The following is a 57,671-nucleotide window of genomic DNA, read 5'->3' as shown; positions in this document are numbered from 1 at the left end:
ATAATAAAGGAATCAGAAGTGTATAGGCAAGATGATCTAGAATATAAATATGTAGATTATATTAGAGTTAGGTAAGGGTTCCCCTATGACTATTTAGTTATAGGGGAATTAACTTTAGAAATGAAAATATTGTAATAATAGAGGATTTATTTTTATATAAATATATAGTAGTCAAGGAATAAATTAACTTTAGGGGGATTATATGGGGGGACTCTTAACTTTATCATTGTTTATTATAGGCTTAATAATGATAGTAAAAGGTGGAGATTGGTTTCTAGACGCTACAATTTGGATTGCAGAAAAGACAGGAATCTCTTTTGGAATAATAGGTGCTACTGTAGTCAGTGTAGCTACTACTTTACCAGAGCTTTTTGTTTCTACATTATCAAGTAAAGAAGGTTTTACCGATATGGCAGTAGGTAATGCATTAGGTTCTTATATATGTAATATTGCTTTTATAATAGGAATTTGCTCTTTAATAAAGCCAATAAAGGTTAAAGAGTATTTTTTTGGCATTAAAGGAGCTATGATGTTTGGATATCTAAGTATTTTCTATTATTTTGCGTCAGATGGTATGATTAGTCACAATGAAGGTAGAATTCTATTATTTTTAATTATATTATTTATTTTTATCAATATATTTGATCATAAGAATGAAAACGGAAAAAGAAAGAAAGTACATAAAAAGTCTATTAAAAAAGAAGAAGTATTTATAAATAGTGGTAAATTTGCGTTAGGAGCAATTTTAATTATATACGGTGCACATATACTAGTAGATACTGGAGTAGAAATAGCGAATTTCCTAAGAATTCCTAAGCAGGTAGTGAGTTTAACTTTACTTGCAGTTGGAACATCATTGCCAGAGTTAGTTACAGCTTTGGCAGCTACTATAAAGGGAAAACAAAATATATCTGTAGGCAATATAGTAGGAGCTAATATATTTAATATGACTGTAGTTATGGGAATATCTACTTTAGCTAGTTCTGAAGGGTTAATAATATCAAGGCAAACACTGACCCTAGATGTTCCTATGGCTACAATCGTGGCGTTGATATTTATATTGTCAGGAATAGTTTTCGAAAAGATAGGAAGACCTACAGGAATATTATTATTAGCTTTATATGGAGGCTATCTATGTATTTTATTTTAGCATAATAAAACATAATGAATTAGAGCTACTAGTTATTAGTAGCTTTCTAAAATCAAACTAATTTTTTCAATTATATATAATTTTAAAATAATTATTTACAGAAAATTATGATATAATTGCTTGTAAGAAGTATTGAGAGTAAAATTCTAAAAGGTTAGTAGGGGGAGATCGGCTTGAAAGTATTGATTGAAAAGGATTATAAAACTATTAGTGAAGTAGCTGCAAAGATGATAAAGGATGAAATAGAAAGAAAACCTAATTTGACATTGGGACTAGCTACAGGAAGTACTCCTATGGGAACTTATCAAGAATTAATAAGGTTATACAAGGAGGAGGGATTAGATTTTTCTAAAGTAACTACATTTAATTTAGATGAATATGTAGGTTTAGATAGAGATGATCCTAATAGCTATAGTTATCATATGAGGGATGTATTATTTAACCATATCAATATTAAATTGGAGAATACATTTATACCAAATGGGAAATCAGAAAACCTAGAAGATGCTTGTGCATCCTATGATAAAATAATTAGAGACAAGGGTGGAATAGATTTACAGATATTAGGGATTGGAGAGAATGGGCATATTGCATTTAATGAACCATCAGATAAATTAAATATATATACTAGCATCGTAAAGTTAGATGATACAACTATCAATGCAAACTCCAGATTTTTTAATTCAATTGAAGAAGTACCTAAAACTGCTATAACTATGGGAATGAGTAGTATAATGGGGGCGAGAAAGATAATTTTAATGGCCCATGGAAAGAAAAAGGCTCCTATTGTAAAAAAATTACTTGAAGCTAAACATATTTCTACTTATATACCTGCAACCCTTCTTTTATTGCATCCGAATGTTACATTTATTTTAACTGAAGAAGCTTATGAAGCTTAAAGATAAAAAAGGTGATAATATGAGAACTCTAATAAGGAATATAAATTTAATTAATCCCTATGAAATATTTTTTGGTTACGGTGTAGTTGTAGAACAAGATAAAATTGTTGAGATAAATATAGAAGATAATATAAAAATAGAAAATATAGATTTAGTTATTGATGGAAAAGGAAATTTCCTAGCACCTGGTTTTGTTGATATCCACAATCATGGAAACATGGGATTTGATATTATGGATAGTACTGAGAATGCCATAGATAATATTGGCAGATTTCATTTGAAAAATGGTGTTACATCTTATTTAGGAACGGTAATAACATCTTCCTATGAAAATATGTCTAATGCAATAAGAAATCTGGCAAACTATAAAAATAAAAAGGAATTGTCTCAACTAATAGGAGTACATCTAGAAGGACCATTTTTCTCCTTAGATAAAAAAGGAGCACAGCCAGGTAAGTATATTAAGAATCCCAATAAGGAAGAGATAAGGGAAATTTTCAATATATCTAATGGTCGTCTAAAAATGGTTTCTATAGCTCCTGAAACTTCTGGAGCATTAGATATTATATCTTATTTAAAGTCTAAGGATATTATAGTGGCATTAGCCCATAGCAATGCAAGCTTTGAAGAAACACAAATAGGAATAAACTATGGTGCTACTGTAGCTACACATTTATACAATGGGATGAGAGAATTTAATCATAGAGAGCCAGGGATAATAGGAGCAGCATTGTTAGACGAAAGAGTATACTGCGAAATTATATACGATAGAATTCATTTACATGATGCTGCAGTAAAAATTGCTGTCAGAATGAAGGGGGTAGATAAGATAGTACTTGTATCAGATTCTATGATGGCAGCAGGACTTTCAGATGGTGATTATGAGCTGGGAGGACAAAAGGTAATAGTCAAAAACAGTACAGCTAGATTAGAAACTGGAAGTTTAGCAGGATCTACTCTGAATCTAAGAGATGCGGTATATAATATGATATATTATTTAGATATTCCTATAAATGATGCAATAAGAATGGCAAGTTTGTCTCCTGCCAAGGCTATAGGAATCAATGGGCATAAAGGAAGTATTGAGATAGGTAAAGATGCAGATATGATATTAATAGATAAAGATATAAATGTACTCGGTACTATGGTCATGGGAGAATGGAAATTCTGTAGTAACTAATAAGATTAAGTTTAAAGGGGGGATAGATTGAAGGTTATTGATAAGGTATATAATACTCTTTTAGATTTAGAGCTAAAAAAGAAAACAGGTGTATCTGCTACGGATATATCAAAGAAGTTAAACTTAGATAGGTCTACGATTAGTAGATATCTCAATGCTTTATATAATGATAAAAGGATAGAGAAAATAGATGGAAGGCCTGTTCTATTCCAATCAATATCAAATAATACTCTTACCTCCTCTGATAACAAATTTAGTGATGAATTAAATAGTTTAGATAAACTAGCTGGAGCTAAGCAGGGTTTAAGTGTTCCTATAGAAAAAGCTAAAGCCGCTATTATATACCCACCAAAAGGTCTTCATACTTTGTTGTTAGGGGAAACTGGAGTTGGAAAATCTTTATTTGCTGAGCAGATGTATGAATATGCTAAAGAAGTCGATATACTAGACAAGGATGCACCCTTTATAAGATTCAATTGTGCAGATTATGCCAGCAATCCTAATCTTTTAACAGCACATATCTTTGGAGTAAAAAGAGGTGCATTTACGGGAGCTGAAACTGATAGAGATGGACTTTTAAAAAAAGCTGATAAAGGAGTACTTTTTTTAGATGAAATACATAGATTAACTCCAGAAGGGCAAGAGATGTTATTTACATATATAGATAAAGGTTTTTTTAGGCCTCTTGGGGAGAGCGAAAAGTCGATATATGTAAATGTTAGGATAATAGCTGCTACTACAGAGGAACCAGAATCATATTTGCTGCAAACCTTTTCTAGAAGGATACCTATGGTAATAAGATTACCAAATTTACATGAGAGGTCTTTAGCAGAAAGATATTCTTTGATAGAATCCTTTATTAGAGAAGAATCACGTAGACTTGGAGAAAGTATTTATATCAATAAAAACTCAATTATTTCTTATTTATTATATGATTGTCCAAATAATATTGGCCAATTAAAGAGTGATATACAACTTTCTTGTGCCAAAGCCTTCTTAAATTATAAAGCAAATTTAAATGGTTTTCTTACGATTAATCAAGGGGATTTACCAAATCATGTAAGAAAGGGTTTACTTTATTTGAATGAATATAGGAAGGAAGTAAATGAATTACTAGGTGGAACTAATGATATATTGAAGTATAGTGAAATCGAGGAACCACCTTTAAAACTTATCCATGAAGAAGAAAATATAGGTGAAGATTTTTATAACATAATTGAAGAAAAAATTGATACCTTCAAGATGTCAGGAATGGACGAATCAGATATAAATGAGATTCTAAGCATAGACATAGAATCTCATTTTCAAAAATATATTGGAGAAATAAGTAGACGCTATAGGAAAAACGAAATCCATAGTATAATTAACAAAGAAATAGCAGGAGTAGTTGAGGAGATTTTATTATTAGCTAAGGAAGGTTTAAATAGGGAATATGATGAGAGGATATATTTTGGATTATCTTTCCATCTTGAAAGAAGCGTCGAAAGAATTAGAAATGGAGAAAAGATATATAATCCTAAATTAAACTTTATTCGAATAAATTATGAAGATGAATTTATATTTGCTATGAAGATAGCAAAATTAATAGATAATAAGTTTAATATTGAAATACCAGTAGATGAGATAGGATATTTGGCTATGTTTTTTGCATCTGATTATTTCAAAGATAAAAAGGAAATAGAATCAAATGTGAAAATTATTGTTGTAATGCATGGTCGAAGTACCGCAAGTTCAATGGTAGAGGTAGTAAATAGTTTAATAGGTTCTGATTTTGTTGTAGGCCTTGATATGCCATTATCTATGAAGCCCCAGAAAATGTATGAGATAACGAAAGATAAGGTCTTAGAAATTCATAGGGATAAAGGTGTTATTTTAATGGTGGACATGGGTTCCCTAACCAATTTTGGCCATATGATTACTGAAGAAACTGGTGTTGAAGTTAGAACAATTGATATGGTTAGTACTCTAATAGTTTTAGATATTGCAAGAAAAGCAATAATAGGATATGCATTAGAGGATATTTTAGGATCAATTAGTTATAAAGGAATAATAGATACTTCACAAGATAGGAATAGAAAAAAAGAGAATATTATTGTTTCCGCTTGCTTTACAGGTGATGGAGTAGCAAAGAAGATATCGGATATCGTAAGCAATACGATATCTAATAAGAATATTAAGATAATTACTATTAATATTATTGATGACAGAAGGATAGAAGACAGAATAGCAGAATTAGAGAAGAATTATAATATACTAGCTATTATAAGTGCAGTTAATATAAATATAAAATCAATACCATTTATTTCTGCCATTGATCTTTTTTCAAAGGAAACTGTGAAAGAGTTAGATAAAATAATTAAAGAAGCTGAAATGTATGATAAGATATGGGATTCTCTTAAGGAACATTTAGTACATTTAGAAAGCGATTTGATAATTAAAGATATTAAATACCTAATAAATGGACTAGAAGAAGGATTAAATATCAAAGTAACAAATGATGTGAAAATGGGCATGGCTCTCCATATTTGTTTTATGATCGATAGCCTTTTAGCTGGGGAAAAAACCAGAATATTTGATGAGCTAGATAGTTTTAGGAAATTATATCTAAATGAGATGTTAATAGTAAAGGAACAATTTAGGTTCATTAATGAAAATTATAAGATTAATATCGGAGATAATGAAGTAGCCTATATTGTTAGGTTGTTTATGGAAAATAATATTAGTGTGTAATAGTGTGTAATTAATTACACACTATTTTCTTATAATGAATAGGAAAGTTCTACTTTAATAATTAATATCAAGAATTTGATCTAGTTGAGTTTTAAGCAGATTGCTGAGAACTTTGATTTCGTGGAAGTCGCTTATACAGTGGGCAAGAGAAGTTATCTATAATGCAACCTTAGAAATTCTTCTCATATATACATAGAATTAACTAATATTAGTGGATATACTGTATTGGCACATATATTGCAATATATATTGATGCACTGATTATTGCATATATTGTGAGGAAAAGGAGGGATTTATTTGTATAATATCGTATTAGTATGTTCAGCAGGAATGTCTACCAGTTTGTTGGTGACAAAAATGCAAAAAGCAGCAGGGGAGCAGGGAATAGAAGTAAACATAAAAGCTGTTGCAGAAGCGGACTTAAAAAACAATTTAGAAAATCTTGACGTATTACTTTTAGGACCACAAGTCAGGTATATGCTTTCTAAGGTCAAAGATTTAATGGAGCCTAAGGGGATTCCTGTGGATGTAATAAACAGTGTAGATTATGGAACTATGAATGGGGCCAAAGTATTGGAGCAGGCTATTTCAATGATTAAAGGGAAGTGATCATTTATTCTATTTTAAAAGGGGGATACGTATGAAAGGCTTTATGAAATGGATGGAAGAAAAATTTGTTCCTGTTGCAGGTAAAATTGGTTCTCAAAGACATCTTGCTGCCATAAGAGATGGTTTTGTTGGTATTATGCCTATTGTCTTAGCAGGTACATTTGTAGTTTTATTAAATAATACCATAGGTGTTTGGATTCCAGCCATAGGAAATATACTAGGACCCATTAACGGTAATGTTTGGTGGGGTACTCTAGCTATACTAGGTCTACTGGTGACATTCTCTATAGGATATAATCTTGCAAAATCCTATGGTGAAGATGGTTTAGTAGCAGGTTTGGTTTCCGTAGCAGCATTTATTACTACTTTACCTCAAGCTCATGGAGACGCAGGATGGGGATATATACATTGGGGATTTTTAAATGCAGGTGGAATATTTACAGGTATGATAGTAGCAATAATCGGAACAGAAATATATGTAAAATTAACTAAACGTGGATTGATAATTAAGATGCCTGATACTGTGCCACCAGCGGTAGGTAAATCATTTGCAGCAGTAATACCAGGATTTATTGTTTTGATGCTTTTTGGTACATTGACTCTTATTATCGATAGAGCAGGATTAGGTAGTTTATATGATTTAATATTTAATCTAATTCAAAAACCACTTATGGCTATTACACAGGGTATGGCAGCAGTTATTATAATGCCTATTTTAATGAACCTATTATGGTTCTTTGGAGTACATGGTGCAAATATATTTGAGCCTATTATGCAATCGGTATATTTACCGGCTCTTACCGAAAACTATGATGCTATAATGGCAGGAGGGCAAGCTCCGCATTTAATTACAAAGGCATTCTTCGATTCGTTTGTTCATTTAGGAGGCTCTGGTGCCACTTTAGCATTAATACTTGCAATCTTTATAGTAATTAGAAAGAGAGAGGAATATAAAGCAGTTGCTAAACTCTCACTTCCTATGGGAATATTCCAGATTAATGAGTCTGTAATATATGGAATTCCAATAGTATTGAATCCTATATTATTCATTCCATTTTTAATTATACCGGGAATATTAGCCACAATTGCATATTTAGCCACAGCTACAGGAATAGTTCCGCCAACCTATGTACAAATACCTTGGATAACACCTGTAGGTATTGGAGCCTTTATGGCAACAGGTGCTAAGGGAATTGGTAGTATTATAGCAGCATTATTAGCTTTAGTGAATTTTGCTATAGCGACTATAATATATATTCCATTTGTAAGAATGGCAGAAAAACAGGCATTAGATAGAGAAAAAGTAAAAGGCTAATAAAATTGGGGCCGTATAGGCCCCTTTAATTTAAAGGAGTGGCTATATGAATAAGTTTCTCAAAATAGCGACAATAGGCGGGGGCTCCTCATATACCCCAGAGTTTTTAGAAGGTTTAATAAATAGATACGGTGAACTACCAGTAGATGAATTATGGCTTGTAGATATAGAAGAGGGCTTGGAAAAACTTGAAATCATCGGTGAACTGGGAAGACGAATGGTAGATAAGGCTAATATACCGATGAAAATATTTACAACAACAGATAGAAAAAAGGCGATTAAAGATGCAGATTTTGTAACAACCCAAATTAGAGTAGGACAGTTAAAGGCGAGAGCTAAGGATGAAAGCATTCCTTTATCCTATGGATTTATAGGGCAAGAAACTAATGGAGCAGGAGGTTTAGTTAATGGACTGAGAACTATACCTGTAATATTAGAGATAGCTGACGAAATGAATGAGTTATGCCCCGATGCATGGTTAATTAATTTCACAAATCCAGTTGGAATGGTTACGGAAGCTTTAGCAAGATATTCAAAACATAGAAAATTTATTGGTCTTTGCAATACACCGGTGGGGATAGAGCGAGGTATTGCTAAGATTTTAGATATAGATCATAGCAGAGTAAGAATTGATTTTGCTGGGTTAAATCATATGATATATGGATTTAACATATTTGTAGACAATCAAAATAAGACTTCGGAAGTTTTTGAAAGATTTATCGAAAATTCTATTTTAGTTAATATGAAAAATATAGATCCAATGGAATGGGATGAGAAATTTTTAAAAGCGTTGAAATTAATTCCATGTCCATATCATAAATACTATTATAAACAGCGTGATATGCTGGAAAGTCAATTAAATCAATATAAAAATGGAATTACAAGGGCTGAGGAAGTTATAAAAACGGAATCCGAATTATTTAATATCTATAAAAATTCAGAATTAAATACGAAACCTATTGAATTAGAAAAAAGAGGGGGATCATATTACTCTGATGCAGCATGTAATTTAATATCTTCGATTTATAATAATACAGGAGATTTACAGGTGGTAAGTACGATTAATGGAACTACAATTAAAGATTTTCCACCGGAGTATGCTATAGAAATTACTAGTCGTATTACAAAAGATGGACCAGTACCCTATAAGTTTATAGATGAGTTTCCAGTTAGCATAAAAGGTTTAATCAATCAAATAAAAACCTTTGAAATACTTGGAGCTGAAGCAGCTATGGAAGGCAATTATGATAAAGCATTGCTTGCCATTACATTAAATCCTCTTATAGCTAATGATATTCTGGGACATAGGCTATTAGATGAGATGCTTGAGTCTAATAAGGAATACCTGTCAAGGTTCTTTAACAAAGAATTCCATAGAGAAAATCAATAAAGGAGAGATTAGAATGGATTTAGAACTTACAATAATAAATATAATAAATTTCAGTGGGGAAGCTAGAAGTTTCTGTATGGAAGCCATTGGATATGCTAAAAGCGGAGAATCTAAAAAGGCAAGAGATGCTATGGAAGAAGCTAATAATAAATTATCAGAAGCCCATAAAAGTCAAACTTTATTGATACAAGAAGAGGCAAGGGGAGAAGGAGAACCTATTTCACTCCTATTGGTTCATGCTCAGGATCATTTAATGAACGCTATTACTGTAAGAGATATGGCAAATGAATTTATAGAGTTATACCAAATAATAAAAGAGTTAAGAGGAGAAAGAAATTATGGTTAAACTAGGAGTATCTGTTTATCCAGATAAATCTAATTTGGAAGACAATAAAAGATATCTCAAATTAGCATCAGAATATGGATTTAGCAGGGTATTTTTGAATTTTTTGACTGTTGAAAATGAAGAGATATTAGAGAGATTCAAGGAAATAGTCAAATTTGCTAGAGAATTAAAAATGGAGATTATAGCAGACGTTGCTCCTAAGGTTTTTAAGGATTTAAATATAGATTATAAAGATTTAAAGATATTCAGTGATATAGGGCTTACAGGAATTAGATTAGATATGGGCTTTAGTGGCAATGAAGAAAGTATAATGTCATTCAACCCTTATGGATTAAAGATAGAATTAAATATTAGTAGTGGCACAAAGTACTTAGACAATGTTATGAGCTATCTACCTAACAAAGATAATATAATTGGGTGTCACAATTTTTACCCTCATAGATATACGGGAATATCTAGAGTCCATTTTATGAAGACCACAGAAGAATTTAAGAAGTATGGACTTAGAACTGCCGCCTTCGTTTCATCCAATGAAGCAAGTTTTGGTCCTTGGAATGTAAATGAAGGACTGCCCACTATGGAAGAGCATAGAGAACTACCTATTGAAGTTCAAGTCAAGGATCTAATAAATACTGGACTAATTGATGATATTATTATTTCTAACTGTTTTGCATCAGAGGAAGAATTAAAGACCTTAGCTTCTCTTAATAAAGATATTTTAGAGTTAAATGTAGAGATAGATGAAAACCTTCCAGAAGTGGAGAGGAATATTTTATTAAATGAGCTTCATTTTAACAGAGGAGATGTTTCTGAATATATGATTAGATCCACTCAGTCTAGAGTAAAGTATAAAGGATATGAATTTAAATTGCTTAATCCTAGGGATATGAAGACGGGTGATATTGTAATTGAGTCTAACTTATATGCACATTATGCTGGAGAAGTACATTTGGTTTTAAAACCTATGAAAAACAGCAATAGATCTTCAGTGGTTGGAAAAGTTATTGATGAAGAAATATTTTTACTTGACTACATAAAACCATGGCAAAAATTTAGGCTTAAGCTAAAGTAATGAAAATAGATATGAGTTAGGAGTTGATCTTATGGTCCAAAGGGAAATAGTATTACTAAATGATACAGGATTACATGCCAGGCCAGCATCTATGATTGTAAAAGAGGCTGCTAAATACATCAGTGAAATAAAAATTATTAAAAATGAAAAGGAATATAATGCTAAAAGTATAATGAGTATATTAAGTATGGGTGCTATAAAGGGGGATTGCCTTGTAATAAGAGCTATAGGTGAAGACGAAGAAAAGGCAGTTGAAGAACTAGGAGATTTCATTGAGAATAAGATAATGGATTAGGAGGAGATCTTTGTGAAAGGTTTAGGAACTTCAGTAGGCATTGGCATAGGAAAGGTTCTAATATATAAAGAGCCTGAGATAAAGATTTCTAAAAATAGTATTTCTGATAGTGAGCAAGAAATAGAAAGATTAAATCAATCTATCCATAAAGCTATAATAGAGATAGATAATATATACAATATAACCTTAGAGAAAGTAGGGGAGCCAGAAGCAGAAATATTTGCTGCTCACAAGATGATATTAGAAGATCCAGAATATATTAGTGCTATAAAAGAGAAAATATTAACTGATAATGTAAATAGCGAATGGGCAGTTAGGGAAATAACTAATTCCTATATTTCACTTTTTCAAGAGATGGAGGATGAATATCTAAGGGCAAGGGCCGTTGATATAAAGGATGTATCCGATAGGATGCTAAGGATATTATTAAATATAGAAACTAAGGATTTATCCCTAATAAATAGGGAAACCATAATTGTTGCTAGAGATTTGAATCCGTCAGATACAGCTCAAATAAACAAAGATATGGTAGTTGGAATTGTGACAGAAATAGGTGGTCGCACATCCCATACATCAATAATGGCAAGAACTATGAATATTCCTGCAATATGCGGAGTAAAAGATATTACTGATATAGTAAAAGAAGATGATTTAATGATTATCAATGGCTCAACTGGAGACATTATCGTAAATCCCACTGTAAATGAAGTTATATTATATAGGAAAGAAAAGGAAGACCTAGAGAAGCTGAGAAAAGAATTGGAAAAATTAAAAGGACAAGAATCCATATCTAAAGACGGATATAAGGTAGAACTAGCTGGAAATATAGGAACTTTACAGGATATAGATAAGGTAATAGAGAATGATGGTGAGGGAGTAGGACTCTACAGAACGGAGTTTCTTTATATGTATAATGATAAGCTTCCCACAGAGGAGGAACAGTTTGAAGCTTATAAAATAGTTGCAGAAAGACTAAAAGGAAAGCCCTTAGTCATTAGAACTTTGGATGTGGGGGGAGATAAGGATATTCCTTATTTAAATATTCCAAAAGAAATGAACCCATTTTTAGGATATAGAGCAATAAGATTTTGCTTAGATAATGAGGGAATATTCATTACTCAAATAAGAGCTATTTTAAGGGCAAGTGCATATGGAAATGTAAAGATAATGTTTCCTATGATTTCAAATATAGAGGAATTAAGAGAAAGTAAATTGATAGTTGAGGGAGTTAAAGAAGAGCTAAGGAAAGAGAATATTGAGTTTAACGAAAATATAGAAATAGGAATTATGGTTGAAATTCCTGCCGTAGCAATACATTCAAGGCAATTTGCTAAAGAAGTTGATTTCTTCAGTATAGGAACAAACGATTTGATTCAATATACCTTGGCAGTGGATAGGGGAAATCAAAAGATATCTAATCTATATAATCAATTTCATCCAGCTATATTGTCCTTAATAAAAATGACTATAGATAATGGACATAAAGAAGGTATCTGGGTAGGAATGTGCGGCGAGGTTGCAGGTGATGAAAAGCTTATACCTATACTTTTAGCAATGGGGTTAGATGAATTTAGTATGAGTGCTTCATCTATATTGAAGGCTAGACATTTAATAAGGAATACCTCGAAAAAAGAGATTGAAGAAAAATTAGACTATATACTAGACCTGCCTACGGCAGATGAGGTGGAGAAGTATATTGATGAAAATATAATATCTAATGATTTAGATATATAGAAAAGCTAAGAGGAATCTTAGCTTTTTTGCTTATAAAAAAGTTTTTCAACTTCATACAAAGTACAAATAGAAATGCTATACTGTTTTATATGAGGTGGTGGATTTGAAACGTATTTTAATTGTAGAAGACGATGGTGATATACAAGAATTGCTACAAAATTTTTTGGAGGCAGCGAATTATATTGTTACTTTAGCCAGTGATGGTGTGGAGGCTATTTCCAGATTCCATGAAAAGAAGTATGATCTCGTTCTATTAGATGTACTGCTGCCTAAAATTGACGGATACAGTATATGCGAATTGATCCGTAAAGAAAGTACAGTACCTATTATTATGGTAACAGCCTTAGATAGTGAAGCAAATCAGATTAAGGGCTTTGATCTGGAAATAGACGACTATGTCACAAAACCTTTTTCTATGGAGATTTTATTACGCAAGATTTCAGCAGTGCTGCGGCGTACAGCTGCTAAGCCCAGATGTAATCAAATTTCTTATCAGGGACTTATATTGGATATTGATGGATATCAGACCTGTATGAATGGGAAGATAATTGACCTGACCTTACGGGAGTTTGAACTGCTTCGGGAGCTTTTGACCCATCAAGGTAAGGTACTTACCAGACAAATGCTATTAAATCGTCTATGGGAATATGACTTTTACGGGGATGAGCGTGTGGTGGATACACATATTAAAAATCTGAGGAAAAAGCTTGGCGTTGATTATATCGAGACCATAAGAGGGGTGGGTTATCGTATTGATAAAGAAAATTAGAAGTAGCTTAACGATAAAAATATTTCTTATGACTAGTTTACTATTAGCTCTTGCATGTGTACTTACATATTCTTTTATTGCATGGTTTATGCCTCTTACTTATACTTCAGATTTGAGTATCCAACTAGATAGGAAACTACAGAAACTAGTGAATGAACTAAAGAATACCAATCTCCAAAACTGTGAAGATATTTTTGAGCGATTTATCATGGAAGTGGGTTCTAATGTTGGAATAAATTTTGAGATATTGGATGCACAAGGCAATTCCATAGATATTCCCATTAACCGCGAGACTTCTTATATACACAATGGTGTTTTTATTGGAGTAATGATTACTGAGTCGGAATCAACGATTACTGAATCGGAGTCCATAAGCAATATGACTGTGACATCCATAGGAGATAGTATGTCTATGACAACTAACAAAGAATATCCTTTTACCTTCGCTGATTCAGATGATCAGTATGTGCTAGTGGTATCGAGTGTTCTACAGGGTGTCAATCAAGCAGTAGAAGCACTGGAGAGGATTCTCCCGTGGCTGATTGTAACAATCCTGTGTATCTCCTTTCTCGGTTCTTTATTCTATTCTAGATATGTGACTCGTCCCATTATAAAACTTAGTGGTATTTCTAAAAGGATGTCAAATTTGGAATTTGACTGGCATTGTAAAGATAATCGTAAGGATGAAATCGGTGTATTGGCACACAGCCTCAATGAATTATCACGGCGTTTGTCAAATGCTTTAAGGGAATTGCAGCAAGCGAATATAGAGCTGAAAAGTGATATTGATAGGGAGCGAGAGTTAGAGCGTAAACGAATGGAATTTTTCTCAGCAGTTTCCCATGAACTAAAAACCCCTATAACGGTTATTAAGGGACAGATTGAGGGAATGTTGCTGCATGTAGGGGTTTATAAGGATAGGGACAAATATCTCTCCCGAGCATTAACTGTAGCAGGAACAATGGAGGAATTAGTTCAAGAGATACTAACAATTTCACGCATGGAAACCTATGAATTCTCTTTACATAAGGAGGAGTTAGATTTCTCTAAGCTTGTGCATAAACAGATTTTAGAGCACGCAGAACTTCTAGAAAAGAAGAACCTTATACTCAAAACAGAAATTGATGAATATATCCCAATTGTTGCCGATTTTGCTATGATTAATAAAGTGCTTGTAAATCTTATCTCCAATGCGGCATACTATTCACCTGAAAACCAATTAATTCGTATTAATGCCAAGGCTGAGGAATCTGGTATGTTATTCATCATTGAGAACACTGGTATTCATATTCCACAGGAGGTATTGCCACGGTTGTTTGAGGCCTTTTATCGTGTAGAACAATCACGTAATCGTCAGAGTGGGGGTAGCGGCTTGGGATTATATATTGTAAAAATGATTCTAGAGCAACATGGAGCAGACTATAAAATTGAAAACACAGCCGATGGAGTGCAATTTACTTTTAAACTGAAATAAATAACGTTTGGGAACATTTTGCTTCCTAGACGTTGTTTTTTTAGACTTCATACAAACTACATATTAACAACAAAGAAACCTCAAACTGTTTTGTTATTCTGTTCTTGTATATAAAACAAGAAAGGATGATATATCTATGAAGATTTCTGTTCAAAATCTGAATATGACTTATCCAACAGGGAAAAAGGCGTTGCAGGATGTTTCACTTGAAATGCAAAGTCCTAATTTCATTGGTTTACTAGGCCCTAATGGTGCAGGAAAATCCACTCTGATGAAGTTATTGGTTGCGGGACTACTACCTACTACAGGAGAAATACGGTTGGATGATGTACCACTGATTAAAAATGAAAAAAAACTCAAGGCTGCTTTAGGATATCTTCCTCAGAAATTTGGATTATATGACGAGTTGACTGTCTGGCAGTTCCTTGATTATATGTCAGCCTTGAAGGGGATTAAAGAGAGCAAGGCTGAAATAGAAAGAGTCATTCGGGAGACCAATCTTACTGAAAAGCGAAAGGCACGGATAAATACACTATCTGGTGGCCAACGTCAGCGTGTTGGAATTGCACAAGCGCTTTTAGGCAGTCCTCAGTTTCTAATATTTGACGAACCAACAGTAGGGCTTGATCCAGAGGAGCGTATTAATTTTCGTAACCTTTTTTCTAAGAATGCACAGGATAAAATAGTGCTGCTTTCCACACATATTATTGAGGATGTCCAGTCCGTCTGCAATCGGCTCATTGTTATGAATCATGGAAGAATATTGTTTGATGGACGATCTGAGGAATTAATTCGGTCAGCATATGGACATGTAGGAGTATACAATAAAGAAATTCAGGAAAATGAAGAACATGGATTTAAAGTGACTGCTCGTATGACTACTGCCAATGGTATATCTTGTCGAATTGTTGCAGGGGTATTGCCTGATTTTGCACATCCGACGGAACCAACCTTAGAAGATGCATACATATATTTGATTGAGAAGGGGGAGGAGGGACGATGAATTTTTTATCCTATTTTCGAGTGGAAGTAAATCGTATCTTCCGTTCGAAAATTACATGGTTCATTATAGCTCTTTCTGTTCTTGTACCCCTTGGTGGATATAATCTGTCTGGACCTGTTCCGCCATTGACTACTGCTTCACGATTTATTGCTAATCCGGTATTAATAGGGGCTTTAGGTGGCGCGATATTGTTTGCTTTGTTGACCCTATTTGAATTGAATAAAGTACATAAAAATCTTACTGCAGAATTGACTGATACAATAGTCTCTCCCCATATATTAAATATTGCACGATTATTTGGGGTAATTGTATCAGCAACAGTTGCTGTCTTAGTGGCTACAATTGTGTATTTACCTTATACTGTATTGAAAATGGGTGATATTTTTAATTTGAAGATATATTTGAACAGTTATTTTATTTTAATGTTGCCTTCACTTTGGATTTCTATTCTAGCTATGGCAACATTTTATCAGATTATCCATCGAACTGACCTTAGCTTTGTATTATTCATTGTATTTTTCCTACTTAGCACTAGTCGATGGTTTGCCGATGATTACATTCTTCGTTGGGTAAATCCGTTAGTTCCTATTTTATCAGATGATTTCAGTAATGCCCAAGTATTTCGTATGGCATCCTACAACCGTCTGTTTTGGTTCTCAATCCTGATTGGCATATGGCTTCTATCCATGTTATGTGTTCGAAGATATGGCAAAGGACTACTTGGCTCTTTGATTCGTAATGGACGTAGAATTTATATTCCTTTGCTATCTGTAACTTTGATTATAGGTGGATATTATATGTATGTAAATCAGCCTTATGTAGACCACAGTCCACTAGATTGGCAGAATATAGATACTTCTTTAAATATAAATGAAGAGTTTACAAAGTTAGCTCTAAAGGATACAAGCATCGATATTAACTTCAACACAAAGAGAGGGACACTATCTGGAACTGCGATTTACCATATTCAAAATGAAAATACTGTTTCCCCAAAATGTCGCTTGGGGATTAATCCAGGATATACCATTAAGCAAATCACGGCCAATGGGGAAGAGGTGACCTTTTCTGATTTGAATAATGACACCAATAACTTTAAATATGTTATCTTTGAATTACCTCCTGAAAAGGATATAGAGCTATCTATAGATTATGGGGGAATGCATCAGATATGGTCGGTGATGGTGTCTACATTTGGAGGGTCACATATTGGTGACAATTATATTGATCTGGGTGGAAAGGACTTAGCCCCTATATTAGAAATTCCATCATCAGAAGAAGGAGGTCAGATTACAGGACGGTTTACAATTCCCGAGAATCTGAATTTGATAGCAACTGGCGATACAGTAAAGCTATTATCGGAAAATGATGATGGAACCAAGACTTGGCTTGCTCATGATACTGGTAGTCGATTAAGTATTTTTGCAGGTGATTATGTGAAGTTGGAAATAGATGGTGGTAATATGCCAGTTGAGTTTTATTATAGTAGTAAGCATCAAAAAGTTATGGAAAAGATGGATGCACAAAATATAATGGAGCATACAATTGCCTATTGCACTGACCATTATGGTCCATTACTTTTTGCCACACCTGGATATCCATTCAAAATTATACAAAGTTCGGCTTTCTTATTTGGGGGAGGTGCAATCAAAAATTGTAGTTTCATGGGCGAAATCTATTTCAGTGATGAGAATTTGAATAACAAGCAACATGGTGCATCCAGTGGTGAAGTGTTATCCCATGAGATTGCTCATCAATGGTGGGGATTGAGTGCACAGTCTATGGATATGGAAAATCTAGACTGGACTGATGAGGGGGTTACTGTTTACACTACTTACAGAATTGCAAAAGAAAAATTTGGTGCTGAATATGCACAAAAAAATTATGTAGAAGTTTGGAAACAAGAAGTAAAGGATCAAAAAAATAACTTTTATAATAGACATCCTGAATATCTGGATATCCTTCCGGAAAAATATGCTGCTAGACTATATTCCAGTAATACAGGCACAAATATGTATAGTGTCATGCCACTTACAATCTATAAAGCCGCTGAGTTGGTGGGGGGAGAGGAGAGAATGGATGAAATTTTGGCAGAATTGTATCAAAATGGTGGTACAGAAATGCCTCCCTATATCACTTACAATGATTTTTTAGAAGCCTGTGGACTAAGAAAGGAGGAGTTAATCCTTGACTAAGTTATTCAAATATGAACTTCGTCGCTTGCTTGTAAATAAATTTTTTCTAGGTCTACTAGTAATAGCTGCTTTACATAGTAAGCATTTATTAGAAACTGTAGTTATCCTAGGTGTTTCTAACACAGCACCCTTTTCGGAATGGAGTTATGGCATGTTTCTTGCGAAAGTTTTACCTATTTTACTGATTGCTTTGCTTTTCTTCGTTTCATTTCTTTATTCAAACCAAGAACAGGGAATGAGCACCTTAAGAAATGCAACCCCTATTAATCTAAGTGTATTACTATTACTTCGTTGCAGTGCAATGATCATAGGATTTCTGCTGATTGCTGCCATACCAATTGGATTTAGTTTGTGGTTTTATGCCAATAATTTTCATTTCACTAACTTTGGTGTCTTTATATTACCTATATTGATTACACTATTACCTTCAATGTTGTTCATCCTTGGATTAGGTATTATTGCCGGACGATTGCATCCTACACTTCTATATGCATTGATGCCTCTTATGTTATTGTTCAGTTATTTACCAATGCCTCGTATCATTGATCTGTTTGGCAGCAATTTTTTTCAGGATTTTCCTCTAACACTACCCCTTGGAGCAGATGGTGAGGTTGCATTTGTTGTACCCGTAGTAGTATGGATTGGGAAGATAGTTTATTCAATGACTGGTATAGTATTGACAATTTTAGGGTTGATTCATTTTACAAAAAGTGACTATTGACCTAACAGCATATGAGATAGAGCTACTGGATTTCCAGTAGCTCTATAAAATTAAGCTAAATTTTCTCTAATTAATGCTTCAACTTCATTATCATTTGTAAAACGATTTGATTCTTTTTTAGAAAAAATAAGCTTATCATCAAGTTTTACTTCAAAGACACCTCCGGAAGATGGAATTATATTTACCGTCTCTAAGGAATTTTTATGTTCATTTAATATATTCTGTGTTAGAGCAACTGCTCTTCCTAGATAACCTCAAGAAGTACAGTATTCAATACTTATTAAATTTTTCATAAAATCACCTCTACTATTATAATAATCTATACTTACCCAATTAAGTATAAAGAATATAAATAATTAGTGAAAAAAGAATTTAAGAATTTCGAAAAGTTTCTTGAAAATCATGGATAGATATAAATTTTCAATAATTTCAAAATAATTATTTACAGAAAATTGCGACATGATTCTTTATAAGATATATTCAGATTAGAGCTTTAGCTAGAGAATTTTAATAAGCTTAAAAAAGGTGATTTTAATAAGAAATATAAATTTAATGAATCTCTATGAAATATTTTTTGGTTATAGTATGGTTGTAGATGAAGATAAAATAGTTGATATAGGTATGGAAGGCAATATAAAAATAGAAAATATAGATTTGGTCATTGATGGAAAAGGAAATTTTTTAGCATCTAGTTTTATTGATATTCATAATCATGGGAATATGAAAGTCCTGTAGGAACTGATAAAACTAAGTCTTGCTATCATATAATAACTATACTGCATAATAGTACTAATGAAATAATTTGCTATATATTAGGTGTTTTATTGTAATAATGGGATTGTGATAGAGCATCCTAGGACCAGAGAATCTCATCACTGCTTTTATTTTCTCCTTATAGTCTTCTCTATAGCAGCTTGTATCACAGAAACTACAGAAGGTTTTTGATTGCGTATGTGGACAATTGTCAACTCTAGAATAGGAATAAAGAATTAAATCTTCACATTCTGAGCATAATTCATTTTCAGAGTTATGCTTTTTCTTACAGTAAATATATATCATTTTCCTAACAATATTTTTTTCAAATTCCTTTTTATTTCCTATTTTTTCCATATGGTTTCTCCTATTATATTTATAATTTGATGTATAATTCAATTATATATAAAAACAAAAAAATATCAAAGTGAAATGAGATAAAAAGGCAAAAATGGAGAACTTTATTGACATAAAATGGATAAAATTATATAATTAAAATTAAACATTAACAATCTTTTGCAACATTTTAGTGAAGGTGTAGAGAAGAAAACCAAGCTAAGAGAAAGGAGACTGTTATGAAGAAGAAAAGGTTATTGCTAATTGGCTTATTAGTCTTATTATTTTCTACTGGATGCCAGAAGAAAGAGGGTATCATTAGGGCGGAAGAGTGGCAAGATAAGTATCCAGAAATATATGCGTCCTATATGAGAAATGAAGAAATGGAAGAGACTACTTTTGGTGGCTCAGTACCTATTGATTACTTAGAAAAGTATCCAGACCTTAAAGTATTTTATGATGGTTATGGTTTTAGCAAAGAGTACTTAAGAGCAAGAGGACATTCATACGCTTTAGAGGATGTTATGAATACTGCAAGACCAAAAGCAGGTGCTAGTTGTTTGAGTTGTAAGACATCTGATTTCATTGAGGTTTTAGAGAGAGATGGAGTAGAAGTTAACAAGTTGAATTTTGAGGAATTTGTTGCGGAAAATCCACAAATGTCTACTATTAGCTGTTACGATTGTCACAAGAATGAGCCTGGTGTAGTTAATTTAACGAGAAGTCATTTAACAGATGCATTGAATCATATTGATGAGGAAATTAATTCTAAAACTTTAGCTTGTGCTCAGTGCCATGTTGAGTATTACATGGATGCAGAAACTAAGAAAGTAATTTTACCTTGGGAAAAGGGTACAGATACTGATAGTATGCTAGCTTACTATGAAGAAAACAACGTAACTGATTGGGTTCATCCTACTACTGGTGCAGATCTTTTAAAGGCTCAACATCCAGAGTTTGAGACTTTTAATGGAAGTATTCACTACAATATGGGATTATCTTGTGCAGACTGTCATATGCCTGAGATTGAAGAAAAAGGTGATGACTTATTGAGATCTCATCAATGGACAAGTCCGCTTAAATCAGAGAAAGGTCTAAATAAATCTTGTATATCATGTCATGGTGGGACTACAGATGACCTTATAGCTAAAGTAGAAGATGTTCAAAGGGGAGTATACGATAAGCAAGAGAAAGTAAGTGCCGAGCTTCTAGACTTTATTGAAAGGTTGACAGCAGCCATTGAAGATGGAGTTTTAAGTGAAGATGATTTAACGCATCTAAGAGATATTCATAGAAGAGCACAATTTAAGTGGGACTTTGTATTCGTTGAAAATGGAGAAGGATTCCACAATTCAGTTAGAGCCCATGAAGACTTAGATGGTGCTAGGTCCTTGATACAAGAAGGGATTAAGATATTAGAAAAATATGATAGATAAATAAACAGGGCTGAAAAGGCCCTGTTTTAAAATCATAGGAGGTAGACATGAAGGAAAATAAGGATAGATTTTTAGTTAAATTGTGGAGAAATCTTCATTCTATGAAATTAGGTATAATCCTTCTTATGATAATAGGTCTTCTTTCTATAATTGGAACTGTAATACCTCAAGAAAATCCCTTGAAGTACTATGAAACTAATTATAGCCAGATTGTATATGAGATTATAAAGGCCTTTAGCTTATATAAAGTCTATGATTCTTGGTGGTTTATCGCTTTAATATCTGTTTTAGCCTTAAATTTAATTTTATGCAGTATCAAAAGGTTTAAGCAGGTATTTAATTTAGTTACAAACAAAATAGATTTTGACTTGGAATTAAATAAGTTAAAAGATATCCAGAAGATTTCCTTAGAGAAAGATGAAATAGGCAAGATTTTTAATGAAATGAAGTATAAGTCTATTAAAGAAAAGGATTTTGAAAATGGGAAGCTCTATTATGGAGATAAGAACAGTATAGGGTATTTAGGATCTTGGTTGACACATTTTGGGATTTTGGTAATTATAGTGTTCTTTACCTATGGTAAGCTTTATGGATTTGAGGCTTATGTTCACGGAGTTCCAGGAACTACAGTAGAAGTACCAGGTACGCAGCATTTTATAAATATAAAGGATTTTAATGTATCTTTTAGAGATGATTTTACTGTAGAGCAGTATGTTTCGGATATTGAGGTTTTAAAGAATGGACATGTAATAGATGTGGGACAAGTATTGGTGAATCATCCCTTTAGAACTAATGACTTAAACGTTTATCAGAATTCTACTGGATGGGCCGTAGATGCTACTCTTTATAAGAATGGAGAAGAGTATAGACATAAAACTATATATCAAGGAGATTTTTTTATAGAAGATGATCAGATGATTGCTTTACAGTTTGTAAACTTTTATCCTGATTTAGATGAAACCACTACCACTACATTAAGAAATAAGTCTCCCCTACCAAATCATCCTGTTATGCTTTATGCATTGTTTTACAATGGTCATAGGGTGGATATGAATTTACTTCATATGAATGAAGAAGTTGGTTTTCAAGAGTATAGTTTTATTGTAGATAATCCTCAGATGTTTACATTACTTCAAATAGTATATGATCCTGGTGTGGCTGGAGCCTTTGTTGGTGGAGCTTTCTTATTAATAGGAATATTCTTAGCCTTTTATGTAAATCCAAAAAAACTTAGGATATATGTAGATAACAGTGGTCAAGTAATGATATACGGAAAAAGTTACAAACATAACGGTGAGTATCTAGAAGAATTAAATAAAGTGATAGATACTATAAGGAGGAATTAATATGGATTTTTTAAGGATTGAGAGCACATTGTTTTATGGAGCGATAGGCCTATATTTAGCCTCTATGATTATGTATTTTATTTTTTTCGTAAGTAAAACCGAAAAAGCAGGAAATATTGGAAGTTTTATTATTAAAATTGGATTTGGTCTGCATACTTTAGCTTTGATATCTAGAGGTATTGGAGCAGGTAGAGTTCCATTGACAAATCAATATGAATTTGCCACTAGCTTTGCTTGGGGAATAGCTCTATGTTTTATAATATTTGAAAATAAATATAGCTTTAGAGCAATGGGAACCTTTGTAGTGCCAATAATATTTTTAATTATTGGTTATGCTGCAATGCAAAACAAAGATGTAAGACCCCTTATGCCAGCTTTACAAAGTAAGTGGCTAGCTATTCATGTATCCCTTGCAATATTAAGCTATGGTTCCTTTGGAGTTGCAGCAGGGGTGTCTTGTATGTATTTATTGAGAAATAAGTTTTCAAAGGATGATTTTATTTCCAAACATGTTCCTTCTTTGGATAAATTAGATGCTCTTAGTTATAGAGCCATATCCCTAGGATTTCTTTTATTGACTTTAGTTATAATCACTGGTGCCATATGGGCAGAAAGTGCTTGGGGAAGATATTGGGCTTGGGATCCAAAGGAAACGTGGTCTTTGATTACATGGATAATATATGCTATTTATTTGCATATGAGAATATCTAAGGGTTGGAAAGGAAAAAAAGCTGCTATTTTTAGCGTAATAGGATTTATATGTGTATTATTTACTTATATTGGTGTAAATACACTGATACCAAGCATCCATTCCTATGCATTAGTAGGAGACTCCACATTATGTATCTAATGTGGAGTTTTTGATATAATAAAAAGAAATTAGATTATAAATAAGTACAGATGTGAGAATAAAAAATTATACAAATAAAACAAAAAGTGATATAATATTTGCACACTAAATTAGGAGGCTAAGAATATGTGTGGAATAGTAGGATATGTTGGAAATAAGAATGCTCAAGAAGTCATATTACAAGGATTGGAAAAACTAGAATATAGAGGATACGATTCATCAGGTATTGCAGTAAATGGAAATGAGCATATAGAGTATAAAAAGCTAAAAGGAAGACTTTCTGTATTAGAAAATTATTTAAAAGAGAAACCATTAGTAGGTAATGTTGGAATAGGTCATACAAGATGGGCGACTCATGGAGCACCGTCTGATGTAAACTCCCATCCTCATTTAAATGAACAAGAGACCATAGCAGTGGTGCACAATGGAATAATAGAAAATTATAGTGTACTTAAAGAAGAACTAATAAAAAAAGGATATAAATTTAAATCACAGACAGATACGGAAGTAGTTGTACATCTATTAGACAGTCTTTATGATGGAGATTTACTTAGTACAGTATTTAAAGCTACAGAAAGACTTAGAGGGGCTTATGCTCTAGGAGTTATTTCCTCAGATAACCCAGATGAACTTGTTGCAGTTAGAAAAGAAAGTCCTTTAGTAGTAGGAGTGGGAAATGATGAAAGTTTCATAGCATCAGATATTCCAGCACTGCTTAAATATACTAAAGATGTATATTTCCTAGAGAATGGAGAGATTGTTCATCTAACTAAAGACAAGGTAAAAATCTATGATAAAGATAAAAATGAAGTTGAAAGAGAAATGTTTACAGTGGATTGGGATATTGAAGCCGCTTCAAAGGGTGGATATGATCATTTCATGCTTAAAGAAATCTATGAGCAACCAAAGGCTATTAGAGAAACCTTATTAAGAAGACTTGATGATAATGGCAGAATAGTTTTAGATGATATTAATGTAACAAAAGAGGATCTAGATAAAATCTCCAAGATTTATATTGTAGCCTGTGGTACAGCTTATCATGCAGGATTAGTAGGAAGATATGCTATAGAAAGATTTGCCAAAATTCCTGTAGAACCTGATGTTGCATCAGAGTTTAGATATAGAGAACCATTTATTGATGAGAATACATTGCTTATTGCAGTCAGTCAATCTGGAGAAACGGCAGATACCCTTGCAGCTATAAGAGAAGCCAAGAGTAAAGGGGCAAGAATCCTTTCAATCACCAATGTAGTGGGATCATCTGTGGCTAGGGAATCAGACGATGTATTTTATACATGGGCAGGACCAGAGATTGCAGTAGCTTCAACAAAGGCATATACTACACAGTTAGTGGCTTTATACATGGTTGCACTTCATATGGCAAATATCAAGAAGAGCATTTCAGAAGATTATTATTTTGAAATCATTGAAAAAATGAAGGCATTGCCAGATAAGGTAGAAGAAATTTTTCAAAAGTCAGATGAAATTAAGAAAATAGCAGGAATTATTAAGGATAAAAACAGTGCATTTTATATAGGAAGAGGCCTTGATTATCAAACTTCTATGGAGGGAGCCTTGAAGCTGAAGGAAATTTCCTATATTCATACAGAGGCTTTTGCAGCAGGAGAGTTAAAGCATGGAACCATAGCCTTAATTGAAAAGGAAACTCCTGTAATTGCCGTAGCTAGTCAAGACTATTTATATGAGAAAATGGTTTCAAATATACAAGAGGTAAAGGCTAGAGGAGCATATACTATTGCCATAGTAAAAGAAGGATTAGATGAGAGCTTAAACCATGCTGACGAGACAATTTATATTCCGGAAGTAGATAATATATTAGCACCAGTGTTAACAGTTGTACCTACTCAACTTCTTGCTTATTATACATCGGTTATAAAAGGTAACGATGTAGATAAGCCTAGAAATTTAGCCAAGTCAGTTACAGTGGAGTAAGGTAAAGTGACAATAATATTGTAGATGTAGGTTTATAAAAAAGATTGAACTATTTGAAAAAAGTTTGAACCTTTTGAAAAAAGATTGAACTATTTGAAAAAAGTTTGAATTGAAATTACCTTTTTGTGGTAACATATATCACAAAGAGGTGATTTTTTTTATGACCAAAAGAAAAAGACTTACAACCAAAAAAACAATTGAAAATTTAATCAAGGAAGGTAGGGGTGAAGGCATAGGAGAGGATTATAAACCTTGGATTCTAATACAAGATGTTGCTTCATTAGGAAGAGCAACGAGATTGAAGGGCATAAAAACTAATCGACAGCATGAGTTTCTTTCAGATTTAGAAAGGAACTATTTTTATATTCTTGAATACTCGGATACAGTAATTGACATTAGAGAGCAGTTCCCTTTATTGCCATTAGAAGAAACTGTGCTAATAGCAAAAGAATTAGGAATAGAGCATCCAACAGATCCAAAGACTAATGAGCCCATAGTTATGACCACGGATTTTTTAATCACTACAAGTAAAAACGAAAAGTTAATTGATGTAGCTAGGACCATCAAATATAAAGATGATTTAATGAATAAAAGAATCTTAGAGAAATTTGAAATAGAAAGAATATATTGGGAAAGACGAGAAATCAATTGGGGGATTGTTACAGAAGAAGAAATAAATAAGAATTTAGCCCAAAATATAAGTTATATTCACAGTTATTATAATATTGAGGATATAGACTCTTTAAAAAATATAGAGAAATATGATATAGAGGATTTAGTTATGGAATATGCTCGAAGATTAATTGATGAAACTGTAATTATAAGGGAAATATCTAATAAATTTGATGATGACTTACTTTTGCAAAGAGGAACCGGAATATCTTTGTTTAAATATTTGCTAATAAGGAAAGCAATACAAATTGACTTATACACTCCTATAGATGTAAACGAAAAAATAAAAGTTAATCTTGTAACGGAAGAACTTGATAAGGAGTGTAAGATATCATGATATTAGAAAATATGACTTTTCAATATATTGACAAAGAGAACGGAGAAAGAATTAGAATAATAAGTATTGATGAAGAGTATAAGTACTTATACTATGTTAGTTTAGATTTAGGGGTATCCATGCCTAAAAAGGAATTGATAGAAAAAATAGAAACTGAAATAAATAATAATATATTGATAAAGATACCAGAGCCATTTTTGCAGACAATGGATGAAGAAAGGGTTTCAGAAATACAGAAGGAGAAAAGGGATTTTCAATGGTTAATAGTAGAGAAATATTGGTGCAAAGATAAAGAAAGATTAATAGAAACAAGAGGTAGACAAAAATTATTAGAAGAAATATCAATAGAAAATGATGTAACTGTCAGTAGTGTTAAAAGAATATTTAGCAGGTTTTGGCAAAGAGGTATGAGTAAGAATGCTCTTCTTCCCGATTATATGAATTCAGGTGGAAAAGGTAAAAGTAAAAAATTAAAATTAAATAGTAAAATAGGAAGAACTAGAAAGACTAATTATAATGGGGAAAACATACAAGGAATAAATGTAACAGAAGATATTAAAAGAATATTTGAAGTATCAGTAAATAGATTTTATAGAAAAAAAGAAAAATTAAGCCTAGCTGAAACTTATAATTTAATGCTTAGAGAATTTTTTTCAGATAAATGCTACGAAGATGGACAAGAATATTATAAAGTTTGGGATAAATCAAGAATACCAACTTACCAACAATTTTACTATTGGTTTAGAAAATTAGAAAACATAGAAAAGGACATTTCATTTAGAATGAGTGATAAGGAATTCAACTTAAATCACAGACCTATCTTAAGCAATTCTACAATAGAAACAGATGGACCAGGTACTAGATTTCAGATAGATGCAACGATAGCAGATATCTATATAGTAAGCTCACTTAATAGAAATAGGGTCATAGGAAGACCTGTTGTGTATGCAATTATAGATGTATATTCAAGGTTGATTACAGGGATATATGTAGGATTAGAAGGACCTTCTTGGCTTGGGGCTATGATGTCCTTAGATAATATGATTGCTAATAAAGTTGAATTTTGCAGAAAATATGGAATACAAATAACTGAAGAACAATGGCCATCACATTACTTACCAGAGATAATAATAGCAGATAGAGGTGAGTTTGAAGGTTACTCAGTCGAAAATTTGATAAACAATTTGAACATAAAAATAGAAAACACATCCCCTTACCGTGGTGATTTAAAGGGAATTGTTGAAAGAAATTTTAGAACAACAAATGAAAAAATAAAGCATAAAACCCCAGGAGCTATACAAAAAGAGTATAGAGAAAGAGGGGATAGAGATTATAGATTAGATGCAACACTTACTTTAGAAGAATTTACCCAAATATATATAAAAATGGTCTTGCATCATAATCATAAAATAAAAGTTGAGCATCCTATAGATAAAGAAATGATATCAGATGAATTGACCCCAACACCTATTAATCTATGGAATTGGGGGATTGAAAATAAAAAAGGAAGGCTTAGAGTAATTGATAGAGATATTATGAGACTTAATATACTACCTAAGGGTAAGGCTAGTGTATCAAGAGCTGGATTTAAATTTAGAGATTTATATTATAGTTCTAAAAAGGCAGTAGAAGAACAATGGTTTATAAATCCTAAACATAGATGGATTGAGATAGTTTATGATCCAAGAAATATGAATCAAATATATATCCCACATGAAGATGGCAAAGACTATGAAGTATGTTATCTTCTAGAGAAAAGCAGGCAATATAAAGATTGTTTATTTGAAGAAATAATATTTCAACAAGAATTAAAGAGAGAGTTAATAGAACTAGAATCAAATCAACAAGCTCAATTAAATATAGATTTAGATAAAGAGATAGAGGATATAGTTAAAAGAGCAAAAGAAGCGAGGAATAGAACAATTACGGAGACTACTTCTAAAGCTAAGAAGATAAAAGACATAAAAGAGAATAGACAACTGGAAAAGGAATTTAATAGATTAGAGGAAGCTTTTGAGATTGGGAAAAAAGAAAATGAAGAAGGTATAGTCAAGCAATTTAACAAGAGCATTGAAAAAGAGGAAGAGCAAAAGGATACGACACGTGAAATGTTAATGGAAAAAATAATAAAGAAAAGAGATGAGATGCTTGGAAAGAAATGAAATAACTCCTTTACTAAAGGGGAAATTTGAAATGGCAAATTATAAAGAGCAAGAACTAATAGAATATGCCAATAATCCATTTATAGAGGCCCTTCCACATATATTTTCATATAACAATATACTAGACCGATTCACCAGGTATCCAATAGTAGACGATATGGAAAAGACTAAAAATAAAAACCTAAGACATCATATGATAAAAAGAATAAAAAATTTTATACAGCCATTGCCAGATCACTTTACAATAGAGAATAAGTTATCAACACTTATAAGAAGAGGATATCTTGCAAGAAATCCATTGGATAAAAATTATTTTGAGAGATTGAGAATATTAGATGGCATGCATTCTATGAAGCAAGAAGAAAGGGATGATATTTTAAATAGAAATATGGAACATATACGTTCCACAGCTGATAGTCTTTCTATAATAGGAATATCAGGAATAGGAAAAACCACAACAATAGAAAGATTATTGCTTATGTATCCGCAAATTATAAAACACGAAGAATATAAAGGGAGAGCATTAAGCAGGACACAAATAGTATGGTTAAAAATTGACTGTCCATATGATGGTAATCTAGCTACTCTTTGTAAGAACTTTTTTAAGACTATAGACGATCTACTTGGAACAAGATACCTTGAGAAATACGGATATTTAAATAGAATAACATCTTCAATGATGCTTCACATGACATCCCTAGCAAGTATGTATGGAATAGGAGTTTTAGTAATAGATGAAATACAGCATTTAATTAATTCAAAGAATGACCCTGATGAAATGCTTAACTTTTTTGTGACATTAACTAATACTGTTGGAATACCAACTGTTTTGATAGGAACATTTAAAGCTCTTAAAATATTTAAAAGAGACTTTAGACAGGCTAGAAGGGCAGGAAGTGAAGGAAATATTATATGGGATAGAATGGATAAAGATACTATTGAATGGAATGTTTTCATAGAGACCTTATGGGAATTTCAATGGCTTAAAAATAAAACTGAACTAACACAAGAAATTAAGGATTATTTTTATGATAGATGCCAAGGAATAACTTCAATAGCTGTGAACCTATTTATACTTGCACAAGAAAGAGCTTTAAATACAGATAATGAAAAAATAGATAAGCAAATTATAAATAAGGCTTCTGAAGAAGACCTTTATATGATACAACCAATGATAAAAGCACTTAGAAATAATAATAGGACAGAAATAATGAAGTATGAGGATATATCTATAAATTTAGAAGATATAACTTTTAAGCATAGGAGTAGCTTGCAAATTGCAGGTAAAATTAAAGAAATGGCCAAAAATGAAGAAAAATTATTTGAATTAAAGAGAAAAAATATAGCAGAAAATTTAATAGTAGATATGAATTCATTGGGAATCTTTGATGAACTTAGTGAAAATGAAATAGAAAATTTAGTTAATAAAGTTGTTAATAAATTTGGGATAGATGATGATTATAATGTTATTAAATTAGATACAATAAAAAAGGCTTTACAGATGAATGAGAAAAAGAAAGAGGATAAAACTAAGAATAATAGCTTATTGTATGAGAAAAAGGATTTAAGGAATTTATATGAATTTGCTAAAAAGAAAAAGGTTCATGTATATGAGATATTAAAAGAAAATGGATATATTAAAAATTCTATAGAGGAATTCTTGAAGGTGGAGTAATATGTTAACATTTTTCACAGATCCATATTCAGATGAATTAATTTATTCTGCTATAGCACGATATCATTACTATATAGGCAATCTAGACTATAAAGATACTATTGAAGAGTTGTTCGGAAAGAGAACAATTATTCCAAACCTGTATATTGGAAGTAATTTTAATAGTTTAGTTAAACAATTAGGAAGTAAATATAATGCAGATAGTATAATAAATAATCATACAATATTTCCTTTCTATTCACCATTTATACCACTTCAAAGAAAGCGTGAGATTTTGAAGGATATTAAATATAATAGTGGAGGAGCAATATATACTAAAATTGGTATGGTTGCAGGAAGCATTTGTAAAAAAGAAAGTATTTGTTATTGTTTAGAATGTGCTAAAAATGATATTGAGAGATATGGGGAGGCCTATATTCATAGAGAGCATCAATTGCAAGGAGTATTAGTATGCCCACACCATAGTGCTTATTTATATAGTTATAAATTAAATCGTAAAAATACAAGTAGATTAAATTTTATAAAACTAGATGAAAAGTATTTATATGATAATAAAATAGAAGTTGAAAATCATATATTGGTGGACAAACTGAGTATCATATCCAAATTAGCATATAGACTTTTAACTTATGATACAAGTGCAATTGATAGAGAAATGGTATTTAAAAGATATAAGAACTTACTTTATGAGAGGGGGTTAACTTCTATTAATGGAAGTGTAAAACAACAAGATTTATACGAAGAATTTGTATCCTATTATGGGAAAGACCTATTAACATTATTAGATAGTAGTATAGATAATAATAATGAGTATAACTGGCTTAGAGTAATTACAAGGAACTTAAAAAGAACTGTACATCCAATAAGGCATATTTTATTTATCAATTATCTTATAGGAGATATTGGTGTTTTCTTTTCAGAAATAAGAGAAAAATATAATCCCTTTGGAATTGGACCTTGGCCTTGTTTAAATAAAATATCTAAACATTATAAAAAAGATTTGATAGCTGAGTTAAAGATAGTAACAGATAGCCGAACCAGTTTACCTGTAGGTACTTTTTCTTGCAGCTGTGGATTTTCATATTCTAGAAGAGGACCAGATAAGTGTATAGAGGATCGTTATCGTATTGGTAGAATAAAATCTTTTGGGTACGAATGGGAAGAAAAGCTGAAGAAAACATTAGAAGAAGGTGGATTATCTCTGCGAGAAGTGTCTAGGATAATGAATTGTGATCCGAAGACAGTAATAAATTACGATAGAATTTTAGGAATAAACCATTTTAAAGATAGTATGATTAAAATAGAATCTAAAGAAGAGACATCTGCTAATCATGAGTTCAATGAGATAGAATCTTATAAAGAAAATATATTAAAGGCTATAATTGACAATCCAATGGCTCCTAGGACTGAAATTAGAGAGCTGTGCAATAAAGAATATATATATTTATATAGACATGATAGAGAATGGCTAACGAATAATCTGCCACAAAAACGACAAATTAATACTAATACAAATAATATTGTAGATTGGAAAAGTAGGGATACAGAGACATTAATGCTCTTACAAAGAAAGTATAAAGAATTTTTGCAAAAAGAAAAACCTATTAGAATCACCAAATCAATGCTTGGCAAGTCACTTGGAATACTTTCGAATTTGGAACATAATATTCACAAATTACCTGAAACAAAATTATATTTATCTGAAATTGTAGAATCTGTGGAAGATTTTCGAATAAGAAGATGTAAGCACATTGTTTCGCAAAGGTTAATAGATAATAGTAGTATCAAACTATGGGAGATACAAAGAATAGCTGGCATAAGAACAAAAGATTTTGAGAAAATAAAAAATCAAATTGAAGATTATATTAATTTGAAAAAGGCACTATTAAAATATGAGCAATAAATTAATTAAGATAAATAATTGCCATTCTATATAGAAAGATATTTCAATAATTTAAAAAATTCAAACTTTTCAAATGGATCTAAGTCAATAGTTTGTATATTTTTATCTCTAGGTGTGGTAAAGTTAGTTAAAATTACCAATAGGTACATATTAGCTAAAATAAGTATGAAAACTAAAGTTAAAGATATATTATCTGAAATAAGGTTAGAAATAAAATCTTCAGATAAAAATAAAAAACAGTAGATGGCCTGCAAGCAAATCTACTGTTTGAAAAAATTATAGTTATGACTAGATAAGTCAATTCTCTTTCTGCTCTTATTATACCGCAAGATATTAAATTTTAAAACAAAAACTTATAAAATTTTTTAGTAGTCGATATAATGATTTTCTATTAGTTGTTTTTGTGGTATATGCAGTTATTATTTTTGTCTCAGTGGTTGCAATTAAGAAGAAGTAAACCGATAGTAGATAAGAAAGTTAAGAATGAAGAGGAATTAAGGTTGTGGGAAATTCAAAGATTAGCATGGATTAGAACGGAAAATTTTAGTAGAATCAGGACTAATCTTGAAGAATGTATAGACAGGGGGTATAAACATTAACAAAATAATTCAAAAGGATTGGCCATTTAAATTAGGAGAAAATGCAAAACTTTATTGGATGGACAAACCATATAAATTGGATAATAAATGGGTTATAGATGTATATTTTAAAAGTGATAAATTTTTAGAAAAGATTACACTTGATTGGGCCTCAATTCACTTTTTAGCTTTTGGAAGATATTATTTTAACGGAAATTTAAATAATAGTCAAATACATAAAAAGGCAGTTATTAAAGATTTAAATTTAAACAATGTAAAATTTGTTATGACCCAAGATTCTTTGAATGTAGAATATAAAGAGATAAAAACTGATATATTTGTTGGATATAAAAATGGTATAGAGTATAGAATACCTGCATTGGAAATAATAAGAGCTGTTATAGCCACAAATAGATTTTTATTAAATAGAATAGTTGAATTAGATTCTCTTAGTAAGTATTTTGTCTATAGATTTGATGATAAGAATAATTTATATATAGACTTTTTTGATGAGTATGAAAGAAAACTTTTGAGTGCAGAGTATGTGAGACATTTAGCTTGGATTATAACAAATGAAAATATATTAAGGATGTTTAGCCAACTAGGACAAAACTTATGGCTTGAAGGAAATATAAAGTACGACTTTTTGTTTAAAGAATTTGATATAAAAGCTAGAATACATGAAGATAAAAAGGTAGTTAGAATCTTAGAAATAATAGAATTTAAAAATAAAAAAATAAATGCTAAAGAAATATTTATAAGCTCAAAATATATCAATGAGCTGAATGTGAGCAGTGAACCGAAACTTAGAAAATATAGAAGTCTAAATAAGACTGATGATAAAATTTTAGATTCGAAAATAGATGGAGCAAACAATAATGAGTCTGATTTTATAAATACACTTGATACAAAGCATATATATTCTAGTGATGTAAAAATAAATAGAAGAAAAAGAAATAGAAAGACATTAAGGACTAAAGAAGATAATAGCACTAAAATCTACGAAATAGAAAATGATAATTTAAGAACTACGGCAGATACAGGAGGGTTAGATAAAACTAAAGGACTCGAATATGAAAACATAGAAGATATAAATGTAAAAGGAGAATTAGAGGAGTTTATTGAAATCATGAAGTTATTAAAAAACAAAAAGGATATTGAAGATGTTCAAGTTATAATTAATGATTTACCAGAAGGGAAAAGAGGTAAGAAATTTTCAAAGCTTCAAGATGGAGAAACAAATAGACAATATGTAGTAGGAAAGATAATAATGAAAAATGGGAAAGAGTTTAGTTTGATAGAAGTAGAAAGAGAGGAAAAGTCTTTATCGATGTTATTATTATATGCAATTAAACCAATAGATTGGACAAGCATTTATTTTAAATTAACTCTAGGATTGGTTAATAAAAGTGGTACATGGGATTCATCAAGCTTGAAGAGGTTAGAGATGAAAGGGCTTTATTCTAAAAGAATCAGACATAAGTCTGATAAGAGTAGTATTTATGATAAATGCAATTATATATATGAGAAGATTTTGGAAAATAAATCAATATGATGATTTAAAGATTTCTACAGAAATATACGTTAATAAAAATTCAACTTAAAAAGATTTCATTACAAAATTTTTTTCCAACTTTAGTAAAATTGAATATGCGTAATTGTAAACCTATTTTTTAGAATGCTATAAAATCCTACACAATTTGCTATTACATACAAATTGTGTAGGAATCTTGAGTAGAAGTCTATTTTATGAAATTGTTAAAGTTAAAGAATAGGTGATGGATAATTATCTCTGAACTATCATCACGAGAATGTTTTGATAAATAATATGGATCCTCAAAATTTAGACATCTTTCTAATATTGAGGATTCATTTAGGCCCCCTATTGTTTTATTTATCACATTTATGCTATCTTCAATTGAATCATTAACGATATATCCAATCATAGATGATTCAGATGCCTTATTAGAGTATCGATTATCTAAGTATCTAGCTAGTCCATCAGAAACATATACTTCTCTTCTTCTATTACACCCATCCTTAAGTAGTTTGCATTCAGCCCCAAAGTAAATATCATAGATATCATAACTACGGAATACAAAGTCTATTGTAGGTGCCGAGCCTCTAGGGTGTTTTTTATAGTCATCTGGTTTTTGACTAATGGGGGACAGCCGAATTTTAAAAGATCTTTTGAACTCAGGCCATATTTCATTTATCTCAACAACCCACTCTTCAGAAATCCTATTTTCATCATAATGCTTTTTTATTCCCTTCTTACAAATACCGTGGTATCCCAACCACATTATTTCCAATAATAGGCTTATTCCACTAGGACCTAAAAGTTGTACAATATCTTCTGAAACAACTGAATCATCTGCTATACTTAATAACATCATTGTGCTCCCCTCCATGACCTCATAATATCCATATAAATATTGTCTGCATCATACATGGCAGCTACTGTTGACCAATAGAGTTTCATTCGAGGCTTAATCAGAAATATACTTTCTCTATCATAGAACTTTACATTTCTTTTTACATATACACTTTGTGACTTTTGTTCAATCAACTTTTTATTAAGGGATTCTAAAATTTCTTTTCCATTTTTATTATTCATATCAAGTTTATTTTTTTGGTTATTTTCAGATAGTTGAATTTCAGCTATCAAAAGAGGACCGTTATAATCATGCATTTGAATATTAAAATAGGTATTGTTACCAAATGAAGCTTTTAGAATACTTGTTATAGTACTTTTATAGATATCAAGCATTTTATTTGTTGGAGGTTGTAAAACTGCTGAGTTTTGCTTTCTGTTGTAATAATCCAAATTTAAATCCAAAGTTTCCTGAATGGCCCTTCTTTCATATTCATTAATCTCATACAATTTCATTACTACATTATTTAATAAATCTTTATCTGCAGTATTCGTGAATGCGAACGTATCATATGTTTTCTCAATCAAATCTTTATTACTTTCCAATTTTCCATAAGGGATAGGAAATTCCTTGATTTCAGATACTAGTAATTCATCTCTCTCAGTCATCCAGCGACTACTAGCAAATAGCATATAGTACGGAAACAGGCTACTATGAGTGAGGAGACATATATACTTTAACAACAGCTCATCTCCGTGAATTCCAAAGATACTCGTATTAAAAACACAGTCGTAATCTAAGAAGGCAGCCTTAAAGTTACCGTCTTTATTAGATTGCTTCATTACGAGATGAGGCGCTTTGAAGATAGCAGGCTTTGTTCTTACATCCCTATGAAATGTTTTATCTAGGCAAAGGGGAAGAGTTTCTCTTTTTACATAATAAGATTTTATATTTTTATGATTTATTACAGGCTTTTCGTAAAATTCTTCAGTATGAATTTTATCAGAGGATCTGCTATAGCCTCGTGCCATGGTTAATATTTGTTCTTCTTCCAGATCCTTTAATGTAGGGTATTTGCCGATTTTCTGTATAAGATCAATATCTCTTGGTTTTCCCAGCATCGCAATTTTCCAAATATACTTAAAGTTAGAAAGATCTTTGGGTATTCTGTTAATATTATAAGATTCAATAAATATTCTCCAATTGTCTTCAAGTGTATATTGAGGTTTTGGTGAACAAAAAAGTATTGACTTTGAATAGTCCACTGGACGAGGACTGTAGAACATAATTACGGCAGGTCCAGATGAGCTATCGAATAATAATTTTCGAAAAGCAGTTAAATCAATCATTGCATCAATGTTATAGTTCTTGAATAAGAATTTTCTAAATAAAACATTAGTATTAGAAACATTATAGAGTATACTTTTACTTGGTAATATCATAGCAATTTTACCAGTAATTTTGCATGTTTCTGCAGCTTTAAATACAAAAAGTTGAGCAATCTGCTTACTTCCAACTGGAAGATTGTTCTTTTGTTGATATTTTGACGCATCTTCACTCAATGCACCTACCCAAGGAGGATTGCCAACTACAAGATCGAACTTAGTGTTATTTATCTTCAAATCTTCACTGAAAAGATCTGATTTAATTAGGTTGTTTATTCTTAGAGAAGGAAATTTGAATTCATTCCAAATTTCTTTAGAGCTCATATAATCACACATAGTTAGACATAAGCTAAATGATGCGATTCTTAAGGCTTCTGGATTAATGTCTATGCCAAAGATACTAGTTTCTAAAATAGAAATTAAATCTTTGCTAGGAATATACTCGTGGTGTTCGTATTTATTCCATCTACCAACTATTCTTCTGAACATCTCAACTAAAAAGATACCAGAGCCACAGGCAGGATCTATTACTTTGATATGTTCGTATTTACCTTCCCAAGGATAAACCTCATCAAGAACTAATTCAACTAAATGAAATGGGGTATAATATGTTCCTTTTCTGTTTTCTGATTTTTTAGTCTTTTTCGCTTTCTCTTGAAAACTTTTTTCCATATGAAAAAACATTTCATAGATGTTACTAATTAACTCAATTGGAATTACCTCAAATGAATATAACGGCCAAAGTGCAAGTTGACTGTTCTTCATCTGTATTTTTCCTGTAATGAAGTCTTTTAACAGTTGTAAATCTTCTTCGCTCACACAAAGAAATTCTTCCTTTGTCACAGGGAAAATATCACCATTAAATTTATCACTCATAAATTTAAAAAATTCATATACGGATTCCTTTTTATCTAATAAATCAGTAAAAGTTGATGCAGTAGGTTCATATTCTGAAAATAAATCAGTCGGGAATACCTTGTCACCTTTCTTGTCTTTTCTTTCTTCAAGATATTTAATCATAATAACTCGACCAAGTAAACGATGAACTACATCGCAAGATTTAATTGACTTAAGCAAAGATTCTCTAACTACTTTTAGATTTTCAAGTAATGTTTGTTCAACGCGATTTTTATAATCAAATCTTATTGCATTATCTTTCCAAAATTCACCTGATTCTAATTTGTTAACATGATACTTTGTAAGTGCTTGGCGCGCAGACTCAAGTCCATCAATTAATTTAATATGTTCTAATATTGCATTTGAAGGCATTTTGTTTGTATCAGAAGTAGGTATTTCATAATTGTTAAAGATAATTAATTCATCGGGCAAAACTACAAATAAAAATGGAGCTTTGCTTATGTTCCATGCAAGTCTATGAATTTCGGCTATTTTGTGAGAATCATATTCATCCAAAGCTGAAAAATAAATCATGGGAATTTTAGCTTCTGAAGTTCCCGGGGAATTCATAAAAAAGACAGAATCAACACCCAATTTATCTTGAATCATCCTAAAAATCTCACGCTGATAATTAGACTGTATTCCATTACTTCCATCAATTAGTGAACCCGACTTTTCAGTGCCTAATTCATTATATAAAAAATTCAGTGAAAATTTTATGCTCATTTTTCACACTCCTTATTGTCTATGCTATATGCTTACCTAAAATTAGATTTCTATATAAGATTGTCTTTTTAATGTCTGTATTTCCGAGCAAATAACTGAGCTCAAAATCATCAACGCCCATCATAATTCGATTTTGAGCAAAACTATATCTGAACATTTTAGGTGTTATTTTTTCTTCCAATCCTGCATTGTTGCAAGCTATATGAATATAGTTAATTGCTGTTTTAGGTGTGAATTTGAATATTTTTTCGTCTTTTTTTATTTTATTATTTTTTATAAATATAGTCAGTTCTTCAATTAAATCTTGTGGAATATCTATCTCTCGATAGTATTCATGCTCACGTGTACGCTTCCTTCTATTATTTATTCTGATGCGATTATTACTTAAAGATATGTTCATGGGAACTGTATCGAGAACTTCAACTAGCCTAGCTCCGGTATGCCATAATAATTTTGTAAATATACATATCAACGCATTATCTCTATTCGCACCTATTATTGCATTAAGTGTATCATTATCAATATACATTTCTATTCTCCTTTAGAAGTCTAAAATTAACATTGTATATATTAGTATACTATATATATACAAAAAATTCCAGTGATTATATATTAATAAATATTTATTCTGACTAATGTTTGCATTGGGAAATTCTTTAGTATTAGATGAGGATTGTATTTGCTGGTTGAAAACTTACTAGAATGTTATCGATAATAGAAGAACTATGCAAAAAGTATTCTATGTAATGTGTGCCAATACCGTGGTTACTACGAGAATTCTGTGGATTATGATTATTGGGGAATAAGCAGATATATCTATGTTTTGTTATAATCATATCTTTTTTGAATTTAAACATTGTGGATTATCATATTATTAGCTAAAATGGTCTTAGATTGATTTAAATATAGGGATATGAGGAAAGTATTAAGATGTGTGGGCAGTGTTGGATAAAATTAAACGATGTGTAGTATAGGAAAATTTGATATCAGGGATTGAGATGTTATTATTATAATGATTTAAGGATTATTAAGATAATTGATTTAAATTATATTGTCTGAAATAGGGAGATTATTATTTCTCTATAAAAGTGAATTAATGTATTTGAGTAATCAAATCAAAGAAGGGATTATATGACAATTAAAAGAAAATATTTTGACAATACATGGATTATATAATATAAATGTAAGTAAAGTAAATTTAGTGTATAATATTGTGTGATAAGTAAACACAGAGAGTTATAAAGGTAGTAATTATTTGTTAAGAAAATCAAAAAAGTGGGATGTATTTTGTATTGAATAAGACATATTATAAAGAATATTTATGGAACCTTTATGAAAAGATGTTTTAGGAATAGATTCCAACAATTATGATTCTATATAAGATTTAAAATACTTACTTGCTTCAAAGAATGCATCTTCAGGTGTTTTTGCCCAGCCACAACCTACATTACACCACGAGTCATAGTATTTTAAAATACTCCAGAAATATGGTTCTGTTTCATTATCATGTTCATGTTTGGTCATACTTATATTTATTAAATAATCATTATCCATACACATACTCCTAAAATATATTTATATTTATTAATAATACTCCAGATGGGGAGGTTTTATACATGATTCAAGAAAAATATATTAAAGATCTTGATAAATTAGTAGAAATCGGAAAATCACAAGACTATAAAATCAATTCAATTACATTCTATAATTTACTTTCAACTTTTCCAAGTACTGAAAAAACTACAGAGATGTTAGATGAAATGGAGCAATATTTGAAGTTAAATAATATTGACATAATTTCTGATGGGGTAGAAATAGAAGAGGTTGACAGCACTAGTTTTAGTGAAATAGTTAGACCCTTTGATCCGAGTAAAATAGATATTGTTATGAAGCCAATGACAATGGACTCCTTATTGAAACGTATCTATAATGGAGAAATAAACCTGAATACAGATTTTCAGAGAAAAGGAGGCTTATGGACAAATGTAAAGAAAAGTCAGCTTATTGAATCATTAATATTGAAAATACCATTACCTGCTTTTTATTTTGATGCAAGTAATGACGATAATTGGCTTATAATTGATGGGCTACAAAGAATAACTGTTTTTAAGGAATTTATCGTTGATAAAACACTGAAACTTACAGGTCTGGAGTTTTTTGGTGATTTTAATGGATCAACTTATGATGATTTACCAAGAACCTTCACAAGAAGGATAGAAGAAGCGAGTATAATTGTTTATACTATTAATCCTGGAACACCGCAGAATGTTAAATATAATATTTTTAAAAGAATAAATACTGGAGGATTAGAACTTGAACCTCAAGAAATTAGACATGCTTTATATCAAGGAAAATCAACAGAACTAATTAAAGAAATGGCATTAATGGAGTCATTTTTAAAAGCTACAGGTAACAGTATTAAGACAGATAGAATGCTGGATAGAGAATTTGCTTTAAGATTTATTTCTGTTTGTTTTTATGGCATTGATAGATATGAAGGAAATTCTGATGAGTTTTTAAATACTACAATGGAATATGTAAATGGAATTAGCGAGGATGAAATAGAATTTATAAAGAATGAATTTCAAAAAATTATGATACTTGCAAATAGAATATTTGGTAGATATGCATTTAGAAAAATGGGGAGTGATAATAGAAAGAGACCTATTAATAAATCTGTATTTGAAATATGGTGTTACAATTTATTTAAATTAAATAAAAATCAATTACATCATTTAATAGAAAGAAGACAAATGGTGTGCAAAAGATTCATAGATTTATGCGAAAACGACTATATCTTTACCAATTACTTAAAAGCAAGCGATAAAGGCTCATTTAGAATGAGAATTTTCAGAGTGGAAGAACTTATAGAGGAGGTTTTATGTTGATAAATCGTATAGTTTTAAAAAACTTTAAATGTTTTGAAAACCTTGATATATCTATGTCCAATTTGAATTTATTATCAGGCATAAACAGTGTTGGAAAATCTACAATAATACAGGCACTTTTATTACTAAGACAATCTTTGGAACAAAATTCACTGCAAAAGGGAATCTTTTTAAATGGTGCTTATATAAAGATTGGTATGGGTAGAGATTTATTATATAATAATGCTTCCAATAGTGATGATATCAGTATTAGCCTTAAGGATGGACAAGGAAAAATTTTCAAATGGAGTTTTATTTATAATAAAGATTCGGATTTTCTAAATATTGATTATAGTAAGTCTATGAATATAGATAGTCCAAACTTATATACAGAAATAAACTTGTTTAATAATAGATTTGAATATCTTTCAGCAGAAAGAATAGCACCTAAAAGTAGTTATGAAAAGTCATATTATAAAGTTCATGAAAAAAATCAAATTGGAATTCATGGAGAATTAGCAACCTATTATTTAAATGAAAAATGGGATTCTAAAATTGAAAATAGCAGTGTAATACATGACCCCGAAAAAGATGAGAACCATCAATTTCAATATCAATTAGAGAAATGGTTAAGCGAAATAAGTCCAGGTCTTAAAATAACTACAGATGATTATAAGAATAGTACAGATTTTGTAGTATTGAGATATAGAATACCAGAAAATCAAACTGTAAATACATACAGTGCTCTTAATGTAGGATTTGGAATTACCTATGTATTGCCAGTTATAGTAACCTTACTAAAGGCAAAAAAAGGTGATTTGTTGATTATTGAAAATCCAGAAGCTCATTTACATCCGAGAGGACAAAGAAAAATGGGAGAATTGATTGCAAAGGCTGCAGCAGGTGGAGTTCAAATTATTATAGAAACCCATAGCGATCATGTTCTTAATGGGATAAGACTTTCAGTTAAAAATAAAGTTATAAAAAAAGAAGAGACAAGACTTTACTTTTTCAATAAAGTAACAGAAGATGGAATAACCAGACATAAGGAAATATCGCCTGAAATTTTAGAAGATGGTAGATTAACCTCATGGCCAGAAGGATTTTTTGATGAATGGGATAAAGCTATAGACGAGATGTTTTAAGGGGGATTTCATTATGCAAATGATATTTAATGAACTTTCTGCAGACTTTCCTACCTATACACGACAAGAAGGAAAAGATCGGATGTTTAATTTTTTAGAAACATATAAAAAAATGAAAAATATAATTAAAAATGATAGTGTAATAATAGACAAAGGATATAATGAAATTAAACTATCTCAAAATTATACTATATACCAATGGAGAGAAGATAAAAGTGTTGATAAAGAAATAAAAAGACTTTTTAGATCTTTTATCAATAAAGCAACTACTATTGATGAAATGGATTTTAAAGAGAATAGACTTGATCTAGAAATTTCTGAACTTAAGTACGAAGATAAAAATGCCATAGGATGTCTTATTGCGTATGAGACGGATAATCTTGTTATAAGTTTTCTAAGCCATGATTATTGGAGTAAAGAAATAATAGAAGGTAAATATTTTTCATTGAGAGATGATTTCGAATATGATGAACCACAAAAAGTTTGCGTGCAAAACGTTTCCAATGAAGAAAATATCAGAATATTTGAAAGGAATAATAACCATCTAAATTTCCAAGAACATTTTAAAATAGTTTCTGGAAGGGATTTATGGAATAAAAGAGAAATGTTATTTCCAAATTTGATATTTTGTGAAAATGTTAAATCTCAATTAATAAATGATGCACAGCACTTCCATATTTCTCAAATATTTAATAAACTCTTTATCCTCGATAGATATTTTGAAAAATATGATGGTAATTTTGACAAAGATGCAATACCTAACACAACTCCGGAATCATACTCTACATTAACGCAATACAAACAAGAACATAAATTTAGAACACCTGATGGTAAAGAGTTGATATTTAGTTGGCATGTACGATTCACAGGAAATTATGACGGGAGGATATTCTTTTATCCAGACAATAGCTGTAATAAATGTTATATTGGACATATTGGCAGGAAGCTACCTACAGTTAAATATCCAAGCTAAATAATATACTGGTAGATATAATTTTGTCATATGTAATTTACTATAAATATTTCTTATAACTTTAAACTAGATTTTTGTATTTAATGAAAATATTAAAAAATTTCTAGTTAATCTCAAAAATAATCAAACTTTTTTCAAAAATATTTAATAACTCAAAATAACAAAAGCTAAATTTTGATTAAACTTTTTTCAAAATTTAGCTTTTGTTATTTTTATAAAATCAATGCTTACAGAACTTATTTTAATTAAACTTTTTTACAAAACTACAGTAGTTGTAAAAAACATCAGGAACAGGAGTTTTGCACTTTCAAACTGTTCCTGATTTTTCTATGGGGGATAATCATGAAATATAATTGTACAAAAACAAAAAAAGAAATAATAATAAAGAAGTTAAAAGTGCTTATAGATTATAAAACCTTAATTGCAACTGTATTTTTAATTATAGGATACTTAAAGTCTTCTATTTTTATTTTTTTATTAGGTTCAACCTATTTTCTATTATATTTAGTAAATATAGTTCAATCATTATTAAGCAAACAAAAGGCTATATCCTTAGATTTTATACTTGAAGAAGATGAGTTGATAGCTAAAATAGAAAATCAGCAATTAATGTTTCCTTTTAGTGATATAAAAACAATGAAGGAAAATAAGCATAGCCTCATAATTAAAATGGATAAAAAATCTGGAACAGCCTTAAGGAGATTTGAAATACCATATGATTTAGAAGGCAAGCATATAGAATTTATAAAAGAGTTAAAGAATAAATATGAAAATTATAGACCAAAGAAAGATATAAAAGATAATCAAGAAGAATACATACTAAGATTTAAATTAAACCCTAAGCAGGGATTAATTAGGTATATGAAATATTCTAGGAGCGTTTGTATCAGTATATTTATGTCTATTATTTATATATTTTTTGCACTGATGTTAATAGATATTAAACCTTTTGCCAGTGCTATATTGATTTTTCTAACTGCATTGTTGTGGATAAGATATTATATTGATTATAGAAGGATTAAATCCAGTGAACCGATGATATGCTCAATAGGTAAATTAGATGATGAAAATATTGAGATTAAAGGGGATGCATTTAGGAGTATTGTTAAAATAGATAAAGCCCAATTGCTAAATATAAATGATAGTGAATATATTCTTAGTATTGAAGGGATAAAAAAGGATTCTTTTAGTTTTGCTGAGAATGAGATAATATTTGGTGATGTGGATAACCTTATCAAAATAATAGGTGAGTCTTATATAGATATAGATAATGGGAAACAACCACTTTTACCTATGATATTTGCAATAATTAGTATTTTATGTATTCCGTTGGTTGGTATTTTTGATACTCCGTTAGGGGCAAGTTTATTTATATTGCCTTATTTCTAGATTTTCTAATGTTAGTATTTTATATCAGTATTATCAGTAGAACTTAGTAAAAATTTTTAAATATTGAAGTACAAAAAAATCATAAGGTAAATTGAGGTGAGGATATAGACAATAAGTTATTTACGGTGAAGACTGGTATGGCAGAAGAAGACTATCATAAGTTTTTATTATGAATCAGGCATCTTTAATAAGAAAAAAAGACATAGATGAGAAGACTACTGAAAAGTTAAGAACCTTATATAAAAAGGAAATGGGAGATAAATATAGAAGAATTTAAATTATAAAGACAGGAGATGTTCATTAGAGAACCTCTTGTCTTTTTGTTTTTCTATTAATTATAGTTGTATTTATCTAAGACCAAGAATATAATATTTATATCCCCCATAGGGGGATATAAATATTATGGAGGAAGATATGATATGGAAAATAAATCAACCTTTTTTAAAAGATTTGATAAAGAAAGTATTGTTGCTATAGTGACTTTAGCTTTGCCAGCAATGATTGAAAATATCTTACAGGTTCTTATTGGAGTTGTTGATACATATTTTATTGGGAAAATTGGAACAGAAGCTATAGCTGGTGTCGGAATAACAAATCTGATTATGAATATTTATATTGCCTTTTTTCTTGCACTAGGAGTGGGGACTACTGCCATTGTATCGAGAAATATAGGTGCTAATAATATTGAAAATGCTAATAATGCAGTAAGACAATCCATTATAATGGCTTTAAGTATAGGTACAATATTTGGAATAATAAACTTCATTTTTTCTAAAGATATATTACTTATTTTAGGTGCAGAAGGAAGAGTAATTCAATATGCCTTACCTTATTTTTTCTCTGTAGCAGTTCCATCAGTTTTCTTATGCCTTATGATGATTTTATCTAGTAGTTTACGGGGGGCTGGAGATACTAAAACTCCTATGAAAGTAGCTATTGTATCAAATGCTATTAATATAGTTCTTGATTATTTATTAATATTTGGTATATTTAATTTTAATGGACTTGGAATATTGGGAGCGGGCATAGCCACGACAATATCTAGAATATTTGGAGTTACTCTTTTACTAAGAAAGATTAATAGTGATAAAACAAAAATACATATCAATATATTGGATAAATGGCATATTGATAAAGATATTTTGAAGTCCATTACAAAAATAGGGTTACCAGCTGCACTTGAAAAACTAATTATGAGATTTGGACAGCTTGTATATGGTGGTATGATAATAAAAATTGGTACTGAAGCATATGCGGCTCATAATATCGCGGGAACCATAGAAACATTTTCTTACTTACCAGGAATGGGGTTTGGAGTAGCAGCGGCTACCCTTGTTGGACAAAGTCTTGGTGCAAAGAAAACTGATGAAGCCCAAAAATATGGATTGATATCTTATTTTCTTGCAACAGGATTTATGGTAGCAGTAGGTGCCGTTTTCTATATATTTGCTCCATTTCTAGCAGGCTTATTTAGTGAAGATTTAGAAGTAATTGACCTAGTTGTTAAAGTACTTAGAATTATAGCATTAGTTCAACCATTTTTGTGTATAACCCTTGTGATTACTTCTGCACTCCAAGGAGCAGGAGATACAAAATTTCCAATGTACTCAACTTTTATTGGGATATGGGGAGTACGAGTATTGGGAGTATATCTATTAGGAATAAGATTAAATTGGGGATTAGTTGGTGTATGGTTGGCAATTTCTATAGACATAATAGTCAGGGGAATTATTTTAATGGTTCGTTTTATGAGAGGTAAATGGAAAGAGATAAAAATATAATAATGTAATTTTATAGAAGGAGTGATATAAATATGAACGAACATAACCATCCTCATGGTAAACAAGTCATTAATAGAATGGCAAGAATAATTGGACATGCAGAAGCGGTAAAAAGAATGCTAGAAGAAGGAAAAGAATGTAGTGAAATACTTATACAAATAGCGGCAGTTAAGTCTGCACTTAATAATGCCGGAAAGTTAATTTTACAAGATCATATAAATCACTGTATTTTACAAGCTATTGAAAACAATGATAATGAGCCATTAGAGAAATTAAATGCTGCTATAGATAAGTTTATTAAATAATCATTCATTAGCATATATAATGACTTGATAATTTGAGCATAGTATTGACACTACGAACATTGTTCTATATACTTATTAATGAGATAAGGGAGTAGTTAGCACAATAAGAATTGTGTAATAAAGTCAACATACTGATAAAATTTATCTGGCTTTATTTTAAATAATGAGACTTGTCTGCAGAAAAAACTGCAGATAAGTCTTTTTTTATTAGAAAAATTAAAGGATAAAGGAGAGCAGAATATGAGTTTATTTGAATTGTTTATTATTGCAGTTGGGTTATCAATGGATGCATTTGCAGTGGCAATTTGTAAAGGGTTGTCTATGGGTAAGATTAGTATTAAAAAAGCTGGAATAGTAGGATTATATTTTGGGACCTTCCAAGGGGGAATGCCTTTGATAGGATATTTTTTAGGAGTAAGGTTTCATGATAAAATTACATCTATGGACCATTGGATAGCATTTATATTGCTTGCATTTATTGGTTTAAACATGATTCGAGAATCAAGAAATTGTGAATGTGAGAATGAAGATGACTCTATACATAATAAGAGTATGAATGATTCACTTAGCTTCAAAAACATGTCTGTTTTAGCAATTGCAACAAGTATTGATGCTTTAGCAATAGGAGTTACCTTCGCATTTCTTAAGGTAAATATTACTCCAGCAGTTTCATTTATTGGAATCGTTACTTTTATATTATCAATGATTGGCGTTAAGATAGGGAATGCATTCGGAAATAAATGTAAATCAAAAGCAGAGCTTATAGGTGGATTGATTTTAATATTTATGGGCTTTAAAATTTTGCTTAGTCATATAGGAATAATTAATTTTTAAGTTAGAATTACATATTTATATATAAAAAAATGAATATGAATATTTGAACAAATACTCATATGACTATTGACATTTAAGAAGTATGATAATATAATAAATATATAATACATGAATGATTGCACAATTGTTCAAGTGAAATATCTTAAAAAGAGGTGATAATATGACTAAAAATTTTAATTCAGTTGAAAAATGTGATTGCAATGTAATTCATGAGGATGTTGTAAATCAAGTTAAAGATAAAATGCCAGAAGAAGAAAATCTTTATGATCTAGCAGAATTATTTAAGGTATTTGGAGATTCAACACGAATTAAGATCCTATGGGCTTTAAATGAAGCTGAGATGTGTGTTTGTGATATTGCTGCCTTGTTGAATATGACCCAATCGGCAATTTCTCATCAGCTAAGAGTCTTAAGGCAAGCTACCTTAGTGAAAAATAGAAAAGAAGGAAAAGTAGTGTATTATTCTTTAGATGATGAACACGTAAAACATATATTTGATCAAGGCTTGATTCACATAAATGAGAAGAAATAAGCAGCATAAAGAAATATTTTTTTGTACTTAATATGAATAAGTATTCATATATTCATATAAATACTTAATGATTTAACAAAATATCAAAGTCATAGAGTAAATAAAATAATAATATTTAAGGGGGAAGTAATAATGAAAAAGAAATTTATACTTGAAGGTTTAGATTGTGCACATTGTGCCTCAAAGATGGAAACGGCAATTAGTAAACTTGATGGTGTTAAGGAAACTAGTGTCAATTTCATGACTAAAAAACTTATTATTGATGGAGAAGATGAAAAGATATCTTCAATTGTACAAGAAGCAGAAAAAATCATCAACGATTTAGAACCAGATGTTGTTATGAAAAAGGCATAAGGAGCTGAGTAGTCATGAAAAAGCGTCTTTGGCGGATAATCATTGGTGCAGTAGTTTTTGTTGCAGCAGTGGCTATTGATTTAAAGGTTGAATGGTTGCAGATTGCTTTGTTTATAATTAGTTATATCATTGTAGGTGGAGATATAGTTAAAAAAGCTATTAGGAATATTTCCAGAGGTAAAGTTTTTGACGAAAACTTTTTAATGAGTATCGCTACGATTGGTGCATTTCTAATTGGTGAGTATCCAGAAGGCGTTGCAGTTATGTTATTCTATCAAGTGGGTGAGCTGTTTCAAAGCTATGCCGTTGATAAGTCGAGAAGGTCAATTTCAAATCTTATGGACATTCGACCAGATTATGCAAATCTAAAGAAGGGTGACGATATTGTCAAAGTTGATCCTGATGAAGTTAAAGTCGGGGATATTATTGTAATTAAGGCTGGGGAAAAAGTTCCATTGGATGGTAAGATCATTGAAGGAAGTTCAATGTTAGATACTATAGCCTTAACAGGAGAATCTGTTCCTCGGGAAGCAGGGGTAGGAAGTGACATCCTAAGTGGGTGCATTAACATAAACGGAGTTATTACAGTAGAGGTTGCTAAGGAATTTGAAGAATCTACTGTAAGTAAGATTCTTGATTTAGTTGAAAATGCAAGTAGTAAGAAATCCAATTCAGAACAATTTATTACTAAGTTTGCTAGATATTATACACCAGTTGTTGTAATCATCGCTGCTATTCTAGCTATTGTACCGCCTCTTATTATAGCAGAAGCAACCTTTAGTGATTGGATATATAGAGCATTATCATTCCTTGTAGTATCTTGCCCTTGTGCTTTAGTTATTTCAATTCCTTTGAGCTTCTTTGGAGGAATAGGAGGGGCTTCAAGAAAGGGAGTTTTAGTTAAAGGTAGTAATTATTTAGAAGCATTAGCAAAAACTGAAATTGTTGTTTTTGATAAAACTGGAACTTTAACAAAGGGTGTATTTAATGTACAGGAGATTCATTCTGAAGGAGTGTCAAAAGAAGAATTATTGGAATTAACTGCATATGCAGAAAGTTATTCCAACCATCCAATTTCTCTCTCATTAAAAAATGCTTATGGGAAAGAAATAGATAATGGACGTATTACAGATGTGGAAGAAATATCAGGTCATGGAATTATTGCAACAGTTGATGGAAATAAGGTTATAGCAGGAAACATCAAACTCATGAAAAAGATGAAAATTTCTTATTTTGAGGGAGAAGTCATTGGTACAGTAGTTCATGTTGCAATTAATGACAAATATGCAGGGTATATTGTAATTGCAGATGAATTAAAGAAGGATTCAGCCCAAGCAATCAAAGTATTGAAGGAAGCTGATATTAAGAAGACTGTTATGCTAACTGGTGATAATAAACATATTGCTTCAAAGGTTGCTAAAGAGTTAGGTATTGATAAAGTTTATGCAGAATTATTGCCAGCTGATAAAGTTGAAAAACTAGAAGAGTTATTTTCTCAGAAGTCCAACAAAGGTAAGCTTGCTTTTGTTGGTGATGGAATAAACGATGCACCTGTATTAGCTCGTGCAGATATTGGAATAGCAATGGGAGGATTAGGCTCTGATGCGGCTATTGAGGCTGCTGATGTTGTAATTATGACTGATGAACCATCAAAGATTTCTACTGCAATGAAAATTTCTAAAAAGACATTAAAAATTGCATATCAAAATATAGCATTTGCAATTGGAATAAAGGTAATAGTTCTTATTCTCAGTGCCCTTGGTATAACTACTATGTGGGCAGCTATATTTGCAGATGTAGGAGTAACTATTATCGCCATATTAAATGCATTTAGAGCGCTGAATGTAAAAAATCTATAAATAATTGCTGAGATGTTGTATAAGAAAAACTCTTTATGTTTAATATTTAAACGTAAAGAGTTTTGTTATATATGATGTAAAATGTCAGGAGAGGTCAGATGAAAATAGGGCTGTCACCTTCTTTGAAGTATCTCTATTTTTAATTATCTGCTAATTTTATCTTATTAGCTAGATTTTTTAGACTTTCTGCTAGCTCTGCTAAGGAATCCGTTGAACTAGTTATTTCTCCCATTGAAGACATCTGTTCTTCTGTAACCGTTGAAACACCGTTAATCTCCTTAGTAACTTCATTGGTAATTGTTTCTGCCCTAATCATGGAATTCATAGCATTATGAAGATTATCTTCAACACTGGCTATGGCTACAGTACTTTCATTAATTTCTTCAACTACACTATCAATTGTAGTTGCTATTTCATCAAAGACTATTTTAGTTTCATTTACTTTAATAACACCTTTATTAATTTCACAATCACTATACTCCATGTTCTGGTTTGCAAAATCAATTATATCTTGGTTGTCTTTAATTAATTTATTGATTTGATTAGTAGAGGACTTTGTTTGATCTGCTAGAAGTCGAATTTCTTCAGCTACAACAGCGAAGCCTCTTCCATATTCACCAGCTCGAGCTGCCTCTATTGCTGCATTTAAGGCTAGTAAATTAGTTTTCTCTGCTACTTCCTCTATAACTAAAAGTATCTCATCCATTTCTCTAGAACTAATATTAATATTTTCTAGGGAGAGTCTTACTTTTTGTGAGCTATCCTTAATATTTGCCATTTGGACAATGACTTCCTCAATTGATGCTTTACCTTTATTTGCATTAGAATGAGACTTCTTACTAAGACTTTCCACATCTTTTATTTGCTTCAATACAAAATTAAAACTATGGTTTACATTCTTCATTTCATTAGATACATCAATTATTTCATGTAATTGAATATTAGCCTTAGAAGTTATACTATTTGCTGCCTCAGCAACTGAATTTGATGAGGCATATGATTCCTGTGTGATAGCAGCCAATCTCATAGATGAAGAAGATAATGAATGAGATGAAGTCTGAATCTCATGGGCAAAGGATTTAATGCTATTTATTACCGACTGGATTGATTTGGCCATTATACCAATCTCATCTTCCCTGTTTATAATCTTTTTATCTATGGAAAAACTTAGGTCTAATTCAGCCAAACTTGTAGTTTGACTGCTGATATTGACTATTCTCTTAGATAGATTTTTAGATATAAAATATGACAATACTATACCAAATATAAGTGCTAATATAACTATGGCAGGCAGAGAAGTATTTAATCTATTTAGTCCAGAGAGAATTTCCTTTTCAGTAATATGAACTAAGACAGTCCAGCCTTTCGATGGAACTGGAGCATAACCTATATATACTTTCTCACCATTTTGTTCATACCAATCTATTCCAACATTTTTCTCCTTAATTTCTTGTAGTATATTATTTATTTGTTTTTCTGAGCCTCTATCAACTTTGCCAATTAAGTCTCTGAAATTTATCTTAGTAGATTCATTTTCTCTATTTATAGCTAAAGTTGGATGAGATATAACATCTATATTTTCGTCTATTATATAAGCATAACCCGTTTCACCAATATGAATATCCTGAGCGATTTCATAGAATTCCTCTGCATCTTTATATGCTACTATTACTCCTACTACCTTCCTATCATGCTTTAAAGGAGCTGCCATAGCTATATCTACTTGTCCGGATTCTTCTCTATAGAAAGGTGCAGAGAAAGATGGTAGACCTAGATTAGCTTGTTTAAAAAACCAAAGATCACTAATATCTACTACTTTATTATTATCCAGCCTAAGATAGCCATCAGTAGTAGCTATACCAATATTTGATAAATTAAGTCTCTTTTTTTCCATCTGAAGATAATCTAGTTTTTCTTCCCATGAATTATCTACATTACTTAGTAGCTCTAAGGAACCTAAGGAATTGATCGAAATTAAATAATTTTTGATTCTCTCATCTACTATAAGGCCTGAATCATGGGCCTTATTAAGAAGTAATTCCTTTGATGTATTTATAAGTGAATCCTTTGCAATTATGTATGCAGTCAAACTAACTGTTCCAGATAATAATACAATGATTAATACAACTGTAAGTAATAACGCGGTACCTATACTCCTGAATCTAAATAGTTTATTAAGACAACTATTTATGTTTTTAAATATAGATTTTATTAGATTAAGGGCTTTCAACTATACCATCTCCTTAGTATGACTATATTAACAATTATTTTATAGATTGATTTTAACACTCGGATGTTAAAGCCATGTTAATTTTTACCAAGATAATATTAAGTCTATGTAAATTTTAGGAGATAGAGATATAAAAAACTACTAATCTAAATAGATTAGCAGTTTTTTAAGCTATTTTATATAATTATCAAAATATCCTTGAATATAAATTATAGGTGTCCCCTTATCTCCGCTACCAGAAGTTAAGTCTGAAAGAGAACCTATTAAATCAGTAAGTCTTCTAGGAGTAGTTCCTTGAGATGCCATATTTCCAACAAGAGAAGATTCTTTGTTTTCAATATATTTAGAAATAGCTTTCTTTAACTCTTCTCCTCTTAAGTCAGCAAAATCATTATCAGCTAAGTATTTTAGTTTTACTTCTGAAGGAGTCCCTTCTAGACCTGATGTATATCCAGGAGAAACTACTGGATCAGCTAATTCCCAAATCTTGCCTACAGGATCTTTAAAAGCGCCATCTCCATAGACCATAACTTCAACGGTTTTACCTGTTTTTTCTTTAATCAACTCTTGAATATTATCTACAATTGGTTGACAATCTCTAGGAAATAATTTTATTTTATCCTCTGTTGATTTATTTGAGCCAAGTAAACCATATTTTTCATTATATCCGCTACCATCTATGGAATAGTTAAGAATATCATCAAGACCATAGATTTTTTCTCCGCCATTTTCTTTTAATAATCTCTTTGTTCTAAATCTAGTATGGATATCACATGCAATTACATTTTTTGTATAATCTAAAATAGTTTTTGGATTATTTGAAAATATTATTTCGCAGTCAACATCATATTCGGCTATTATTGACTTATAATATTCTATATAATCTACACCAGTAAAGGGGTGTAAAGTATATCCAAAGTACTCTCTAAATTCTTTTTCACTTAATACATCTGTCCAAGGATTTACTCCCTTTATATCAAGTACATCCATATCTACTAGATGGTTACCTACTTCATCAGAAGGATAACTTAACATTAAAATTATCTTTTTTGCTCCCTTAGCAATACCTCTTAATATAATGGCAAAACGGTTACGACTTAAGATTGGAAATACTAGACCAATGGTTTCATCACCAAATTTTTCTTTAACATCCTTAGCAATAGTATCCACATTAGCATAATTACCTTGAGCGCGAGCAACTATAGATTCTGTTATGGTAATTATATCTCTATCATGGACTGTAAAGCCTTCAACTTCAGAAGCCTTTATAACACAATCAACTACCATATCTGCAATGCTGTCACCTTCTTTAATAATAGGGGCTCTCAAACCTCTAACAACGGTTCCTACTACTCTTTCCATTTACATCGCTCCTTTAATATCATCTTATTGGATATCTTACACTTTTAATATATAATATATTATGGTATAAGTAAAATAGATATATAGTATAATAGATATAAGGAGTGGTTATATGTCTATTAGGTTAGAACTTTATAAAATATTTGATAAGGTAGCAAGATGTCAAAGTTTTTCCAAGGCTGCTAAGGAATTATACATGACGCAGCCTGCCGTAAGCCAAGCTATAATGCAACTAGAAGATGAACTGAAAATTAGACTTTTTACCCGTACACCGAGAGGAGTAATACTTACAAATGAGGGAAAAATGCTGTTTGAATATACTAATTCTGCAATTAGTTTATTAGACACAGGTGAAAAAAAGATAAAGGAGTCTAGAGATTTAAAAGAGGGAGAGTTAAAAATTGGAGTTAGTGATACAATTTCTAGATATTATTTATTGCCATATCTAGAAAAGTTTCATAAATCATATCCTAATATTAAGTTGAAAATAATTAACCGTACTACAGAAGAACTTTGTAATTTGATAAAATCAGGTGAAATAGATATTGGAATATGTAATCTACCAGTAAAGGATAACTCGTTAGATATAAGAAAGTGTAAAGATATACAAGATATTTTTGTATTTGGTGAGAAATATAAAGATATGATTTCAAAGACCATTACTTATGAAGAGTTATTAAACTATCCTCTAATATTTTTAGATAATAGATCAAGATCAAGACAGTATGTAGAAGGCTATCTATTTTCCAAGGGAATAAAAGTAATTCCAGAAATTGAACTAGGTTCTCATGATTTACTTCTAGAATTTGCTAAAATAGGATTGGGACTGGCTTGTGTAGTTAGAGAATTTTCAGAGGATTATCTATATGGAGGGTGTCTCTATGAGGTTAATCTTTTAGAAGATATTCCTAAAAGGGGTATTGGAATTTGTTCGTTAAAAGGAGTTTCTCTATCCCCTTCATCAGAAAAGTTTGTAGAGTATTTAGTGAAATAAGTTTAGATATGTTGCAAAGTTAATGTATTAATAGTAAAATATTAACAAAATATAAACTAGGAGAAATGCATATGAATTGGTTAAATAAGCTTATGAATGGAAGATATGGTGGAGATCAGCTTTCAATCGTATTAATACTACTGTCTTTGCTATTGACTTTATCTGGTAGATTAGCTAATATTCCTTTAATTTCATTTATTGGTTATGTGCCTTTGGGCATAAGTATTTTTAGAATGTTTTCAAAGGATATTTCTAAGCGTAGAATGGAAAATTATAAGTTTGCAATTTTTATGAGTCCTGTTTATTCCCGGTTTAAAAATATTGAAAGTCGTTTCAAAGACAGGAAAACTCATAAATACCTTAAATGTCCGAGTTGTAATTCAAGGTTAAGACTTCCAAAGGGAAAAGGAAAGTTAGTTGTTACTTGTCCAAAATGTAAGGAAAAATTTGAAAAAAGAACATAATAGGATTAATTTAATAAAGAGGAGCAGGTCGCTAAATGAATATATTTAACAAGATATGGGGTAAAACTTTATATGGCATTGCTAGTGTTACTTCTGTAATATTTGATGTTTTCATTGGTATTGTAGAATTTATAGTAGGGCTTGTAATAAATATTGGGAGAGGATTTCTTGCTCTTATATCAATGGGTGGCTGTTTATTGATTATGGTATTAGGGCCAGCGCTATTATTTAATCCCATAACATTTTTTACTATACTTTTTCTAGTTATATTTCCAATATTAGGAACAAAGTTTGTATCCTATTTAAAATACATAAGGTATATGATAACTGAGTTTCTATTTGATCATGCTGACAACTTAATAAATGGACGAAAAGCTGAATTTGGATCATTTAATGAGTATGGAAATAAGTACAAGAGGATGGAAGAAGAAAAAAGAAGAAAAGAGCAGCAACGACGACAGGCGGAAGAACAGAGACAATGGGAAGAAAGATTCAGACAATGGAGTGAGTACCAAAATTCTCAAAGAGGAAATAATTACGGTGGATATGGGAACTACGGTGGAAACTATCAAAATACGGGTTATGGAAATACCTATGTAAATCCAAATATTGAATTCAAAAATAAATACGAAAAGAGTTGTGATTTGCTAGGTGTTGGATATGAATCAGATAAGTATCAAATAAAATTAGCATATAGAAAAAAAGCAAAGGAGTATCATCCGGATTTAAACAAATCCCCAGATGCAACAACAATGTTTCAACAAATAAACAATGCATATGAGTTTTTGAATGATGATAATATAGAAAGATATAAGAGTATCAGATAGTAAATTCTCTGTTCATCAAAGTGAAAGTTAATAAATATATTTTTAAAATAAAGATTTGCAAAAAAGAAAAAAGGAGAATAAATTATGCTTGAATACAAATTTGATACCCAGCTGTTAATTGCAGGTCATGATCTTTCAGAAGATGCAATAAATGAATATATTACAAAAAATATTGAAGGTGATTGTCTCCTTGCTGTAGGCGATAAGGATTTAATAAAGATTCATTTCCATACAGCCACTCCATGGAAGGTGCTAGAATATTGTGCTTCCCTAGGAGAGATATTTGACGTAGTTGTAGAGAATATGGAACGTCAAGAAAATGGATTGCAGGGTTAAATTTATAGTTGGATTAGAAATATAATGAAAACCAAGGGCATCATCCTTTCAAAAAGATGATGCCCTTAAAATATTTTATATAAGCATACTATGAGCTTTCTATAGTAATTCCTTTCTCAATTCTTCACCTGTCTTAGGTGATAAGTATCCTAGGGGAACATCAAATATAGTTATAGCACCGGTTTTGCCTTCACATGCCATTCTATGGACTGCTCTAGCATAGGCGACTAAAACTGATGAGGTAAATTCTGGATTACTTTCAAGAGTTAAATTAAATTCCATTTTTTGCTTAGTATCAAGTCCAGTATTACCAGTTCGAATGACAAATCCTCCATGAGGCATCTTACTATGGTTTATCTTTAGCTCTTCTTCAGATATGAAAGATATAGAGGTATCATATCCTGCAAAATAATTAGGCATAATTCTTATTTCGTTTTCTATTCTATTTAAATCCTCATTATCCTCGCATACTACGTAACAAATTCTTTTGTGCCTTTCACAGGGAGGAACATTTATATCTTCACAATTTCTGACCTTATCTAGAACTTCTTTGACGGGTACAGTATATTGTACTCCATTTTTTACACCTTTAATTCTTCTTATGGCATCTGAATGACCTTGACTCACTCCATTGCCCCAAAAGGTATAATCTCTGCCATTAGGTAATACACACTGACCTAACAGTCTATTAAGTGAAAAGAGTCCTGGGTCCCAGCCAATAGATATAAGACTCAAGTTCTTTGATTTAGATGATACACCATTAATTTTATCAAAGTATTCAGGAATTCTTCCATGGTTGTCAAAACTATCTACTGTGTTGAAGTATTCTGCTACCATAGGTCCTTGTTCATCTAAATCCTTTGCTGAACCTCCGCATAGTATCATTACATCGATTTTATCTTTATAATCTAGTATATTAGAGATGTTTTCTACCTTAGATTCTGTGTCTAATGAATTAGGCTCCCTTCTAGTAAATATGGCAATGAGTTCCATATCTGGATTTTGATTTATAGCTAGTTCAGCTCCCTGACCTAGATTTCCGTACCCTACTATTCCAATTTTTATCTTGTTATTCATAACACGCCTCCATAAATAAAATATCGTTTTGTAAACTTAAATGAAAATTGAGGACTCCAACCTCTGTATGGTACAATGT

Annotated in this window: 50 protein-coding genes and 1 pseudogene (1 of these 51 running past the window's edge); 42 read left to right on the top strand and 9 right to left on the bottom strand. The window is 30.9% G+C overall.

What is annotated here, in order from left to right:
* The 17 genes from RDK80_RS09665 to RDK80_RS09585 all read left to right on the top strand — a co-directional run.
* Positions 1-75: the end of a dihydrofolate reductase gene (locus RDK80_RS09665; protein WP_216558178.1), read on the top strand. 429 nt of this gene lie to the left of the window's left edge; the window shows 75 of its 504 coding nt (coding positions 430-504); the start codon falls outside the window, past its left edge; it ends in the stop codon at positions 73-75.
* A 127-nt stretch (positions 76-202) separates the two neighbouring features.
* Positions 203-1,150, top strand: a complete 948-nt coding sequence (locus RDK80_RS09660; RefSeq protein ID WP_216558182.1) for a calcium/sodium antiporter — start codon at positions 203-205, stop codon at positions 1,148-1,150.
* 173 nt (positions 1,151-1,323) lie between these two features.
* A complete protein-coding gene (gene nagB / locus RDK80_RS09655; protein ID WP_216558186.1) occupies positions 1,324-2,049 on the top strand; it encodes a glucosamine-6-phosphate deaminase in 726 nt (241 codons plus the stop codon).
* A complete protein-coding gene (gene nagA / locus RDK80_RS09650) occupies positions 2,039-3,229 on the top strand; it encodes an N-acetylglucosamine-6-phosphate deacetylase (protein ID WP_246565722.1) in 1,191 nt (396 codons plus the stop codon). The genes nagB and nagA overlap by 11 nt, the downstream gene beginning before the upstream one ends.
* A 27-nt stretch (positions 3,230-3,256) precedes the next feature.
* Complete coding sequence (locus RDK80_RS09645; protein ID WP_246565724.1) at positions 3,257-5,959, top strand: sigma 54-interacting transcriptional regulator; 2,703 nt, start codon at positions 3,257-3,259, stop codon at positions 5,957-5,959.
* A 297-nt stretch (positions 5,960-6,256) separates the two neighbouring features.
* Positions 6,257-6,568, top strand: coding sequence for a PTS sugar transporter subunit IIB (locus RDK80_RS09640; protein WP_216558189.1), 312 nt, complete (start codon positions 6,257-6,259; stop codon positions 6,566-6,568).
* Between the two features lie 31 nt (positions 6,569-6,599).
* Positions 6,600-7,883: a PTS sugar transporter subunit IIC gene (locus tag RDK80_RS09635; protein ID WP_216558192.1), complete on the top strand. Its 1,284-nt coding sequence runs from the start codon at positions 6,600-6,602 to the stop codon at positions 7,881-7,883.
* Between the two features lie 46 nt (positions 7,884-7,929).
* Positions 7,930-9,273, top strand: a complete 1,344-nt coding sequence (locus RDK80_RS09630) for a 6-phospho-beta-glucosidase (protein ID WP_216558195.1) — start codon at positions 7,930-7,932, stop codon at positions 9,271-9,273.
* Positions 9,274-9,286: 13 nt separating this feature from the next.
* The gene (locus RDK80_RS09625; protein ID WP_216558198.1) at positions 9,287-9,619 is read left to right on the top strand and encodes a PTS lactose/cellobiose transporter subunit IIA; all 333 of its coding nucleotides are present in this window, start codon (positions 9,287-9,289) and stop codon (positions 9,617-9,619) included.
* On the top strand, positions 9,612-10,691 hold the full coding sequence (locus RDK80_RS09620; RefSeq protein WP_216558202.1) for a DUF871 domain-containing protein: 1,080 nt from the start codon (positions 9,612-9,614) through the stop codon (positions 10,689-10,691). Before RDK80_RS09625 ends, RDK80_RS09620 begins: the two co-directional genes overlap by 8 nt.
* A gap of 31 nt (positions 10,692-10,722) precedes the next feature.
* Positions 10,723-10,986, top strand: a complete 264-nt coding sequence (locus tag RDK80_RS09615) for an HPr family phosphocarrier protein (protein WP_094901450.1) — start codon at positions 10,723-10,725, stop codon at positions 10,984-10,986.
* A 12-nt stretch (positions 10,987-10,998) separates the two neighbouring features.
* A complete protein-coding gene (gene ptsP, locus RDK80_RS09610; protein WP_216558205.1) occupies positions 10,999-12,720 on the top strand; it encodes a phosphoenolpyruvate--protein phosphotransferase in 1,722 nt (573 codons plus the stop codon).
* Positions 12,721-12,823: 103 nt separating this feature from the next.
* A complete protein-coding gene (locus RDK80_RS09605) occupies positions 12,824-13,489 on the top strand; it encodes a response regulator transcription factor (protein ID WP_246565729.1) in 666 nt (221 codons plus the stop codon).
* Complete coding sequence (locus RDK80_RS09600) at positions 13,473-14,963, top strand: cell wall metabolism sensor histidine kinase WalK (protein ID WP_216558211.1); 1,491 nt, start codon at positions 13,473-13,475, stop codon at positions 14,961-14,963. The genes RDK80_RS09605 and RDK80_RS09600 overlap by 17 nt, the downstream gene beginning before the upstream one ends.
* A gap of 136 nt (positions 14,964-15,099) precedes the next feature.
* A complete protein-coding gene (locus RDK80_RS09595) occupies positions 15,100-15,966 on the top strand; it encodes an ABC transporter ATP-binding protein (RefSeq protein ID WP_216558214.1) in 867 nt (288 codons plus the stop codon).
* Entirely contained in the window at positions 15,963-18,158 is a 2,196-nt protein-coding gene (locus tag RDK80_RS09590) for a hypothetical protein (protein WP_308524154.1), read from the top strand. Before RDK80_RS09595 ends, RDK80_RS09590 begins: the two co-directional genes overlap by 4 nt.
* Positions 18,151-18,879: a hypothetical protein gene (locus RDK80_RS09585; RefSeq protein WP_216558220.1), complete on the top strand. Its 729-nt coding sequence runs from the start codon at positions 18,151-18,153 to the stop codon at positions 18,877-18,879. Before RDK80_RS09590 ends, RDK80_RS09585 begins: the two co-directional genes overlap by 8 nt.
* A gap of 50 nt (positions 18,880-18,929) precedes the next feature.
* On the opposite strand, the pseudogene RDK80_RS09580 reads toward RDK80_RS09585, so the two are convergent.
* Positions 18,930-19,121: pseudogene (locus RDK80_RS09580) on the bottom strand (Rdx family protein); the annotation flags it as partial.
* A gap of 310 nt (positions 19,122-19,431) precedes the next feature.
* On the opposite strand from RDK80_RS09580, the gene RDK80_RS09575 reads away from it, so the two are divergent.
* Positions 19,432-19,614 carry a hypothetical protein gene (locus RDK80_RS09575; protein WP_308524153.1) on the top strand — a complete coding sequence of 61 codons (183 nt, stop codon included), beginning with the start codon at positions 19,432-19,434 and terminating at the stop codon, positions 19,612-19,614.
* Between the two features lie 54 nt (positions 19,615-19,668).
* On the opposite strand, the gene RDK80_RS09570 is transcribed toward RDK80_RS09575, so the two are convergent.
* Positions 19,669-19,989, bottom strand: a complete 321-nt coding sequence (locus tag RDK80_RS09570; RefSeq protein WP_216558226.1) for a nitrous oxide-stimulated promoter family protein — start codon at positions 19,987-19,989, stop codon at positions 19,669-19,671.
* A 218-nt stretch (positions 19,990-20,207) separates the two neighbouring features.
* Between RDK80_RS09570 and RDK80_RS09565 the strand changes: the two genes are divergently transcribed.
* From RDK80_RS09565 to RDK80_RS09520, 10 genes are all read left to right on the top strand, one after another.
* Positions 20,208-21,404 (top strand): ammonia-forming cytochrome c nitrite reductase subunit c552, encoded by a 1,197-nt coding sequence (locus RDK80_RS09565; RefSeq protein WP_094901470.1) that lies wholly within the window; start codon positions 20,208-20,210, stop codon positions 21,402-21,404.
* A gap of 47 nt (positions 21,405-21,451) precedes the next feature.
* Entirely contained in the window at positions 21,452-22,750 is a 1,299-nt protein-coding gene (locus tag RDK80_RS09560) for a cytochrome c biogenesis protein ResB (RefSeq protein ID WP_216558229.1), read from the top strand.
* Position 22,751: 1 nt separating this feature from the next.
* The gene (gene ccsB, locus RDK80_RS09555) at positions 22,752-23,600 is read left to right on the top strand and encodes a c-type cytochrome biogenesis protein CcsB (RefSeq protein ID WP_094901476.1); all 849 of its coding nucleotides are present in this window, start codon (positions 22,752-22,754) and stop codon (positions 23,598-23,600) included.
* Positions 23,601-23,726: 126 nt separating this feature from the next.
* The gene (gene glmS, locus RDK80_RS09550; protein ID WP_216558232.1) at positions 23,727-25,553 is read left to right on the top strand and encodes a glutamine--fructose-6-phosphate transaminase (isomerizing); all 1,827 of its coding nucleotides are present in this window, start codon (positions 23,727-23,729) and stop codon (positions 25,551-25,553) included.
* Positions 25,554-25,713: 160 nt separating this feature from the next.
* Entirely contained in the window at positions 25,714-26,562 is an 849-nt protein-coding gene (locus RDK80_RS09545) for a TnsA endonuclease N-terminal domain-containing protein (RefSeq protein WP_308524152.1), read from the top strand.
* Entirely contained in the window at positions 26,559-28,724 is a 2,166-nt protein-coding gene (locus tag RDK80_RS09540; protein ID WP_308524151.1) for a Mu transposase C-terminal domain-containing protein, read from the top strand. The genes RDK80_RS09545 and RDK80_RS09540 overlap by 4 nt, the downstream gene beginning before the upstream one ends.
* A gap of 31 nt (positions 28,725-28,755) precedes the next feature.
* The gene (locus RDK80_RS09535) at positions 28,756-30,399 is read left to right on the top strand and encodes an ATP-binding protein (protein ID WP_308524150.1); all 1,644 of its coding nucleotides are present in this window, start codon (positions 28,756-28,758) and stop codon (positions 30,397-30,399) included.
* 1 nt (position 30,400) lies between these two features.
* Positions 30,401-32,302 carry a TnsD family transposase gene (locus tag RDK80_RS09530; RefSeq protein ID WP_308524149.1) on the top strand — a complete coding sequence of 634 codons (1,902 nt, stop codon included), beginning with the start codon at positions 30,401-30,403 and terminating at the stop codon, positions 32,300-32,302.
* 425 nt (positions 32,303-32,727) lie between these two features.
* A complete protein-coding gene (locus tag RDK80_RS09525; RefSeq protein ID WP_308524148.1) occupies positions 32,728-32,901 on the top strand; it encodes a hypothetical protein in 174 nt (57 codons plus the stop codon).
* A gap of 76 nt (positions 32,902-32,977) precedes the next feature.
* Positions 32,978-34,435, top strand: coding sequence for a Tn7-like element transposition protein TnsE (locus RDK80_RS09520; RefSeq protein WP_308524147.1), 1,458 nt, complete (start codon positions 32,978-32,980; stop codon positions 34,433-34,435).
* A gap of 187 nt (positions 34,436-34,622) precedes the next feature.
* On the opposite strand, the gene RDK80_RS09515 is transcribed toward RDK80_RS09520, so the two are convergent.
* The 4 genes from RDK80_RS09515 to RDK80_RS09500 form a co-directional block, all read right to left on the bottom strand.
* Positions 34,623-35,276: a hypothetical protein gene (locus RDK80_RS09515; RefSeq protein WP_308524146.1), complete on the bottom strand. Its 654-nt coding sequence runs from the start codon at positions 35,274-35,276 to the stop codon at positions 34,623-34,625.
* Entirely contained in the window at positions 35,273-38,263 is a 2,991-nt protein-coding gene (locus tag RDK80_RS09510) for an N-6 DNA methylase (protein ID WP_308524145.1), read from the bottom strand. Before RDK80_RS09510 ends, RDK80_RS09515 begins: the two co-directional genes overlap by 4 nt.
* A gap of 19 nt (positions 38,264-38,282) precedes the next feature.
* Complete coding sequence (locus tag RDK80_RS09505) at positions 38,283-38,792, bottom strand: tyrosine-type recombinase/integrase (protein ID WP_308524144.1); 510 nt, start codon at positions 38,790-38,792, stop codon at positions 38,283-38,285.
* An 836-nt stretch (positions 38,793-39,628) separates the two neighbouring features.
* Positions 39,629-39,817: a hypothetical protein gene (locus tag RDK80_RS09500; protein WP_308524143.1), complete on the bottom strand. Its 189-nt coding sequence runs from the start codon at positions 39,815-39,817 to the stop codon at positions 39,629-39,631.
* A gap of 62 nt (positions 39,818-39,879) precedes the next feature.
* Here RDK80_RS09500 and RDK80_RS09495 point away from each other — a divergent pair, with 62 nt between their 5' ends.
* The 10 genes from RDK80_RS09495 (at position 39,880) to RDK80_RS09450 (ending at position 50,302) form a co-directional block, all read left to right on the top strand.
* Entirely contained in the window at positions 39,880-41,151 is a 1,272-nt protein-coding gene (locus RDK80_RS09495; protein WP_308524142.1) for a DUF262 domain-containing protein, read from the top strand.
* Positions 41,148-42,275, top strand: coding sequence for a DUF3696 domain-containing protein (locus RDK80_RS09490; protein WP_308524141.1), 1,128 nt, complete (start codon positions 41,148-41,150; stop codon positions 42,273-42,275). Before RDK80_RS09495 ends, RDK80_RS09490 begins: the two co-directional genes overlap by 4 nt.
* A 13-nt stretch (positions 42,276-42,288) precedes the next feature.
* The gene (locus RDK80_RS09485) at positions 42,289-43,248 is read left to right on the top strand and encodes a hypothetical protein (protein WP_308524140.1); all 960 of its coding nucleotides are present in this window, start codon (positions 42,289-42,291) and stop codon (positions 43,246-43,248) included.
* A gap of 342 nt (positions 43,249-43,590) precedes the next feature.
* Positions 43,591-44,637 (top strand): hypothetical protein, encoded by a 1,047-nt coding sequence (locus RDK80_RS09480; RefSeq protein WP_308524139.1) that lies wholly within the window; start codon positions 43,591-43,593, stop codon positions 44,635-44,637.
* 419 nt (positions 44,638-45,056) lie between these two features.
* Positions 45,057-46,418 (top strand): MATE family efflux transporter, encoded by a 1,362-nt coding sequence (locus RDK80_RS09475; protein WP_308524138.1) that lies wholly within the window; start codon positions 45,057-45,059, stop codon positions 46,416-46,418.
* Between the two features lie 32 nt (positions 46,419-46,450).
* Complete coding sequence (locus tag RDK80_RS09470) at positions 46,451-46,723, top strand: metal-sensing transcriptional repressor (protein ID WP_308524137.1); 273 nt, start codon at positions 46,451-46,453, stop codon at positions 46,721-46,723.
* A gap of 240 nt (positions 46,724-46,963) precedes the next feature.
* Positions 46,964-47,557, top strand: a complete 594-nt coding sequence (locus RDK80_RS09465) for a manganese efflux pump MntP family protein (protein ID WP_308524136.1) — start codon at positions 46,964-46,966, stop codon at positions 47,555-47,557.
* A 160-nt stretch (positions 47,558-47,717) separates the two neighbouring features.
* Entirely contained in the window at positions 47,718-48,089 is a 372-nt protein-coding gene (locus RDK80_RS09460) for a metalloregulator ArsR/SmtB family transcription factor (protein WP_094901482.1), read from the top strand.
* A 132-nt stretch (positions 48,090-48,221) separates the two neighbouring features.
* Positions 48,222-48,443 (top strand): cation transporter, encoded by a 222-nt coding sequence (locus tag RDK80_RS09455; protein ID WP_308524135.1) that lies wholly within the window; start codon positions 48,222-48,224, stop codon positions 48,441-48,443.
* Between the two features lie 14 nt (positions 48,444-48,457).
* Positions 48,458-50,302, top strand: coding sequence for a heavy metal translocating P-type ATPase (locus tag RDK80_RS09450; protein WP_094901486.1), 1,845 nt, complete (start codon positions 48,458-48,460; stop codon positions 50,300-50,302).
* Between the two features lie 139 nt (positions 50,303-50,441).
* On the opposite strand, the gene RDK80_RS09445 is transcribed toward RDK80_RS09450, so the two are convergent.
* Positions 50,442-52,532 carry a methyl-accepting chemotaxis protein gene (locus tag RDK80_RS09445; RefSeq protein WP_308524134.1) on the bottom strand — a complete coding sequence of 697 codons (2,091 nt, stop codon included), beginning with the start codon at positions 52,530-52,532 and terminating at the stop codon, positions 50,442-50,444.
* Positions 52,533-52,703: 171 nt separating this feature from the next.
* Positions 52,704-53,894, bottom strand: coding sequence for a coenzyme F420-0:L-glutamate ligase (locus RDK80_RS09440; protein ID WP_094901492.1), 1,191 nt, complete (start codon positions 53,892-53,894; stop codon positions 52,704-52,706).
* A 112-nt stretch (positions 53,895-54,006) separates the two neighbouring features.
* Between RDK80_RS09440 and RDK80_RS09435 the strand changes: the two genes are divergently transcribed.
* From RDK80_RS09435 to RDK80_RS09420, 4 genes are all read left to right on the top strand, one after another.
* A complete protein-coding gene (locus tag RDK80_RS09435; protein ID WP_308524133.1) occupies positions 54,007-54,888 on the top strand; it encodes a LysR family transcriptional regulator in 882 nt (293 codons plus the stop codon).
* 71 nt (positions 54,889-54,959) lie between these two features.
* Complete coding sequence (locus RDK80_RS09430; protein WP_094901496.1) at positions 54,960-55,352, top strand: hypothetical protein; 393 nt, start codon at positions 54,960-54,962, stop codon at positions 55,350-55,352.
* A gap of 35 nt (positions 55,353-55,387) precedes the next feature.
* Entirely contained in the window at positions 55,388-56,179 is a 792-nt protein-coding gene (locus RDK80_RS09425) for a DnaJ domain-containing protein (RefSeq protein WP_308524132.1), read from the top strand.
* 84 nt (positions 56,180-56,263) lie between these two features.
* Entirely contained in the window at positions 56,264-56,515 is a 252-nt protein-coding gene (locus RDK80_RS09420) for a kinase to dihydroxyacetone kinase (protein ID WP_094901500.1), read from the top strand.
* Positions 56,516-56,614: 99 nt separating this feature from the next.
* Here RDK80_RS09420 and RDK80_RS09415 read toward each other — a convergent pair whose 3' ends face one another.
* On the bottom strand, positions 56,615-57,592 hold the full coding sequence (locus tag RDK80_RS09415) for a diaminopimelate dehydrogenase (RefSeq protein WP_308524131.1): 978 nt from the start codon (positions 57,590-57,592) through the stop codon (positions 56,615-56,617).
* Positions 57,593-57,671 lie beyond the last annotated feature (79 nt).

The sequence above is a fragment of the uncultured Tissierella sp. genome, assembly GCF_902479755.1.
Lineage (GTDB): Bacteria > Bacillota > Clostridia > Tissierellales > Tissierellaceae > Tissierella > Tissierella carlieri.
The sequence above is the reverse complement of the archived record's forward strand: the minus strand, read 5'-3'. Positions and strand labels throughout refer to the sequence as shown.

Coding starts and splice junctions, on each gene's coding strand:
- RDK80_RS09450 (WP_094901486.1), top strand. CDS start 48,458: ATGAAAAAGCGTCTTTGGCGGATAATCATTGGTGCAGTAGTTTTTGTT.
- RDK80_RS09455 (WP_308524135.1), top strand. CDS start 48,222: ATGAAAAAGAAATTTATACTTGAAGGTTTAGATTGTGCACATTGTGCC.
- RDK80_RS09465 (WP_308524136.1), top strand. CDS start 46,964: ATGAGTTTATTTGAATTGTTTATTATTGCAGTTGGGTTATCAATGGAT.
- RDK80_RS09560 (WP_216558229.1), top strand. CDS start 21,452: ATGAAGGAAAATAAGGATAGATTTTTAGTTAAATTGTGGAGAAATCTT.
- RDK80_RS09475 (WP_308524138.1), top strand. CDS start 45,057: ATGGAAAATAAATCAACCTTTTTTAAAAGATTTGATAAAGAAAGTATT.
- RDK80_RS09590 (WP_308524154.1), top strand. CDS start 15,963: ATGAATTTTTTATCCTATTTTCGAGTGGAAGTAAATCGTATCTTCCGT.
- RDK80_RS09510 (WP_308524145.1), bottom strand. CDS start 38,263: ATGAGCATAAAATTTTCACTGAATTTTTTATATAATGAATTAGGCACT.
- RDK80_RS09500 (WP_308524143.1), bottom strand. CDS start 39,817: ATGGATAATGATTATTTAATAAATATAAGTATGACCAAACATGAACAT.
- RDK80_RS09425 (WP_308524132.1), top strand. CDS start 55,388: ATGAATATATTTAACAAGATATGGGGTAAAACTTTATATGGCATTGCT.
- RDK80_RS09595 (WP_216558214.1), top strand. CDS start 15,100: ATGAAGATTTCTGTTCAAAATCTGAATATGACTTATCCAACAGGGAAA.
- RDK80_RS09660 (WP_216558182.1), top strand. CDS start 203: ATGGGGGGACTCTTAACTTTATCATTGTTTATTATAGGCTTAATAATG.
- RDK80_RS09505 (WP_308524144.1), bottom strand. CDS start 38,792: ATGTATATTGATAATGATACACTTAATGCAATAATAGGTGCGAATAGA.
- RDK80_RS09480 (WP_308524139.1), top strand. CDS start 43,591: ATGAAATATAATTGTACAAAAACAAAAAAAGAAATAATAATAAAGAAG.
- RDK80_RS09635 (WP_216558192.1), top strand. CDS start 6,600: ATGAAAGGCTTTATGAAATGGATGGAAGAAAAATTTGTTCCTGTTGCA.
- glmS (WP_216558232.1), top strand. CDS start 23,727: ATGTGTGGAATAGTAGGATATGTTGGAAATAAGAATGCTCAAGAAGTC.
- RDK80_RS09530 (WP_308524149.1), top strand. CDS start 30,401: ATGTTAACATTTTTCACAGATCCATATTCAGATGAATTAATTTATTCT.
- RDK80_RS09440 (WP_094901492.1), bottom strand. CDS start 53,894: ATGGAAAGAGTAGTAGGAACCGTTGTTAGAGGTTTGAGAGCCCCTATT.
- RDK80_RS09630 (WP_216558195.1), top strand. CDS start 7,930: ATGAATAAGTTTCTCAAAATAGCGACAATAGGCGGGGGCTCCTCATAT.
- RDK80_RS09470 (WP_308524137.1), top strand. CDS start 46,451: ATGAACGAACATAACCATCCTCATGGTAAACAAGTCATTAATAGAATG.
- RDK80_RS09460 (WP_094901482.1), top strand. CDS start 47,718: ATGACTAAAAATTTTAATTCAGTTGAAAAATGTGATTGCAATGTAATT.
- RDK80_RS09430 (WP_094901496.1), top strand. CDS start 54,960: ATGAATTGGTTAAATAAGCTTATGAATGGAAGATATGGTGGAGATCAG.
- RDK80_RS09435 (WP_308524133.1), top strand. CDS start 54,007: ATGTCTATTAGGTTAGAACTTTATAAAATATTTGATAAGGTAGCAAGA.
- RDK80_RS09535 (WP_308524150.1), top strand. CDS start 28,756: ATGGCAAATTATAAAGAGCAAGAACTAATAGAATATGCCAATAATCCA.
- RDK80_RS09625 (WP_216558198.1), top strand. CDS start 9,287: ATGGATTTAGAACTTACAATAATAAATATAATAAATTTCAGTGGGGAA.
- ccsB (WP_094901476.1), top strand. CDS start 22,752: ATGGATTTTTTAAGGATTGAGAGCACATTGTTTTATGGAGCGATAGGC.
- nagA (WP_246565722.1), top strand. CDS start 2,039: ATGAAGCTTAAAGATAAAAAAGGTGATAATATGAGAACTCTAATAAGG.
- RDK80_RS09565 (WP_094901470.1), top strand. CDS start 20,208: ATGAAGAAGAAAAGGTTATTGCTAATTGGCTTATTAGTCTTATTATTT.
- RDK80_RS09515 (WP_308524146.1), bottom strand. CDS start 35,276: ATGATGTTATTAAGTATAGCAGATGATTCAGTTGTTTCAGAAGATATT.
- RDK80_RS09415 (WP_308524131.1), bottom strand. CDS start 57,592: ATGAATAACAAGATAAAAATTGGAATAGTAGGGTACGGAAATCTAGGT.
- RDK80_RS09420 (WP_094901500.1), top strand. CDS start 56,264: ATGCTTGAATACAAATTTGATACCCAGCTGTTAATTGCAGGTCATGAT.
- RDK80_RS09575 (WP_308524153.1), top strand. CDS start 19,432: ATGAATCTCTATGAAATATTTTTTGGTTATAGTATGGTTGTAGATGAA.
- RDK80_RS09540 (WP_308524151.1), top strand. CDS start 26,559: ATGATATTAGAAAATATGACTTTTCAATATATTGACAAAGAGAACGGA.
- RDK80_RS09485 (WP_308524140.1), top strand. CDS start 42,289: ATGCAAATGATATTTAATGAACTTTCTGCAGACTTTCCTACCTATACA.
- RDK80_RS09615 (WP_094901450.1), top strand. CDS start 10,723: ATGGTCCAAAGGGAAATAGTATTACTAAATGATACAGGATTACATGCC.
- RDK80_RS09495 (WP_308524142.1), top strand. CDS start 39,880: ATGATTCAAGAAAAATATATTAAAGATCTTGATAAATTAGTAGAAATC.
- RDK80_RS09570 (WP_216558226.1), bottom strand. CDS start 19,989: ATGGAAAAAATAGGAAATAAAAAGGAATTTGAAAAAAATATTGTTAGG.
- RDK80_RS09620 (WP_216558202.1), top strand. CDS start 9,612: ATGGTTAAACTAGGAGTATCTGTTTATCCAGATAAATCTAATTTGGAA.
- RDK80_RS09545 (WP_308524152.1), top strand. CDS start 25,714: ATGACCAAAAGAAAAAGACTTACAACCAAAAAAACAATTGAAAATTTA.